The sequence below is a fragment of the Anaerosphaera multitolerans genome (assembly GCF_004006535.1).
GTDB lineage: Bacteria > Bacillota > Clostridia > Tissierellales > Peptoniphilaceae > Anaerosphaera > Anaerosphaera multitolerans.
Map to the genome: position 1 here is coordinate 57,672 of NZ_RLIH01000006.1, position 57,671 is coordinate 115,342.

The following is a 57,671-nucleotide window of genomic DNA, read 5'->3' on the forward strand; positions in this document are numbered from 1 at the left end:
ATTTATCATATTCCTCGCCTCTTGCCGACAACATCAATACGGGAATATCCTTATTTTTTCTTATTTCCTTATAAGAAGAAAAACCATCAAGACGGGGCATCATTATATCCATAACTATTACATCAAAATCCTGTTCTTTACACTTTTCAATGGCCTCTAAACCATCAGAAGCCTCTTCTACAGTGTGCCCTTCAAATTCAGCATAGGTTTTAATTACCTCTCTAATTTTTGCTTCATCATCTACTACTAATATTTTAAACAAAATATCACCTTCCATATCCTGTGTCTAGGATACAATTATTTTGTGAGATAAAAGTGAAATTTTGGCGAAAACTACAGTTCACCCTTTAGCCCACAAATGTCGGCTCTTTTTTGAAGTCCTTTTATAGTTTCTTCAAAAACCACATTTTTATCCATTTCCAACATCTCTATTCCCTGTAAAATTATATCTCTATTACAACCTGCTGCAAATTTCTTATCCTTAAACTTCTTATTTAAGGACTTTAAATTCAAGTCCAGCACAGATTTACTTGGTCTAAGTAAACAAGCCGCATTAATAATACCTGTAAGTTCATCTATGGCAAAAAGAGTCCTCTCCATTAAACTCTCCGGTTTTTCCTCACTGCAAATACCCCATCCGTGAGAAACTATAGCCCTGATATATTCCTCAGGCCATCCCTCTGCCTCAAGAATTTCCCTGGTTTTTTTACAGTGTTCTTCCGGATACTTTTCATAGTCCAAATCATGGCACAGTCCAACTACTCCCCACTTTTCCACATCTTCATCAAAATACTGTGCAAAATGCATCATTACTGCCTCAACTTGAAGTCCATGTTGTATCAATGCATCAGTTTCATTGTATTTTAAAAACAATTCCATAGCTTCTTCTCTATTAATTGACATTATACCACCTCTTCTTTCTCATAATGATACACCAAATTTAAGATATTTTAAATATACAGTGACAAATTATTCTTTTATTATAAAATATATATGAGGTGATTCTTTGAAAATTAAAAAAGCAGTAATACCTGCTGCAGGACTAGGAACCAGATTTTTACCCTTTACTAAATCTTGTCCCAAAGAAATGTTGCCAATTATAGATACCCCCACTATTGAATACATAGTTAGAGAAGTGGTGGAAAGTGGAATAGAAGAAATCTTAATAATTTTAAGTAGAAATAAAACTTCTATTGAAGATTACTTTGATCGTAACTTTGAATTAGAACAAAAGCTGATTAATGATAAAAAATATAATCTCGTAGAACAGTTGAAAGAAATTGAAAGCTTGGCAAAAATACACTTTATTAGACAAAAAGAAGCCCTAGGTCTTGGTCATGCTGTATATTGCGCAAAAAGTTTTGTTAATAATGAGCCCTTTGCTTTGCTTTTGGGAGATGAATTAATTGTCAATGATATAAATGCAACATCTCAGTTAATTAAATTATATGAAAAGCGGAATTCATCAATAATAGGACTCTCTAAAGTAGATCCGTTGGAAGTTGACAAGTATGGAATAGTGGAGCTTAATAAAGAAAATCAAATTTTAAATATGGTTGAAAAGCCGGATATAAATTCCGCACCCAGTAATTTAGCTATAATTGGCAGATATATAATTAGCCCTAAAATATTTGAGATTTTACCAAATATTAAGCCAGGTAAAAATAATGAAATCCAACTTACCGATGCACTTCTTGAACTTTTAAATTATGAATCAATATATGGTTTGGAAATTCAAGGACAAAGATATGATATTGGTTCAAAAATCGGATTTTTAAAAGCCACTTTTGACTTTGCTTTAAATAGAGAGGATTTAAGCGAAGAATTAATTAAATACATTAAAGGGAGGATTTAATATGGAAGGAAAAGTATTTAAAGATAAGGCAGTTCTTAGAGTTGATAAGGGTGAAGAAGTTATTGAATCAATATTTAAATTTATTGAAGAAAATAAAATTACACTCGCAAATGTAAGCGGAATCGGCGCTTCAAATAACATAACTGTGGGACTTTTTAACACTGAGACTAAAGAATACAACACTGCGGATTATTTTGGCGAAGATTTTGAAATTACAGCCTTTATGGGTAATATTACCACAAAAGACGGAGAATACTACGTACATATGCACATTACATTTTCAGACGAAAATCAAAACACCTTTGGAGGTCATTTAAATAAGTGTATAATCAGCGGAGCCTGTGAAATATTTTTTGACATAATTGAAGGTGAAGTAAAACGTTATTTTGATGAAGAAATAGGATTAAATATAATGAAATTTTAAATATATCTAAATTATTAAAATGTAGATAATAATATTTTTTTTGGTATAATGTTAATGAACTTTTATTATAACGACTTAGTATATTTAAAATATTTTAGTATTCTATAAATATTTAGGAAACTATACGATAGAATATATGAAATAATCATTAACTAGTAATAAAATATCTATTTTACATTATAATTTCAGAAAGGAGAGATTTCCTATCAATATAACAGAATGTATTAACTTTTTATTGACAACTTCTCAACATAAAGTCTTTAATATTGTTAAAGAAAGATTATCTGAATTTGATGTTACACCGGTTCAATATGGCGTTCTACAATGTATATGGCAATTTGACATTGACAGTCCAAATGAAGTGGCGAATTTCTTAGATATTGAAAACTCCACTATTTCAGGAATTCTTGAAAGAATGGAGAAAAAAGATCTTATAATTAGAGAAATCGATGTAAATGACAGGAGATTTATAAAAATAAAACTGACAGATAAATCAAAGGCTTTGGAAGAACCTATAAATATAGCAGCAGAGGAAGTCAATGAAAAAATACTCTCTATGTTTACAAAAGAGGAAGAAAGAGATTTGAAAAAATATTTGAGAAGAATTTGCACACTATAACAATTAATTCTATTGTAATAACCAGTGAAATAACTTCATATGTGAAAACACATAAAGGGCACCTCATATTTTATAAGGTGCTCTTTATATTGAGAAATATATAGCTATGAAATTAAAATAAAGAAAAATTCAACTTAATAAAAAATACGTTGCTAAAAACAATATAAATATAATAAGTTTTAAATTATCTGCATCTTTATTTAATAATATACACAACTTAGCTTATAAAACCTTTATTTAAATCTTATTCTAATTCTCCATCTTTTGATCTTTTATTTGTCTTATTTTTAATAACATTTTTTCTATAACCAAATTTGCATCTGATACAATTGCATAATCCGCATATTTAAAAATATTGGAATCTTTATTGTTATTTATAACAATTATTACATCAGATCCCCTCATACCTGTAATATGTTGAATTGCTCCCGAAATTCCAAAGGCCAAATATATTTTTGGATTTATGATTTTTCCCGACTGCCCAACTTGTTCAGATGGTTTTATAAGACCTTTTTCCATCATTGGTCTTGACCCGGCTACTGCTCCTTTAAAAAAAGTAGCAATTTCTCTTAGTTTGTTAAACGAGCTTTCTGTTAATCCTCTGCCACCTGCAAATACAATATCAGTATTTTCAATGTCAAATTCATTTTGTTCTATTATCTCTATATTTTCTATGAATAATACAGGACTTTCCGTTTCCATTTTTATAACTTTTACTTTGTCAATTTCCTTGCCGCTACTTTTTTGTTCAGAAAATATATTTTTCAAAGTTATTAAATATGGCCCGGGTCCTTTGAAAGAATACTCCAAATACTTTTCTTCATTTGATGAAAATTTTCCTACAAGAATTTCTCCATCTTCTACTTTTAAATCCACTGCTTCCCTTAATAAGGATAAATTTAATTTATAACTTATTGTTGATGCTACTTCTTTATACTTTTCATTTGAGGGAAATAAAACTATATCTACATCTTCAAATATCTTCAAAAGTGCCTTTGAATATCTATAATAGTCATAATTTCTAAAGTATTTGTTTTTCAATAAGATAATTTCGCCAACGTCATATCCTTTATGATGTTTTTTAATTTCATCATCAATAAAGAGAATTTTTGTTTTTATACTTAATTCTTTAGCTAGCTCATTTGCTTTTAGAATCAACATTTTGTTAATATTTACGTTACTATCTCCTACAACATATATCATCTCACAATTTCTCCAGGCACTAGTTTTTTTAAAATTTCTACTAAATTAGAAGCTGATTGATTATCATCTTCTCCGGTTAAACAAATTAATTCCCCATTCTTTTCTATCTCCAAATAAAATTCATCATTTAGCTCAACTTTATTTTCTAAGCACTTTTCCCCTTCAATTAATTCACTTAAAGATATTTCAAAAATTTCTTTCTCACTGTAAGCATTAATTATTCCAGCAATAGTTAAATTTTTTATAAAAGTATTTTCATTAATAGATTGAATTATTATTGGAGTATCTACACTATATGAATATTCTTCATTCCCAATTTCTCTTTTTGCATATATTATATTTCCTTTAACATCAAAAAAACTACTATACAAAATTCTTTTAATGTTTAAACTTTCTGAAATATAAGTAGACACATACACTGAATCTTCATTATAAAAAAGACTGCCTATTAAAATAATATCTAACTTACTAAAATAGTTTTCAATGAATGTCTTAAGAATTTCTGCACAAAATCTCGGATCTTCTAAATCAATTTCTTCACCCTCAATAATATATGCGCTATCAACCCCCATTGCCATTGAATCTCTTAAACTTTTTTCACTCCTTGCTTTGTTTTTTGATAGAATTACGGAACTAATATTACACTTTTCTTTTTCTTTAATTATCAAAGCTTCAGATATAATATTTTCATCACCTTTAATTAAAGAATTATTTTCCTCTAACAAATCTTTATTTATTGGACTAAGTATAATTAACACATTCATAATTATTTTGTTTCCTTTCTAAAAAATCGTAGAAGGTATAAATATCTTCTACGATTTCTAATTTACACTATTCCTATATTTACTAAACCGATAAACACAAAGCAAATAATAAACGGAATTATTATTTGAGTAATTGCTATGTCATAATAAGCTTCTTTATGCGTTAATTTACATATATTCAAAAGAGTAATCTGCGCTCCTTGATGAGGTAAAGTATCTAATGTACCTGCTGCAATTGTCGAAATTCTATGTACATACTCCAAATTAATTCCTAGACTTAGATAAATATCTTTTAATGCATTAAAAGCAACACCAAGCCCTCCGGATGCAGAACCACAAGCACCAGCACATATTGCCACTGTAATCATTACAAAGATTAACGGACTTATATTAATATTTACCAAGGAATTTACTAAATCAGAAAATGCCTGTGTTTCTTGAACTATTCCTCCAAATCCAACTACAATAGCTGTATTTAAAATTGCAGTTCCTGAATCTGCAGCTCCTTTATTAAATACATTAACCCATTCTCCCGGATTTCCAATTTTCTTATAAAATAATAATACACTTAGAACTATACCTATAGTAACTGAAGTCTCAACAGCTAACTTCAATATATTAAATGCAACTAATATAGTTATAATAGGTATTAATGCTAAAAATTCATTAGGCAAACTTTTATTTTCATCATATGAAAGTTCACTTTCAGTAAGTTGATATTTAAGCGTATTATCCACAAAAAATATCTCACTTTTTGCAAATTTTTTAGCCCTATACTCTAACCATACAAATATTAAAATATACATAATTATTGAAGATATTAACGACGGAAGGAAAGCTGCCGTTGCCGGAGTTCCCAAATTTTCAGAAGCAATTACATTTTGAATAGAAGGAGAACCAGGTCCACTCATTGACCAAGTCCAACATCCTGAAGAAATTGCCGCAGGTATTAGTCTTCTTGTTATATTTGCCTCTTTAAACAACTGTAACGCAATTGGGTACACAACAAAGAATACTACAAACCCGCTAATTCCACCATAAGTTAAAATACCTGTTATTGTCATAATTATAGGTGCAACAAATTTTCCCTTACTAATCTTAGCAATAAATCTTGCTATAGATTCAGCAGCACCTGTAAATTGGTATATAGCTCCAAAAATAGCTCCTACAAAAAAAACTAAAAAATAACTTGAAACATAATTTGCCGCAGAGGGCATAAAATATTCTTTTAAGCTCGATAGTATAGGCATCCCAGAAAACACAATTACAAAAATAGAGACAACCGGAGCCAAAATTATAGCACTAATTTGTTTAAATGCAAGCAGCGCAAAAAGTAAAATAGCCGCTACTAATATAATATTACCTAGATTCATGATGTTCTCCTATCTATTATTTTATATTCATTTCTTCTTCTCTAAAAATTCTAGAATCCATTAATTTTAACTGTTTATCAATTATTGGTGTAAATTCCATTAAATCAAGTATTTGCGTCTTCATATCAATACCGGGCGCAACTTCCATCAAATGCATTCCATCTTCTTTTAGCTCAAAAACTGCTCTTTCCGTAATATACATTACTGGTTGTTTCACTTTTTTTGCATAGTCGCCACTAAAAGTAATTTGTTCTACTTCATCTATAAATTTAATAGACTTTCCTTCCTGAACAATATTTAATTTTCCATTTATTATCTCGGTTATTAAACCTCCTGCTGTAAAAGTTCCACAGAAAAATACTTTTTTAGCATTTTGTGTTATATTTATAAATCCGCCACATCCAGCTATTCGCGGACCAAATTTTGATACATTAATATTTCCGCTTTTATCTGCCTGAGCAAGACCCAAAAAAGCAAGATCTATTCCAGAACCGTCATAAAAATCAAACTGATATGCCTGATCTAAAATACAGTCAGGATTTACAGCTCCTCCAAATTGAGAACCACCTTGAGGTACTCCCCCAACTGCACCAGCTTCAACAGTGAGAGTCATATAATCTGATATTCCCTCTTCATTTGCCACTACAGAAACATACTCCGGTGCACCTATTCCAAGATTTACAACTGTATTTTCTTCTAATTCAAGTGCCGCTCTTCTTGCAATTATCTTTTTTGCATCCAGAACTTTTTTCGAATCACTATGTATTGGTACTCTAATTTCCCCAGACATTGATGGATTATACTCAAATCCAATGCATTGCTCATGATCTTTTGGATCTTCCACCACAACTATTGCATCTACATAAATTCCAGGAATCTTCACAAGTCTGGGATCTAAGGTTCCTGATTCTACGACTTTTTCAACTTGTACAATAACTTTTCCGCCACAATTTTTAACCGCCTGTGCCATTGATGTGCATTCAGTGGTTGCAATTTCATGTTCTAACGTTACATTGCCACTCTCATCTGCAAAAGTACCTCTTAATAATCCAAAATCTAAATTTATAGATTTATAAATTAATTTTTCCTCACCAAGAACCTCAATAATTTCTACTAAGTCTTCTTTGCTAATATTATTTAACTTTCCACCCTCTATTCTCGGATCTACAAAGGTATTTAAACCCACATGAGTTATTGTACCTAATTTCTTTCCTGCAATATCTCTAAATAACTGAGATAATGTCCCTTGCGGGAAATTATATCCTTCAATTTTTTCTTCCAGAACCATTTCCCCTAATTTTGGAACCATATTCCAATGGCCTCCAATCACTCTTTTAACCAAATTTTCATGTGCAAAATGATCTGCCCCAGAACCATCTCGATTACCTTGAGCGGCAGCATAAAATACAGTTAAATTCTTAGGACTATTTGTTTCTATGAATCTTTTTTCTATAGCACCAGTTAGTGCTTCAGGCATACAGCTTGCTACAAACCCGGTACTGGTAATGGTTGCATTATCAGTAATCATATCTGCTGCTTCCTTAGCACTTATAATGGGAACTTTTCTCATATCTTCCTCCTATAACATTTATTTTTATATTATTTAAAAATCTGTTAAATTTGCTGCACGTTTTTCTAAAAATGCAGTCATTCCTTCTTTTTTATCATCAGTAGCAAAAGAAAGACCGAATAGATTAGCTTCTAATTGAAGTCCACTTGCAAGGTCTGTCTCTGTTCCTATATTTATCGCTTGTTTTGCAAGAGTTACAGCAAAACTGCCTTTTGAAATAATTTTTGAAGCCATTTTTTTACACTCATCAATTAATTCTTTTTGCTCTACTACTTTATTAGCCAGTCCAATTCTATATGCTTCATTTGCATCAATCATGTCAGTAGTAAAAATCAATTCTTTAGCTCTTCCCTTACCCACAAGTCTTGCCAATCTTTGTGTTCCACCAAAACCGGGAATTATTCCCAACCCTACTTCAGGTTGCCCAAATTTAGCATTTTCAGAAGCCACTCTAATATCACATGACATTGAAAGCTCACATCCACCTCCAAGTGCGAAACCGTTTACAGCAGCTATAGTAACTTGCGGCATATTTTCTATTTTGCTAAAAGCTTCATAAGCTAACATCCCCATTGTTCTTCCTTCCTGCGCATTTGCATTTACCATTTCAGATATATCTGCACCTGCAACAAAGGATTTCTCCCCACTACCTGTCAATATTACGACTTTGATATCTTTCCTTTTTTCAATTTCACTAAAAACTTCATTGATTTCAGCTAGTGTCTCGCTGTTTAATGCATTAAGCGATTTTGGTCGATTAATAGTAACAACAGCAATTTCATTTTCCACTTCCATTAATAAGTTTTTCATAAGTTTACCTCCAAATATTTATATTTAAATATAGTTATATATAATATGATTTGATTTCCAATTATACATATAACTAGTATTTAGCGAGCTAATTGTTGCTTAGAATTATATTATTTTTCACCTTTAAATATACTAATCATAATTTTAACTTAAGTGCATATTAAATATTTTACACAGAAATTATAAAGATAAAATCAAGTGTTTTTTACTTTACTCCATTATCGTACTATCTTTTATGTTTGTCAATACCTTAACAATAAATATTAAAGACTAAAAAATATTATATCTATATATTGACATATACAGTTTCAAATGATATATTTGCTTTAATAGTTAGTACGCTAACTATTAGCGTAACTTATTTAATGCAATTTCTATTATATTAATTACATTAGATTTGAATTATCTTACATAGTTCATTTGAAACTAAAAACTTTATTTAATTTAAGGAGGAAATTATGAATTTTGAACTTAATGAACAACAAAAGTCCATACAAATGGCAGTTAGAGAATTTGCAAACAATGAATTGAAACCGGGAGTTATTGAAAGAGATGAGTCCTCTACTTTTTCCGTTGAACTTTATAAAAAAATGGGTGAACTTGGTTTTATCGGTCTTCCTATTTCTAAAGAATATGGTGGACAAGGACTTGGATATTTAGAATATGCGCTGGCAGTGGAAGAAATTTCTAAAGTTGATGCTTCAATGGGGATTTCTTATTCTGTTTCCACTTCACTTTATTGCGGTAGCATTCTAAACTCAAATGCAACTGAGGAACAAAAAAAATCATTTCTGCCTGAAGTTGCAGCAGGTAAAGTACATGGAGCTTTCGGCTTAACTGAACCTAATGCAGGATCTGACGCTGCAGGTATTATTACTACAGCAACTAAAGAAGGTAATGAATACGTTCTTAATGGAATGAAAATTTTTAATACCAATGGTCCTATTGCAGGATATTATGCCATATATGCACTTACTGAACCCGAAAAAAGAGCAAAAGGCCTTTCTTGTTTTATAGTAAAAGCCGGAACCCCTGGTTTAAAAGTTGGAAAAATTGAAAATAAAATGGGTATCAAATCTGCTCAGGTATCTGAAATTATATTGGAAGATGTAAGAGTTCCTGAAGAAAACAAAATAGCTTTAGATGGTAAAGGTTTTGGGGTGGCTATGAAGACCCTTGATGGAGGCAGAATTGGAGTTGCTGCCCAAGGTCTTGGTATTGCTGAAGGAGCTTTTGATATTGCTATTAGCTATTTAAAAGAAAGGGAACAATTTGGGAAACCTCTTTATAGAAATCAATATTTAGCATTTAAAATGGCTGAACTTTCAATGGAAATTGAAGCTGCCAAATTTATGCTCTACAAAGCTTGTGCTGATAAAGATAATAATGGAAAATATTCCCTTTCTGCTGCTAAAGCAAAATATATGTGTACAAATGCTGCTATGCACGTTACGACTGAATGTGTTCAAATGCTTGGTGGAAATGGCTATATGAAAGAATATCATGTTGAACGAATGATGCGAGATGCTAAAATTACTCAAATTTATGAAGGAACTAATGAAATTCAGAAATTAATAGTTAGTGGCGCATTATTCAGCTAAATTATTTATAAATAAAACTAATACTAAACTCTTTTTTTTACTATTTTCTTATCCAAAAAATCCTATTAACTTATAAATAAGTTAATAGGATTTTTTCTTAATTTCTATAAATTATTTAATTTCTCTCTTAAAAGCTCATTTACAATTTTAGGATTTGCCTTACCTTTGGAGGCTTTCATAACCTGTCCAACTAAGAAGCCAAAAGCTCTGTCCTTACCGGCTTTATAATCTTCAATTGATTGAGTATTTTCTTTTAATACATTTTCCACTATATTTTCAATTTCAGAACTATCGGATATTTGAAGCAATCCTTGCTCCTCTATTATCTCATTAGGATTTTTGCCCTTTTCAAACATTTCCCTTAAGACTTTTTTACCAGCATTGTTGTTTATCTTTCCTTCTTTAATAACTTTTAGCAAAGATGCAAAATCTTCAGGCCCAAAGGGTAAGTCAAAGGAATCTTCAATATTGTCCACTCTTCTTAATACTTCAGTCATTATCCAGTTAGAAATCATATTTCTATCTTCAAAATGTTCTGCTACTTCTTCAAAGTAATTTGCCAGTTGTGTTGAAGATGTCAGTACTTCAGCATCATATTCAGCAAGTCCGTACTCCTCTATAAATCTATTCTTCTTTGCTTCAGGCAATTCAGGCAATCTCTCTTTTACTTTTTCTATCCACTCATCTGATAATACAACCGGTACCAAATCACCTTCAGGAGCAAACCTATAGTCTGCAACAGTGTACTTTTCTCTCATTAGAATTGTTTCATTGTTTACGTCATCCCATCTTCTAGTGGTCTTTATTTCATCTCTATCCTCTTCTAAAAGTTTAATATGTCTTTGTACTTCAAAGTCAATTGCTTTTTCTACACCTCTAAAAGAATTGATGTTTTTAACTTCTGTAACTTGGGTTTTTCTATTGCTAGTCTCATCTACTACGTTGACGTTCACGTCACATCTTAGAGAGCCTTCTTCCATTTTTACGTCTGAAACTCCAATATACTTTAACGTGCTCTTTAATTTTTCTAAAAAAAGTCGAGCTTCCCTTCCACTGTTCATTTCCGGTTTTGATACTATTTCAATAAGGGGTACGCCACATCTATTATAGTCCATCAGTGTTTCATATGTTTCCGTGTGTAAAGACTTTCCCGTATCCTCTTCCATTTGAATTTTAAAGATACCGACTTTTTTAAGTCCTTCATCTCCCTCAATCTCCAAGTAGCCCTCTTCGCAAATAGGCATATCATCTTGAGTTATTTGAAATCCCTTCGTTAAATCCGGATAAAAATAATTTTTCCTGTCAAATTTAGATACCTTTTGAATTTCACAATTTAAAGCAAGACCTGCCATAATACTATAGTTAACTACATTTTCATTTAAAACAGGCAGTCCTCCGGGTAATCCCAAACAAGTTGGACACACTCTCGTATTGGGTTCCCCTCCAAACTCATTGGCACAGGAGCAAAAAGCCTTAGTCTTAGTTGATAACTCAACATGGATTTCCAATCCTACAATCGTCTTATAGCTCATCACTTTACACTCCTTTCAAATCCAAGAATGGTCTTAATTAAATCATTATCTTTAAATCTATTTGCCATAAACCCAATTCCTACAGAAAGTCCGTCCTTTAAAGGCATCGGTACAGTTGCTGAAGGGCATCCCGTCATATTTGCTGGAATAGTAAATAAATCTGTCTGATATATTTCCACCGGGCTCATTTCTCTTTCAATTTCAAAAGGAAGCATTGGAACTGTAGGACTAATTACGATATTATACTTTTTAAAGACTTCATCATAGTCATTTTTAATTAAAGTCCTAATTTTTAAAGCCTTATAATAATAATCCTTTGCTAAATCTAAGCTCAATATATGAGTACCTATCATAATTCTACGCTTAACTTCATCTCCAAAGCCCTCAGCTCTGGATTTTCTATAAAGTTCATCGATGTTGTCATAGTCATTAGTTCTATGACCGAAACGCACTCCGTCAAACCTTGCCATATTAGGCGCCAGTTCCCCATTAACTAAGATATGGTAGGTTTCCAATATATAATTTAGGGATTTAATTTCAATAAAGTCAATTTCTGCTCCATTGCTCTTTAAAATTTCCATTGCTTCATTAAAATCCGACTTTATTCGTCCATCTAAATCCATATCCATATAAGTCTTCGGAACTGCAATTTTCAAATCTTTTAAATTTTCAACGCCACTTCTAAAATCAAAGTCCTCTCTTAAAGACTTATTTCCAATAGAAGTTGCATCTCTTTCATCTCTGCCTTCCAAAGCTCTAAGTAATAATGTGGCATCTTCAACGTCTTTTCCCAAGGCTCCCACTTGATCAAAGGTATTTGCCATAGTTGATATCCCATATCTTGAAATAGAACCGTAAGTGGGTTTAATCCCAACAAGGCCACAAAAACTTGCTGGTTGTCTAGTTGAGCCTCCGGTATCAGTCCCCACTGCAAGTGCACACTCTTCTGCTGCAACAGCAGCTGCTGAACCTCCTGAAGAACCTCCGGGTACTAACTTACTATTTAAAGGATTCTTAGTAACTCCAAAGTATGAACTCTTTGTAGAAGCACCCATTGCAAACTCATCCATATTAGTTTTCCCAAGTATTATTCCGTCATGATACCTTATTAAATCTGTTACTGTAGAATCATAAGGCGATATGAAATTTTCCAACATCTTAGATGCGCAAGTCATCTTTACATCTTTTACAGCTATATTATCCTTTATTCCCAGAGGCACTCCTGCTAACAATCCCATTTCTTCTCTGTTTGAAAATTTGTTATCAACAGCCCTTGCACTTTTCATAGCTTCTTCTCTACAAACTGTAATATATGCGTTAATATCACTATCATTTTCTTCAATTTTATCCAGATATTCCTTAGTTACTTCTTCACAGGAAAAATCTCTATTTTTATAGCCCTCTATTAATTCATGCGCCGTTAAATTTGTTAAACTCATAGCCTCACCCCTATTCTACAAACTTCACAATATTAAAGTATCCATACTTGCTGTCAACAGTATTTTCCACTGCTTTTTCCTGAGTTAAGGATTCCCCTACTTCGTCTTCTCTTAAATTGTTAACTGCATCAATAACCCTGAAAGTTTCCTCTAGTTCTTCGGTTTCAATTTCCCTTATTTTATTAATTAAACCCATAGTTTCAATAAAGCTATCCTCAAATTTTTCAAGCTCCTCATCTGAAAAATCTATCTGTGCTATATCTGCAATGTGTTTTATCTCCTTACGATCCATATTCCCCTCCTAATAAATCCTTTAACTCCTCTTCACCTATAATCCTGACATTTAATTCCAACGCCTTATTATATTTTGAACCGGCATCCTCTCCGGCAATTACAAAGTCAGTATTCTTACTAACTGATGAGGATACTTTTGCCCCTTTTCCAATTAAAATTAACTCCAATTCTTTACGAGGCATTTCTAATGCTCCCGTCAGTACTACTCTCTTATCTTTAAAGAAAGAATCTTCTATTTTTAAAACTTCATATTCAGGTTTTACACCTAAAAGTAACAACTTGTCAATGGATTTTTTTATATGATCATCATTAAAAAACTCCACTATTTCCTCTGCAGTAATCGGTCCTATTTCTCCTACATTTATAAGCTCTTCATACTTTGCATCTCTTAACGTTTCAAACTTGCCATAGTGTTCTGCCAAATCCTGAGCAGTCTTAATCCCCACATTTGCTATTCCAAGCGCATAGATAAAATTCGGAAGTTGCACAGTCTTACTGTTTTCTATTGAACTTAACAAATTATTGCTCTTTTTTTCTTTAAAGCCCTCCAAATTAATTAAATCATCGAATTTTAATTCATAAATTTGAGGAATCTCTCTAATATCAAGTTCACTTAAAAGCTTCTCTACAGTCTTTTCACTTAAACCCTCAATATTCATAGCATCTCTTGATGCAAAATGTGTAAGACGGGAAACCAATTGAGGTACACAGGAAAGCGTGTTAGGACAAAATATATGGACACCCTCTTGAAAAAGTTCAGTGCCACAGGATGGACAATGAGTTGGCTTTTCTATTTCAAAGGTCTCTTCATCAGTCGGCAGAGACCCTAATATCTCCGGTATTACATCATTGGACCTTCTCAATAACACTCTTCCATTTAATCTTACTTTTTTTCTAACTATATCATCATAATTGTTAAGAGTGGCTCTTTTAATAGTAACTCCTCCTATTTCAACAGGCTCCAATATTGCCGTTGGAGTTACTTTTGAAGATCTTCCCACGTTCCAAACAACTTCAATTAACTTAGTGGAAACTTCCTCAGCTTCAAATTTATAGGCTATTGCCCATCTTGGAAATTTATTTGTAAATCCCAAAAGCCGACGAGTTTTCATATCATTTATTTTAATAGTTACTCCGTCTATTAAAACCTCAAGGTTATTTCTAATCTCCCCGATTCTGTTTATTTCTTTAAAGACCTCTTCTAAAGTTAAACAAAGTTTGTTTTCTCTATTTACTTTAAATCTGTTCTCCAATAGAAATTCTTTCATTTCCAAATCGTCTTTAAATTCTCTTCCTTCAATATAACCCACATTATAAAAGTATGCTGTTAAGTTTCTCTCCTTTGTCACAGATGGATCCAAGTTCCTAAGAGCCCCTGCAGCTGCATTACGTGCGTTTTTTAAAGGTTCATCATGAGTTTTATTATATTCTTCTAATGCTTTTAAAGGCATTAACCCCTCACCCTGAACTTCCATTAAACCTTTGTAGTTAATCTCCAAGGGAATTGAATATATGGTCTTAATTTGTGGAAGAATTTCTTCACCTATAAAGCCGTTTCCTCTAGTTGACGCCATTTTTAAAAAACCGTCTTCATAGGTTAAATTAACTGTTAATCCGTCAAATTTTAACTCAACCACATATTCAGGCTGCGGAAGATTTTCTCCTCTTTCATTTAAAGCTCCAATTAATCTTAAATTTCTCTCATGCCAACTGGTTAACTCTTCAAAACTCTGAGCCTTATCAAGAGAATACAAGGGCGCTATATGAGTATGTTTTTCAAATTTAGATAGAATCTCTCCGCCCACTCTGGTAGTAGGAGAATTTGGCAATACAAAATTATTTTCATCTTCTAAATCCTTTAACTCATAATAGATTTTATCATATTCACTATCGCTGACTTTCGGTTCATCAAGGGTATAATAGTGGTAATTAAATTCATCAATTTGCTCTATTAGAGCTTTCATTTTCTCTATAAGTTTTTCTCTTTCCATTTATTTCACCAATGTAATAGGAGCAAAGGATAGCATCAATTTCTTTAACCCCTTTTCATTAAAGGAAATTACTATTTCATAATCTCCATTTTTTTCAGTTTTAGAAACTATCATTCCTTGGCCCCACTTTTTATGATTTACCTTATCTCCAATGTTAAAGTTTTTATCTTTATTATTTCCTTCACTTTTATTTAAAGAAGATGACATCTTTGAAACCTTTGGATTATATTCCGTAAAATCTCTTACCTTTACTAAATTATGACCTTCCTCTATTTTATTAACAGGTTTTATAATTTCAACAGTATCTTCCATTTCACCTATAAATCTTGATTCCAATGTAGGACTGGTCTTCCCGTAAAGTGTTCTGGTTTGGGCAGAGCTTATACATAAAATTTCTTCAGCCCTTGTAATACCCACATAACAAAGTCTTCTCTCCTCTTCAATATCTTCATCACTTTCAAGAGCTCTGGATGTCGGGAATAGACCCTCTTCCATTCCAACTAAAAACACCGCTTTAAATTCCAATCCCTTTGCTGCATGGACCGTCATAAGTTTTACTCCGTTTTCAGAAGGATTTGTCTTATCCACCTCTGACAATAAACTTATTCCCGATAGAAAATCCTCCAAACTTCCCTCTGCATTTTCTCTTTCATATTCCACTGCTGTGGAAATAAGTTCTTTTATATTTTCTATTCGAGTTCTTGCTTCCACGGTGTTTTCTGCTTCAAGCTCAGCTACATAACCTGATTCATAGATTACCTTTTCTATTAATTGAGAAATTGAAAGTTCTTCTTTCTTTCCCTTTAACAAATTAATTAAATTTGCAAATTCTCTTATGTTCTTTCTTGCTCTTAAATTTAACTCCTCATAACTTTCTAAATTAGATACTACGTCATAGAGGGAAAGATTGTTTTCTATTGCAAATTCACTTAGTTTTAATACAGTCTGATCTCCAATACCTCTCTTAGGAACGTTAATAATCCTTGTAACTGCAACATTGTCATTTGAATTTTGGATTACAGTTAAGTAGGCTATAATATCCTTTACTTCTTTTCTGTCATAGAACTTTAACCCTCCAACTATTTTATAAGGAACCCTCTCTCTTACCAAGGCCTCTTCAAAACCTCTGGACTGCGCATTTGTTCTGTAGAGGATTGCCATATCGGAAAAAGCATATCCCTTATAGTTAAACTGCAAAATTTTATTTACTACATCTCTTTCCTCTTCTTGAGAATGTCCATACTGTTGATAGCTAACCTGTCTTCCGTCGTCCCTATCAGTCCAAAGTCTTTTATCTTTTCGATTTGGATTGTTTCTAATAACTGCATTGGCAACCTTTAATATATTTGATGTAGATCTATAATTTTGTTCCAGAAGTACCACTGTGGCATTTTCAAAATCCTTTTCAAAATTTAAAATATTCCCTATATCCGCACCCCTCCACTTGTAAATAGATTGGTCATTGTCGCCTACTACAGTTAAATTAGGATTTTCTCTACATAACAATTTAATCAACTTATATTGAATGGCGTTAGTATCCTGATACTCATCAACAAATATATATTGAAACTTATTTTGATAGTAATCTCTAATATCTTTATTTTCCTTGAGTATATCTACGGTTTTAATTATTAAGTCATCAAAATCAAGAGCATTGTTTTCTTTTAATTTTTTTTCATAAAGTGCATATACTTCTCCCACATTTCGATTATAAAAATCCATATGATTCGAATTTATAAATTCATCAGGAAGTATACCTTCATTTTTAAGTTCGGAAATTTTCGCAATAATTCCCCTATTTTTATATACGTCTTTATTTAAATCCAGCTCTTTTATACAGTCTCTCACAACTGTATTCTGATCATCTCTGTCATAAATGGAAAAATTAGAGGAATAACTAATTCTATCTATATTCCTTCTCAATATTCTCAAACAAATAGCATGAAAAGTTCCTATCCACATTGCATCTACATCAACATCTATTAAATTGGAAACTCTTTCTTTCATTTCGCTTGCAGCTTTATTAGTAAAAGTGATAGCTAAAATATTTGATGGATATACATTCTTTTCCTCAATTAAGTATGCAATTTTACTCGTTACTACCTTAGTCTTTCCCGAACCCGCTCCCGCTAAAATTAAAACGGGACCTTCCGTTTGAAGTAAGGCTTCACTTTGCCTATCGTTTAAATCTTTATAATTCATATTTCTCCTATATTTCAATTAAACTATTTATAATTTCAGATGCCATTATCATTCCACATACAGGCGGAACGAAGGAAATAGAACCCGGAACAATTTTCCCCTCAAAGTCAAAAAGTGGCTTATGGGGTATTTCCCTTGAATAGACCACCTTTAATTTCTTTACACCCCTGTCTTTTAATTCTCTTCTCATAACTCGAGCCAGAGGACAAACGCTGGTTTTATTAATATCTGTTACTTCTAGCTTTGTAGGATCCAGTTTATTTCCTGTACCCATTGCCGATATTAAATTATAGCCGTTGAAGTAAGCTCTTTCAGCAAGGCTTATTTTTGCCTTTACACTGTCTATGGCATCACAAATGTAATCATATTTTTCAAAATTAAAAACATCCATAGTTTCATCACTTAAAATCAAATCATATTTATTTATTTTAACCATTGGATTTATAGATTTAAGTCTTTCTTCCATTGCATCTACTTTTCTCATACCAACAGAATTCACAGTGGCGATAATCTGTCTGTTGAGATTTGTCTCATCAACTTCATCGCCATCAACTATATCAATTTCACCTATACCGCCTCTTACTAAAGCTTCGCAAAGACTTCCTCCAACGCCGCCTAATCCAATTACCAGTACTTTGGAACTTTGAAGTTTTTTTAAATTTTCTTCGCCTATCAGCATCTTTAATCTATTAAATATTTCCATATTTCCTCACATAAAAGGTGAAGGAGTACCTTCACCTAATTAACTTTTACATCTACAAGTCCAGAGTTTTCAATATTCCCTGAAATACTTAAAACGTCATCTTCATTATAATTTCCGTTTACTTTAATCGTTACAGTACTTCCAACTGATATTTTTAAATTATCAGAAACTAAAACCTGAACAGTTAAAGTATTTTCCGCTCCGTCTTTCTTTACAGAGAGAACTTTACCTGTTAAATTTACAGAATCGCTAACTTCCGTCTCCGCTTTTTTTAACAACTGCAGCTCAACTACCTCTCCCTCTGAAATTGTAGCTTTAACTTCCATTCCCTTAATACTGCTTAAATCTCCGGAGTAAACCCTTCCTTCATCTAAAATTTTAATTTCTTCAAGATCAAAAGCAAAATTTTTAGAATTTAATCCAAGAGTACCCGCAGAATTGGATTCGCCTATATATTCAACTACACCTTCTTCAATATAATTTGAACTTAAAGCTTCGCTCACAACTTCCTCTTGTGTGCTTTCTCCAGCAGCAGGGTTGTTTTCCAAATATGTTAAAGTCTTATCTGCAATAGTTGCAACTTCAGCCCTTGATATATATTTTTTACCGTTGAAATATCCATCTGAACCGGTGTCAGAAAAAATTCCCGCTTCAATTAAACTTGCAAGATAACCCTTAGTCATTTCCGGAATACTGTCTAAATCGTTGTGCTTTAACAATCCCACATTTCCATCGCTTTTTAAGTTTAAAGCTCTTCCAAAATATACTGAAACAGAATTCCTATCAGGGTATAATTTATTTCCCTCTTTTAAAAAGCCATTTTCTGAAGCTGCTTTTAAAGTTTTTTCAGTAATTGTACCATTCATTAAATTATAACATAGAGCATCTGTAGCCCAAGAATCTACATTGTATTTTGAAACAATAGTTCCGTAAGTCTTCTTAGCATTTTCTATTTCATCAGCCGATGGATTTTTAACATTCTTAATTACCTGCATAACTTCAAGAAAACTCACCGCCCTTTGCGGTTTAAAAGTACCGTCGGGATATCCGCCAAAGATTCCTCTATTAGACAGATTATCTAAACTGGAATAAATCCACTGATAACCTCCGGTAGAAGTTACATCAGAAAAAGTTTTTGCACTAACTGTATTTACTGTTAAAACCGTTCCAATTAAAGAAACGGCCATTATTTTCTTAAATTTCTTCACAACAATACCTCCACCTTCATTATAGCATAATTAAAGTAAGTTAAAAATATTTTTAATGGCTGCTAAGTTCTACAAGTCCATATATTATAGGCATTTTAATTTTTAATATAGGCTGGAAATTATATTATATTTAATTACTATGATTTTTTCCATATTCAGGTAATTTCTCTATATAAATAAATTATAAAGGGGTATAATAAAAGAAGATTGTTTTAATTCAGTTTTTATAGGAATATAAAACTTACTAAATTATAAATAATATAATTATACTAGGTATAAATATACTTAACATATAAAGAAGAGGGGTATTTAATGTTAGAGCTTAGAAATATTGGTTTCGAAGTAGAAGATGAAACCACTGGAAAAAAGAAAGAAATTCTTAAAAATATAAATTTAAAAATCGAACCGGAACAATTTGTAGTTATAACAGGACCGAATGGAAGCGGAAAATCTACATTGGCTAAGATAGTTATGGGAACTGAACAGCCTACAAGCGGTCAAATTTTATTTGAAGGCAAAGATATTACTAATTTAGATATTACTGAAAGAGCTAAGGCAGGTATAGGTTTTGCTTTTCAGCAGCCCGTACGTTTTAAAGGTCTGTTAGTTCGAGACTTACTCCGTTTTGCTGCCGGTAAAAATCTTAGTACAGAAGAATCTTGCAGTTACCTTTCACAGGTGGGACTCTGTGCAATAGACTATGTAAATCGTGAATTAAACGACAGCCTGTCAGGCGGCGAAATGAAACGTATAGAAATAGCTATGCTACTGGCTCGAAATACAAAACTTTCCATTTTTGATGAACCGGAAGCAGGAATAGACCTTTGGAGTTTTCAAAATCTAATTAAAATATTTGACCAGCTTCGTAAAGAAACTAAGGGATCTGTATTAATTATTTCCCATCAGGAGCGAATTTTAGAAATAGCAGATAAAATAATTATCATCACTGACGGAGAAATTACTGATGAGGGAAGTAAAGAGGAAATGTTCCCTAAACTTCTAGGTACAGTTGATGCGTGTGAATACTTGAGAATGGAGGCATAATATTGGATAATGTGGTTAAAAATATTTTAAATACTGTTGCAGATATTAGCGAAGAACCAAATACCGCCCATAACATTAGAGTTAACGGTAAAAGCCAAAGTAGGCGCAGTACTGAAAATATTGAAATTAAAAATAAAGAAAACGGTTCTGGAATAGATATAATTGTTAAGCCAGGTACTAAGAAAGAATTGGTACACATACCCGTAGTAATAGAAAATAGCGGTATTGTAGACTTAGTCTATAATGATTTCTATATTGGCGATGACTGCGACATTTTTATAATAGCAGGATGCGGAATTCACAATGACGATAGACACTTAACACAACATGATGGAATTCACACATTCCACATAGGAAAGAACTCAAAAGTTAAGTATGTTGAAAAACACTACGGTGAAGGTAGTGGTACAGGTGAAAATATAATTAATCCTGTAACAGTTATTCATTTGGACAAAGGCAGCACTATGGAAATGGACAGCGTCCAAATTGAGGGAGTAGATTCTACAGACCGACTTACAAAGGCGGATTTAGCCGATGATGCAACTTTAATTACCAAGGAGATAATTATGACCAGTGGTACTCAATTTGCGAAAACAGATTTTCAAATTGAGCTTAACGGAAAAAATTCCAGCGCCAACATAGTTTCCCGTTCAGTTGCCAAAGAAAATTCAAAGCAGGCTTTCTATTCCGTAATTAACGGTAACAATCAATGTAATGGTCATTCGGAGTGCGATGCAATTATTATGGATAATGCAACAGTTAAAGCTGTACCCGACGTTACTGCAAATCACATTGATGCTTCACTTATTCATGAGGCTGCCATAGGTAAAATAGCCGGAGAACAGATTATAAAACTTAAAACTTTGGGAATGACAGAAGAAGAAGCAGAAGAAGAAATAATATCCGGATTTTTAAGATAAAAAGTGAGTTTCCTTTTGGAAACTCACTTTTAAAATTTCTTTTTAAATAAACTCTGTACCCCTACCTGTATCGTAGTCATAGTAATCTACTATTTCTTTTTCTTTAGCAATTTCGTCAATTGTTACACTTCCCAAATCGCCATTTACTTTATATCCGGCAATTCTAATTATTGTATACCTGTCATAGTTTACATCTGCATCAAATGTAAATACCTCACCTTGTCTTAAATCGCCTTTTTTACCGTCGTTTACAACTCTAATAGTATAGGTTTTAGTAGTACTTCCCATTGCTCCCGACTTAACTTGTATGTCAATAACTTGAGCAACTGTATCAAATATAGAACCTTCGTCAATTTCTTTTATTTTTAAAACTCTACTTCCATCAAGATCAAGTTCAACAGTCATACCTTCTAAAGAATCTAAGTCCATTTGAGCTCTTTTAATTCCATTATAATCATAGACAGAAGTGGCATCAGTTAAGTAATAAGTGTTTCTATTTCCATTTGTATCTTCTAAAACTATTTCTCCAACTCTGTTTCCGGAACTACTACCTCTATATACACTTACAATTCTACCAATATTTAGATTTTCACCTTTTTCTCCAACTCTGGAAATGTTTTTGTAATTTGTAGTAAGGGTAACTTTGTCATTTACTCTGATATCATCAAATAATCTGGAGTTTCCACTACGTATATAATTACCATAGAAAGTATATGTCTTACCGTTTGAAAGTTTTAATCTAATCGTTTCTTTACTATCATTTCCTGAAGTTGAACTAATACTTATAACTTCCCCAGTAACTGTTCCAGTCTTAGGGAAAGAAATAATATCAGTAACTTTTCCGGATGAATCGGTTTTAAACTCCACAAGTGAATCTAAAGTTAAATCTCTGGCTTGAACTTCCTTGCCCAATTCGTATATTTTAGCATTTGAAGCCAATTCAAACAATCCGCTGTCAGTAGTGTTAATGTCTTCAGACTTAATGTCTAAGTTATCCTTATTAGTAGTATACTTAACAGTAATTCCGTTAGAATTAGTAGCTGTAATATAGCCTATTAAATCTTTAGAGCTATTAGTAACTTCAACTGTCTTTGCAATTCCCGTAATAGTGGAATCTGAACTTTCAGTATAGGTAATTTTTACCTCTTGACCTGATTTAATATCACTGAATACAGCTGACTTATCATTCATTTTAAAAGTTGTACTGGTATTTACTCTAAATTGTGATCTTTTAGAATCCTTTTCAATAATAATAGTTTCTAAATTATTAATATCTGTAGTAAGTACTACAGTACCTGTTGCGTCTTTAGTTTCTGTACTTACACTTCCCGCCTTGGTCTTATAATCATAGGACAATTTTGTTATCTTTGCCATTTCGGATCTTCTAATATATCTGTCTCCGTCAAAGTTTCCTTCTGAGCCCGTAGCTGAAAAGATTCCGGCTTCAACTAAAGAAGCTAAATATCCCTTAGTAGATGCAGGTATTTTATCTATATCTTTATGTTTTAAAACATCAACATCTCCGCTGGAAGATAAGTTCAAACCTCTTCCAAAATATACAGCAATTGTATTTCTATTTGGATATACTAAATTTTTGGAATCAATAAAACCCTTGCTTTGAGCCTCTTTTAAAGTATCTTCAGTAATTATGTTCTTGTCAATTCCTATTGCAACTGCCTCTTTAGCCCAAGAACTCACTCCATACTTCTCGCAAGCTTCTCCATATTTTTCAACTGCCTTTTTAACTTCATCCTTTGAAGGATTGATTATTCCCTTGAGTAGTTGGAGAGTTTCTTCGAAATTTACAGCCTTATCCGGCTTAAAAGTGTTATCGGGATAACCCTCAATAACTCCCTTATCACTCATCTCGTCTATATAATCATATGCCCAACCATATCCTTCGCTTTTTTTCACGTCTTTAAATTCTTTTGCATACACTGCACTGGGGATTAATAAAACAGCACAAAGTCCAAGAGATATAGCCTTTGTGATCTTCTTATTATTCATCTTTCAAACCTCCATTCAAAAATAAATAATCTATAGTTATTATAACACACAAAAGGTTAAGTAATATTACAAATACATTGCAATTCTTTTATCAATTCTAATATTTTTAAATCCTAATAACCTTGTATATTCTTAGGTTTATAAGTTATAATATAATAAACGATTAAATATGGGAGGGGGATTTTATGAGATATTTACCCGTAAGTTTTGATACAAGAAATAAAAATGTACTGGTACTTGGCGGAGGACTTTTAAGTCTTTCAAGAATAAAAATTCTTTTAAAAACTGAATTTAAAGTTTACGTAATCTCCGATACTTTTGTAGATGAAATATATGAATTACAAAAAGAATATACAGATAAACTTTTTATAAAAGAAGAAAATTTAAATAGTGATTTCATCTTTTTTGCATATGACTACGTACTTATCGCCACTAATGATTTTATGTTAAATAATTCTTTGGAAAAAAGAGCCCAAAAGTCAAATATTCTATATGAAAGATGTGACATTCTATCTAACTCAACTCTATTGATGAATAGAATTTTAGAAAAGGGCGGACTTGCAATAGGTATTACTACTGACAAATTAAACCCCACAATTTCCGATATTATCTATGAAGATATTGAAAAGCTTTTTAATACCTATGACGCTGAAAAAATTCAATTGCTTAATAAAATCAGAACTGAATTAGTTAGAAAAAACTCTCCTAATATAGATGGGATTATGAGAAAGCTTTACGATACCAAGGAAATAAATTTGGAGACCTACTTAAATAATTTAAAAAGTATGCATTCCTATGTAGAAGAAATGCCTCTAGAAAAAATAAATAGCGAAGAAACGAAAACCGAAACTGCTGAGCAACCTTTAAGTACTACAGATGAAACTAAAGAAGATGAGGGAAATTTAAAAGAAGATAAATAACATACAACCCCGAATATTGTAGGGGTTTTTTGTTGTTAATTATGGTGATAAGATGTTAAAAATTAAAAATTTAAATAAAAGCTATGGAAGTAAACATATTTTAAAAAATGTTAACTTAAATATAGATTCAGGAGATATCTTCGGCTTTATCGGTAAAAACGGCGCCGGAAAAACCACTACTATAAAAGCTGTCGTAGGTTTAATTGACTTTGAAAGCGGAAGTATAGAAATTGACAACATGGATATTAAGTCAAATCCCTTAAATTGTAAGAAGATTACGGCATATATCCCTGATAACCCTGAACTTTATGAATTTATGAGCGGCCTTGAGTACCTGAACTTTATTGGAGATATTTTTGAAATAAATGAAAGTGAAAAAAAAGAAAAAATTGAAGAATATTCAAATGTTTTTGATTTAAATCAGGATTTATATTCTCAAATTTCCACTTATTCCCACGGAATGAAACAAAAATTGGCAATTATCAGTGCCCTAATCCATAATCCCAAACTCTTAATTCTAGACGAACCCTTTGTCGGTTTAGATCCAACAGCTACTCATTTCTTAAAGGAACAATTTAAAGAAATGTGCCAAAGGGGTTGTGCCATATTTTTTTCGACACACGTCTTAGAAGTAGCACAGAACCTCTGTAATAAAATTGCAATTATAAAAGACGGTAATATTATAAAACAGGGCTATACTGAAAATATTGTAGAGGACTCCTCTTTAGAAAATATATTTTTGGAGTTAATGAAAAATGAGAATTAATAAATTAAAATTACTATTAAATGTTGAGCTAAAAAAATATATAAATTCCAACAAAGCCAAAAATTCTCTTTCCCAAATAGGAATGTTTATTTTAGGTTTTGTCTTTCTAATCAACTCAATAATGGGAACTAAATTATTATATGTTTACAACAGAGAACTAATCCCCTATACATTTAGCCTATTGACATTTTTCTTTATTTTATTTTCTGTTGCAGGTGTAGGATATTTAAGCTTATTCAGCGAAAAAGAATACAATATATTATTCCCTCTACCCTTTAGAGATTCGGAAATAATTTTCGGGAAATTTATGGGAATGTATATTTCCAGTTTATTTTATATTGCAACCTTACTTGCCTTTCCCACAATATATTTAACCTTAAAAACAAATCCGCTCTTTACAGTGTTTTCCATATTACTGCTATTGGTATTTCCGGCAGTTCCCTTAATATTATCACTTTTAATCTCAATGCTGTTTTCCAAATACTTTACTTTTAAATATAAGAAACAATTGGGGGCTATTCTGGGATTTATTTTAGTTGCAATAATTTATATACTTATTTATGTTTTTGAAAAAGTACTTTTAAATAATCTTTTAACATTTCTTTTGAAATTTAAGGTTCTCTTTAAATTAATATATTTCCCCTTTAATTTTTTTGAAAGAGCCTTAATTGAAGGAAGTATTTTAAATGCAACTGTATTTATAATTTTATCTCTTGGCATACTTTTTATAGGTTTTTACTTTATAGAAAAAAATTATTTTACCCTTTATAATAAATTAAATTTAAAAAGTAAACAAAGACTTAAGAAAAAGGAAAATTATAAAAACAACAGTTTAAACAAGGCATTATTCAAAAAAGATTTAAAACTTTATTTTTCAAGCAGTATCTATGTTTCTAATACCATTGTAATGCCAATTACTATAATAATAGTTCTAATATTATCGACCTTTTTAAATAATGAAACTCTAGACAGTTTTTCAAATATTTCAAATTTAACTGAAGTTATAAATTCAAACAGTCTTCTACTTTTATGTGGTTTTGCGTCAATAGCTCAAATTACCTATTGCTCCCTTTCCATTGAGGGGAAAAATCTTTGGATTTCTCTCAGTCTGCCTTTAAAAAAAGAGGACATTTTTTACTCAAAGATAAAATTAGGCGTAGGGCTAATGGCAATCCCTTTAATAGCTTTGGCAACAGTTTTAGCACTTCGCTTTAACCAAGGGCTTGGTAACTTAATAGTTAATCTTGCAGCGGCTTTAAACTATTCAATATTTGCCAACTTAGTAGGACTTCTTTATGATTTAAATACTCTAAACTATAACTGGACAAGTGAAGTTGAAGTAGTAAAACAAAGATTTTCCATGATTTTAGTAATTTTAATACTTTCAATTCCTTTAATTTTACTTTTTGCCATAGAATCCAAACTCTCCATAGGTAGTTTAAAACTTGGAATTCTTTTATTTATCACCGTTTCAATTTTAAATTATCTCTTATGGAAAAAAATTATAAATAAAGATCTATACCTCTAAAAAAACACCTTGCAAAAGGTGTTTTCATTTTTCAAACTCTTCCAAGCCAAGTATTGTAATTAACAATTCCTTAGCTTTTTCATAGTCGCTTTCCTCCACTAAAATTTGGGCTCCGTATAAAGTACTTCCGGTTATAATTCTCATATAGCTGCCAATATCATAGTTTTTTACAAAAAAAGGTATTTCATTTTCATCAAGAGCTCCCACTATAATATTGTACTCCATTTCAGTATTAACTGTAATTAAAGGGACAATATTTATATCTTTCATAATAAGCTCCTCTTTACTAACTATTTAATAATAGTTAAATTCTTGGGATAATCATTTAACACTTCGCATCCGTCTTCTGTAACAAGGACTAAATCCTCTATTCTAACTCCTGCTACTCCCGGTATATATATACCCGGTTCTATGGAAAATATGTTACCGGGTTTTAGTAAATCCTCATTAATTGAAGATACATCTCCTATTTCATGAGTTTCCATTCCTATGGAGTGTCCCGTTCTATGAGTAAAGTATTCCCCATATCCCGCTTTTTCTATTACCTCTCTAGCTGCCCTATCCACATCACAAAATCTTGCTCCCGGCTTTACAGCAGCTATTCCCGCCAAGTTTGCCTCCAGTACAGTTTCATAAATCTTTCTAGCTTCTTCACTTACTTCCCTATAAAAAAATGTTCTTGTCATATCGGAGCAATAGTCATCCAATATACACCCTATATCTACAACTATGCTGTCTCCCGTTTTTTTCCTTGAATTATCTATAGCATGGTGAGGATCCGCCGCATTATCTCCATAACCTACAATGGGATCAAAACTGAATTCATAGGATTCCAATGAACTATAAACTTCCTTTAAGTAATCTCTCATTTCCTTTTCACTTAAATCATCTGAAAGTTTTTCTTTCATTTTTTCCATTGCCCTATCATTTAAGCTTGAAGCAGCTTTCATTTTTTCTATTTCTTCACTATCTTTCCTTGATCTGAAATCATCAACAAGATATGAACCGTCTATAAACTCAACCCCTGTCTTCATTTTCATAAGTGGAATTAGAAATTTAGCAACCATTTTCTTATCTATACCGACAATGCCACTGTCTACTACATTCCTTGCTAAAATTCCCACTTGATCATCTGTATCATCCAGCCATACATAATCAATTCCCTCTACTTGACCTATAGGGAATAATTTATTTATAAAAAGCTGAATTTTCCCACTGGATTTAACGGATAAAACATACAATCTTTCTCCTGCATCAATTTTAATTCCCGTTAAATAAAAAATTGAATATGCATCACAAATTAAAAACTGTTCTACATTTTCTTCCCGCATTTTTCCTATAACTTTTTTTATTCTTTCCATTACACTCACCCTTCCGTTAAGTAAATTCTATCAATTAATGCATTAAAATTCAATTAAGCAAATAAAAAACCGCCTAAGCGGTTTCTATTTCAAAGCATTTAATAAATTTTCATCTGGCATATCTCTATATATATTTATTCGTTTTAATTTAAATAAGGATTGAGGTAGACCCTTTATTATGGTATTTTTACCTTCATCAATTGTAAGTGTTGATTTAACCCCAAGTAATCCCAAAAGAACTTCCGTTTCTTCACTATAGTACCCCGTAGGATAACTAAAGGAATGAATAGGTTCCTTGGTAATCTCCTCAATAATTATACTTTCTTTTTCAAAGTCATCTTTAAAGGCCTTAATATACTCATCTTCACTTTCACCTTCAAATCTCTGAACGCTTTTCCTCACCGGACTATTTTCTTCAAACTTCTCCGATTGATGCATATCATAACTGTGGCTTTGTATATCTATTAAACCACTTTCCCACATCTCAACTGCTTCTGAGGAATCAAAATGAGGAATTATCTCTTCACCTGTTTCCTTGTAAGTGTCCTTTCCTAAACTGGAGCCTATTAAATAAATTGTAGACTTCATATTTAGCTCTTTAAATAACGGGTAAGCCACTTCATAATTGGAAGTATAGCCATCATCAAAGGTAATTAGTATTGGATTATCAGGCAGTTCCACTCCTTTTTCTGTATAGTCGTAAAGGTCTTTTAAGGAGACTGTATTATATCCGCTTTCTTTGATAAGCCTAATCTGTCTTTCAAATTGCTCCTTGGAAATTGAATACTCCCCGTCATCTATACTGTGAAGAAGTATAACAGGTACTTCAACTGTATAATCATAATCATCGAACTTTAGTTCATAGGATTTAAAGTCTCTTAGAAAGCTTTCCACATTTCCACTGTCTACATGGTGACCAAAGTCATTGGGCATATAAACTTCACTATCATTATATATCTTCGCCAACATCATATCTCCCACACTGTTTCTAAAGTGAGTACTATCATAAAAATATCTGGCGTCAGTACTGATTTTAGATTTTGAAAAATCCCAAAAGTCAGTTATATTTGCAAGTTCTCTATAAAAAGTTTCAAGTTCCTCTACATCATAATTGTCAAAATCTTCCCAATATATGGGAAATACCACTACTTCTAAATTTATTCCTGAATTGTCGCAAAGTTTTTTTATATCCGTCATACAATTTTTAAAGGAACCAAGCTCAACTAACTTCTTTTCCTCCCTAGGATAATTGTTAAATACACTATAATTTTCCTTTGCCACATAATCCTCAAAGTTGCCTATATTTTCCACATCTCTTGTACTCTTGTCATATACGCCTGTTTCGGGTAAGAATACATCAAAACTCTTTTGAAAAAACGAATCTTCCTTTGCATCATTAATTTTCGCCAAGGCATACCTTGGATTTGCAAAAAGGTAGGTGGTATAAAAATTTAATAGATTCTTTCCCACTGCCTTACCGTGCATTCTTTGATTTATTTCATCATCACCTATATCAAAAAACATAGCCGTATTGTAATTAATCCCCAAGAGTATGTTTTCCACTTCAGTGTTTTCGCTTAAATACTTTATCGTATTGTAGGAGTCCATTAAATCGGATCCGTAATAAAAAGCATTGTAATAGCTGTCGGCTGTATAGTTATTTAAAGTATCCACCTGAATGGAACCGCATCCCGAAGAACCTACTATATAGGAATTAAACTTATCTTTGTGTTTGTTAATGTATTCAATTTTGGCTGTTCTGGGATTTTGTGTAAAATTATAGGAATCCCATTTATAGATCTTATCCCCAAAAAGCCCAAAGGGATCTACTAATACATTTAAAAGCAGGATAGGAATAAATATAATTAATACAATTAAAACAAACATTGTAAAAAATTTTTTAGTACTCATGCTAACCTCCTAATACTGCCTGTATATAAATTCTGTTGATACATAACCTTCAGCATAAATTACACCAAAGACCATTAGTAAAACAAATAGTCCAATTACTAAAAGTTGTATAAATGTTCCAGCCTCATCAAATTTCCTATAGAGATTTATCTTTCTTTCAAAGGCCCAGTCCACTAGAAGTACTATTATTATACAAAGTATTAACAAAAGTATTCCTCCGGATGTATAGCCCATATCATAAAGTGTAGCCAATTTAATATCAGCAAAGCTGAAATTTAAAAAAGTTCGTTTTAACATTGCAAAGGCAGTACCTGCACTGTCCGCCCTGCTGAAATATCTTCCCAGCGTCACTAATACATTAGTTCTTAGTACTTGAAATACCATAAACCAATTGGCGTAATTGTCTATTTTAAGTTGTTTTTTCACCTTTTTAAAATAAGATTCAAAGTACAAACTTAAAGATATAATAGTACCGTTCCATAAACCGTAAAATACATAATTGCTGCCTGCACCGTGCCATATACCCACTATAAAATATAATATATAGGTGGAAATACTTACGGATATTAGTTTCCCCTTTTTATTGCCCAATAGTTTTCTTGCCTTTTTATTTATAAAGGCCAAGGGTTTAGATAAGTTTAAAGAATAAAAAACATAATCCTTCATCCAGGCACTTAAAGTAATGTGCCACCGTCTCCAAAAGTCAGAAACTGAGTTTGCAAAAAAAGGTCTTCTAAAGTTTACATCCAACTCAATTCCCAGAATTTGAGAGATCCCTCTCACTATGTCTATTCCACCTGAAAAGTCCGTATATATTTGAATACTGTAAGCAAAAACAGCTAGAAAAATTACCGCTCCATAATAGCTATCATAACTTGAAAAAACCGTATTTACAAAAGTAGCTATTCTATCTGCTACAAATATTTTTTTAAAAGCTCCCCAACATATAGTTTCAAACCCGTATCTGAAAGCATCGCTGTCATATTCGTGCCTTTTAAACATTTGAGGCGCAAGTTTATTATACCTCCCAATCGGTCCCTGTATAATCTGTGGAAAGTAGGAAATAAAAAGAGCAAACTTAAAAATATTTCTATCAGCTTTATAACTTCCCCTATAAACATCTATAACGTAGGAAATAGATTGGAACATATAAAAAGAAATTCCCAAGGGAATTAAAATTCCATACTTACTTATAAAAAAATTACTATACTTAATTAGGAATAACAATCCAAAATTAATAATCAGACAGGCTAGTAATAAAAATTTCCTTACAGATTTATTTTCAACTCTCTCTATTAGTAAGGCGAATAGAAAAGTATTTACTATGCTGAAAATAATAAAGTTTGACTTTGTAAAATAATAATAAAAGAACAAACTTCCCACAAGTAATAACTGCCATTGATAATTCTTTAAAAAAGTATAGTATAAAAATATTATTAAAATTGTAAAAATTATAAAACTGCTTTCAAATAAAATCATAGTAAATTATTTTAATCTTTCAATTAATTTAGCAATGGAATCCACATTTTCAAAATTTTCCGGTACTATGTCCTCAACTCCTATTTTTACTCCGAAAGCCTCATCAGCTTCCATTATAAAATTTATTATGTCAAAGGAATCCAAAATACCATCTTCAATTATATCCACTTCTTCACTTGGATTAAAATCTTCATTTAAATCTTGAATTATTTCAATAATCTTTTCTTTAATATCCACAATAGCCTCCTAAAATTTTATATAATTATCGCATATATATTTTCCATCTTCAAACTTAAAAAAATCATATAACTTTATAGCGCCAATATTGTCATCCCTAACCCACAAATCAATTTTCCTATACTCTCCTGTAGAAAAATAATTTATAAAGTATTCCATTAGTTTTTTTGAATAGCCCTCTCCTCTGTGATTTTCATTTACAGCTATTCCTTCTAATGTCACTGTTTTTTTATCTTTTGTAAATCTTAAGTAAGCTAAAACTTCACCTTTTTTTTCAATAGTCAGTACTTCTTTATTCTTTATAGCTTCACTCATAGGCAAATCTAAGATTACATTTCCCGTATATCTGTCTATATAATTTTTCTGCAAATCTAATATAGTATCTAAGTCCTTTAGTTTTGCAAAAGTTACCTCGCGTGGAAGTACAGCTTCTTTTTTACTTAAATTTAATACCTTGTATCTGCGGCTTAAATATTTTTCAAAACCCAAATTTAAAAACAAGTCTACAATATTAAAATTATTAAAGTCTCCTTTATATATTTCATCAAAAACAATGGTTTTGTTAAATTCCGCTCCGTCTATACTTACTTTTTTGCAATCCCTATTTATAAAATAATATAAATTGTAAAATTTTCCGCAATCCTCATAAACAAACAGATATTCATCACTTTCAACATAACAAAGTCTATTTTCTTCAATTAGTTTTTTATAATCTCTAATTAACCTATTCCCATTATTAATAAATTCCTTAGTGAGAAATTTATTCAATAGTATATTAAATTCCTCTTTATTTTTTACTAAGCTCTTCAAAATACAACACCTTTAATTTTACTCTATCAATTTTCCCATTTCTATTATAGGGGAACTCCTCCAACACATATATTTCATTTGGAATCATATATTTTGGAAGTTTTTCCTTTAATATTTTTAGAATATCATTTTCTTTTACAGTGCTCTTACAGAAAAGTATAATTTTTTTATTATCATCATCGTAAAAAACCACCGCTTCACTTACAAGATCAACAGAAACAGCCGCTACTTCAATTTCACCAAGTTCAATTCTGCTACCCATGTGTTTTACTTGATTATCTTTTCTGGAAACATATACCAACTCTCCAAATTCATTGTATCTTGCCAAATCTCCGGTTCTATATATTATATCTCTAAATTTATCATTAAAGGGATTTTGAACAAATACTTCTTCTGTTTTTTCTCTATTGTCGTAATATCCATAGGATATTCCCGTACCTCTTGCACAAATCTCTCCTATTTCATCGCCCTTTGCAAGTTCATCATTTTCATTTAATAGATATACATTCATATTTCTGCAGGCTTTCCCAATGGGAATTACTTCATCTTTATTAAAATCTCGTTCTATTTCATAGTAAGTGCAGTCCACAGTAACTTCAGTGGGGCCGTAAAGATTTATAAACTTAGCTTTCTCTTTACAAGCTTCCTTCCAAAGCAAATAATCCTTGGCATAAAGCATTTCTCCGGAGAAAAAAACTTTATTTACTGTTTCAGGCTTTAACTTTTCAAAAACTCCCGATGATGAAAGTATATTTAAACCTGAAGTCGCCCACAATAGTGTTGTAATTTTCTTTTCATTGAAAAACTCAATAGCCTTAATTGGGAACATAAAGTAAGTCGGTCTCATAATATACAATGTTGAACCGTTTCTCAACATTTGATAGATACACTTTACAGAACAATCAAAATAAAAAGGTGCCTGATTGGCTAAGACATCTTCATTATTTATACCAAAGGTCTCACTTAAAAAGTCCGCAAAATCCATTACCATTCTATGGCTTATAACTACTCCCTTGGGCATTCCCGTAGAACCTGAAGTATAAATCATATAACATGGATCCATATCAATTAAATTATCCTGTCTCACTTTTAAAGCTTCTTCATTAACTTTAAAATTAACTATATTGTCAAAATTATTTCGTTTACCATCAAATTTAGCAAAAAAGCCATTTTCTTTAATATCTAAAGATAAAAGGGGCTTAATATCATTTAAAATTACTTCAACTCTCTCTTTAGGCATTTTATTATCAATTGGCACATAAAAATTCCCACTGTACAATACACCTAAAAACATAACTATACTTTGGGTACATCTATCTACTTCCACAGCTATCGGTCTATTAGTTTCAGAAGTTATACTGTTAATATAACTAGCAATTGACTTTGCGTAACTTCTAAGTTCACTGAAAGTAAGCTCCAGTTTTTCATCACTTATAGCTAACTTATCAGGAAATCTTTCTGCGCTTCTCTCTAAATATTCAACTAAATTTATAGCCATATGCACCCTCCTTTAACGTTGTGATTATAGCATAAAGAAGGGTATAAATCAAATTTTTTGCTCTCTACATTAGTAAATTACAAACCTTATTAACTCTTGTAAAATTTAAGTAAGTATACCGGAATATATTACTTAATACATCTATAATTATTTAGGAATTAAATACTTATAATTAAAAATTATTATTATTACTCTTAGCCTTTTGTTCTACTACTTAATTTATAAAATAAAACTGACCTCCAATTTGATTTTCAATCAATTTGACGGTCAGCACATGACTTAAATATTTAATTTAATTCCACCAAGGATTATATTCAAAATGAGGCATATCCTGGTATCTTTCAAAATAATATCCAGATGTTAGCCCTATCTCTTCTCCAATATCCGCACACTTTTTAAAAAATTCCTCATCTCCATAGGGATTGCTTGTATTGGCTTTTACTATATCAAAAGCCCTTCTCTTAGTGTGTTTACTGGTCTTTGTCCAAGTTACTATAGGACCGGGAGTACTTCTACCCTGCTCATAAAGCATATTCTGTCTTGCCTGCGTCCTATAGGTCTCTGTAATTTCTACTGCTAAATTATTCTCCGCACATTTTTCCAAAAATTTCTCAGCCAACTTTTTAGTCTTGGGACTTAGCTGATTTAAATCTGAAATCGTCTCTGTAGAATTTTCATCTACAGGTTCATACCTATCCCAATCAAAAAGTAGCCCATAAAGTCCTGTTTTGGGAAATATAAAAAATATTGATATTAAAAGCAATATAGCTATTATGAATTTTTTCATTTTTCACCTACACTGTTCTGCTATTAGTTGTCAGTTTAGTTTTCCTTAAACTTTTTAATATAAAGTTATATTTAACCCCTTACTAATTAATACGTAGCAAACTTAAATTTATTACAGATTACAACAAAATTTTAGAATTTAAATTTAATTACTTAACTTTCTATACTTCCCAAGATTAAAAACAACAAAACCTTAAAATATAAATTCAATTGTAATAAAAATATTATTTTCTTTTAAAGCTTTCTCTTAGCAGTTAACTTAATTTAAAAATATTTATTATATTATTACTTGCTTTCCTTGGCCTACTATTTACTTATAATTTTTAATTATAGTAATGTATTTATACTTTTTATTATATATAGATATTTAGCTCCATGAAATCAACTTTATTCTATCCCCTTAAATACAAACCATATCACAAGTATTTTTTTAATCAAATATTAACTAACTGTCCTACTTTTTTTCTGATCAGGCAAGATATCTTCTATAATGCCACTGTGGCGAAATGTAGATAATAAAATACCTAAAAGTAGAAAATTTACTAATTGTAGTGTTGAGCCATAGGAAATAAATGGTAAAGACAACGGTGGAAAGAAACCAATGCCCAAATTAAATAGAGCATAAAGCATAAACTGTAAGACAAATGTTGAAATTATAGACAGCGATATATAGTTTCCAAACTTTGTATTATACCTCTTAGATAGTTTGAATATTCCATAAGCAAAACTTACTATTAAGACTAAAAGAAAAACAAAGAAAATCCAGCCCAATTTTAGAATTAAATAGGTTAAAAAACCATTTGTCTCATACATAGGTAAACTTTCAGCTCCTCCAGTAAATTCTCCCCTACCTATAAATTTTGATCCAGATAAAGCTGTTTGATAAACTAAAGCAAAGGGATGTGTGTTGCCAAGCAATAAATTTTTATTATACACTACTTCTTCAATATATTGCGGAAATAACAGTTTATATACAAGAAAAAGAAAAACAGATATAAAAATAATACTGATAATTAAAATAATAAAGCTCTCAATTTTTGGAGTTTTAAACCATTCTTCTTTTAAAGCATAAGCTAAAATTACAAGAATGCTAATTCCAAATAAAAGCAAAGCACTGGAGTATCTCACTAAAAGTGCAAGTATTAAAAGAGGCAACATTAATAAAATTGACCTTATATAACCTTCATATCCCCTACCTCTTTGACTATAAACCACCAAGACAAAAACAAGAGGATAAAAAACTACAAATCGCATAGCTAAAGTATAAGCTCCATTATATTTACCTATAGGAATCATTAAAAGTATAGTAATTACAAAAGTTACTATATAAATCAGTTTAGTATTTTTTAGTAATGTAGATAAATTTATATAATAGGCAAGTACCATAATCACTATTCCCACTATGGTAAACCTCAAATCTCCTATATAATAATATGGAATAGGTAAATTACTTAAATACTGATAACGCAAGAATAAACCTCCAAGGGACAAAAATATAAAAGTTAAAATCAATTTCCATTGAGACTTCGGTCTGTGAATTTCATTTAACTCCAAACCGATTACAGTCCCGTTTCCCATTTCCTCAATAGCTTTTTCAGTTGCTTCATCTTCACTCATTCCAAGTTTAATATTTTCTTCAAATTGATCTTCAATATGATTTTCCAATTCTTTAGAAACTATTTTATGAGATTTTTTCCAACAAATCTGTTCGCACACCTCTTCTATAAATGTATGAACTCTATTACTAGACTGCATAGTTCGCACCTCCAATAACCTTTTCCATTGCATTCATATAGTCAGTCCACTCTTCAACCTGCTGCGAAAGAATTTTTTTCCCTTCGGAAGTAATGGTATAGTACTTTCTTACTTTCCCATTTTCAGCTTCTTTTTCATAGGAAGTAACTAATTCTTTCTTCTCCAATCCATGTAAAATAGGATAGAGAGTTCCCGCCTTTAATTTAAATACGTTCTCAGAGCGTCTTTCCAATTCCTCAATAATTTGGTAACCGTACATCTCCTCTTCCTCCAGCAATTTTAAAACCAACATACTGTTGCCGCCTGACAAAACCATTTTACTCTTAGACATTTTTACACCTCCATATGTAGACCGTCTATACATAGTATATATAGATTATCTATATACGTCAAGCTATTATATAGTAAATTTAAAAAACAGCGAAATTTCGCTGTTCTACAATTTTATTAACTTATAACTTACTTTAAAATTAATTAAAATCTTTAATTGTTAAAAAATATTTTAAAATTTAATCCTATGAAATAAAACATTAAATTACAATATATTTCCATCTATTAGGCTGTAATATTCTCCCGGCAAATCATGACTTGCAAAGAAAAGTGGAGAAAGTGAATATGCATAACTTCCTGCATTGGTAATCTCAACAATATCTCCGATTTCCGCATAAGGCAGCTCTTTATCTTCACAAATTATATCCATTGAAGTACAAAGATTTCCCACTATATCTACTTTTTCAATTTTTTTTGAATTATTTAAAATCCTTACTTCAAACTCATTTTCCTTAGTATACAAAGGTTCCTGTTCAGTTAAAGACAACTCTCCTGCCGCTTTCATCTTATTAAGCATATTGGAAATTGTAGGCCGTAGAAAACCGTTCATTCCATTCTGCACTATGAGATATTTTTTCCCGTGTGACACTTTTATATCTACAATCCTGGTATAATAAGTTCCGGCATTACATACTACGAAACGTCCCGTCTCAATATATAGTTCAGCATTTAAGGTTTCTTTATTCTCTCTTACTATTTCCACTACCATCTCAGAGAGTTTTTCCAAATCCACAGGTTTATCTTTTGCCTTATCATATAGCGCCCCTATTCCACTACCGAAATTAATAAATTCAATATTAACATTTTCTAAATTATTTATTTTTTGAGCCAGTTTAAAACACCTTATATAGTACTGACCTATTAATTTATAATCTAAAATCTGAGAACGCACATGGACATGAATTCCAATCATTTCCACATTGAAACACTCACTTAAAACTTTTTCCAGTTCAGGTAACCGGTCTTCATCAATACCGAATTTTGCAGGATTTCCCACTTCATCAGTCATGGAAAAATTCGGATTAATACGCACAGCAATCTTTAATATCTCTCCACGATTTTCCGCCTCTTTATTCATTCTGTGAATATCCCAAAAACTATCTGCAGTCATAACGCACTTGCCATAACATTCAATAATATCCCTGTCAGTTTTTCCGGGTGCTGAATAAAAAATCTGATTGGGAGACATACCCGAATCAGCTGAAATGCGAACTTCATTTGCAGAAGCTGCATCAGAACCAAAGCCCTGCTCATATACTTCATGTACCACTGCGGGAAAGGGATTTGTTTTAATTGAATATAAAAATTTAAAATCCTTTAATGCTGTCTTCAGTTTATTGCATTGGTCAATAATCTCCCTTTGATTATATATGTAACAAGGTGCATGTTCCTTTAAAAAGTTTTCCCTATTCATTTCGTCCTCCTTAACTTAATTAATTAAGCCATTAAATTTCACCTAAGCAATATTAACAATAATTAAATTATAACTTGTAAAAACCTTAATTATTAATATTATAATATCATAAAAAAGGCTGTTTCAAAATCTATAGCCTTGAAACAGCCTTACTTTTACAATCTATTAAATATTTCTCAATTTATCTAAAATCATCTTTTGTTCCACACTGGCCACAAGTTTTCTAGTATAGTCTACAGTATCAGGGTTTACACTTACTGACGTTACTCCACATTCTACAAGATACTGTGTAAGTTCAGGATACTGACTTGGTCCTTGACCACAGATTGAACAAGTTTTACCCTTCTTATTACAAGCATCAATTAAGATTTTTAAAGCTCTTTTTACAGGTTCATTTCTCTCGTCAAAGTAACCCATATTGTTTAATATTCCTGAATCTCTGTCGGCTCCCATTACAAGTTGAGTTAGGTCATTTGATCCTATGGAGAAGCCATCTACTAATTCCGCAAATTCTTCAGCTTGGAACACAACAGAAGGCACCTCTGCCATAATCCAAATTTTAAAGTTTTTAGATTGTTTCAATCCTTCACTAGCCATAATTTCCTTTACTGTTACTAACTCATCAGTAGTCCTTACAAATGGAAGCATTGCAATTACATTAGTAAGTCCGAATTCTTCTCTCACTTTGTACATTGCTTTACATTCAAGTCTAAATCCTTCCTCATATTCTGGGGAAATATATCTTGAAACACCTCTCCAACCAATCATCGGATTTGCTTCAATAGGTTCAACTTCATCTCCGCCCTTTAATCCTCTAAATTCATTAGTTCTAAAGTCACTCATTCGAACTACCAGATTTCTTGGATAGATTGCTGAGGCAACTTTTGAAATTCCCTCCGCCAACTTATCAATCATAAGTTGTTGCTGTCCTGTTTTTACAAGATACATCGGATGGGCTCCAATCATATTTGTAAATATAAATTCAGTTCTCATAAGGCCTATTCCGTCAAAAGGAAGATCCTTATATCTCTCTATTAACTCAGGTTCTCCAAGGTTCATATATATTTTTGTAGCAGTTACGGGAGCTGTTAAACTTCTCAAAGCATCGGTAATATTTACTTGACCTTGAGCTGCACTTACGGTTTCCGGTTTCTTTTCCTCTTTTTCATTAAGCACATTTCCCTCATAAACTATTCCCCTTGTAGCATCAACTGTTACTTCCTGTCCGTTTTTCAATACCTTAGTTGCATTTTTAGCTCCAACTATACACGGTATTTGAAGTTCACGAGATACAATAGCAGCGTGGCAGGTTCTACCTCCCTCATCGGTGACTACCCCTGCTGCTTTTCTCATAGCAGGTACCATATCGGGATTGGTCATTTCCGTTACTAATATATCTCCATCTTCTACTAAGTTAATTTCTGAAATATCCTTTATTAATTTTACTTTTCCCCTTCCTATTCCCGGTGATGCAGGAAGTCCTTTAGCCAAAGGTTTTAAAACTTCTTTTTCCTCTTTTTTTATAGTGGTAATAGGTCTTGACTGTAGGAAATAAAATTCTTTTGTATCTTTATCAAAGCCCCATTCAGTATCTTGTACACTGCCATAAAGCTCCTCAACCTTTAATCCTCTTTCAATTAAAGTGTTTAACTCTTCCTCATTTAAACATTCGCCATCTACGAATTCTTCTCCTAAATAATCGGCAACACTTACTTCTTCCGTTCCAACTCCGTCACTTTTTTTAATAACCATTGCCTTTTTAGAATCTATATTTTTTTCAATTATGCTCTTTGTTTTTTTATCAATTATATATTCATCAGGTGTAACTGAACCTGAAACTACAGCTTCCCCCAAACCCCAACTTGCATTTATCATCATCTCATCAACATTGTTATTAATTGGATTTGCCGTAAACATAACTCCTGACTTCTCAGAATTTACCATTTTTTGAACTACTACTGAAAGTGATACATCAAAATGATCAAAATTTTGTTTTTCACGATAGTAAATAGCTCTTGAAGTCCATAGTGATGCCCAACACATTCTAACGTGTTTAACAAGTTCTTTCTCCCCTCTAATATGAAGATAGGTATCTTGTTGTCCCGCAAAAGAAGCATCAGGTAAATCCTCTGCTGTAGCAGATGATCTTACAGCAACTTCCGGATTTTCCACATTTATATCCTTTGCAAATTCCCTATAGGCCTCTATTATTTCCTCTTCTAATTTTTTATATATTTCACCCTTATTTATTTTATCTTGAATTTCTCTACTTACTTCTGTTAGTGAATCAACATCGTCAACATTTAAAGGTTCCATTAAAAGTTTTACAACTTCATCTAATTCCGCATGCTCAATAAACTTATCATATCCACCTGCAGTAACACAAAATCCCGGAGGCACAGGTAGTCCCATGTGAGTTAGCTCTCCTAAATTTGCCCCTTTTCCTCCAACTTCAGGAATATCATCCTTATTAACTTCGTTAAACCACTTTATATAAGTATATTTTGACATATTCATCCTCCCTTTTCAAAAACTATTATACCATATATGTTATATATGTCACCTTATTTTTTTTAAAGATTTTTTCAATTGAGCTATCGACAAAGTAGAAACTGTATTTTCAGATATTTCAAGCTCCTTTAACAACTTGTAAAGCTCCTCTTTATTTTCAACTTCAATCTCAATAAAAGGATAAGGATAGGTGTTTTCATCCCAGAAATCTATATCAAAACGAGCATTTTTATATATATATGATACTCTATTTTTATATCCTGTATCATATATATTATATCCCAATAGTCGAAATATGTTTAAAGTTTCCTCTTTATTGGAAATTTCAGTAGTATGTTCAATATTTTCCCTTACTTCCCTATTTGTAATCTGTTCTTTAAAGGTTAAATACAAATATTCTTCTCCGTCTATTAGGTCTTTAGTATGTCTAATTCGCAAATATCCCTGAGTATTGTCGGAAATTGGATTAATAGATGAATCAATAGTTATGTTTTCCTGGTATTCTCTTGCTACTAACTTTGCGCCCAAATCTATTAATTTACCTTCAACTTCCTTTACGTCCAGTCCCAACAGTTTAACTTCTATTTCTCTTTCCATTAAATAATTATCTCCTGTAATTTAAAATCCACATAGTCACTGGATACACACCTATACTCAACTCCACCTATAACTCCCTCAACTACAAATTTATGTCCCTCAGAGTGCAGGTGCCCATATATACAAATATCAACTCCATATTCGCTCATAACTTCCGCAAATTCATTAGGTACTAAATCTTGATTAAAGGGAGGATAATGTATCATAACTATTTTTTTAGACACCTCTTTATTTGATTCAAGAGAATTTTTTAATCTATTTAACTCCCTTAAATATATAGTCTCATCTTTTTCATTAAATCCCTGAGTATCCTTTGAAATCCATCCTCTCGTACCATAAATTCCAACATCTTTATATACATAGGAATTGTTGTGAAGAAATTCTATAGTACTTAATTCCATAGCCTTTAATTTACTAAGAGAACTCCACCAATAGTCATGATTTCCCTTTGAAATTATTTTTTTCCCGGGAAGGCTGTCTATTTTTTTTAAATCCTCTTCCGATTCCTTTAATTTTAATGCCCAGGAAATATCTCCCGGAAGTAAAACCAAATCATCAGAAGCAACTACTTCCTTCCAGTGACTTATAATTTTTTCTTCATGATTCTCCCACTTTGATCCAAAGACATCCATTGGTTTTTCTCCCGTTGAATCAAAATGTAAATCGCCAATTGCCCAAATCATACGTACCTCATATTATATTAGTTTATAGCTATACTTTAGTTAAGTTTGAACTTATTTAATTTTAACCGCCTTTACCAAAGTATTATTTTTAAAATTCCCCTATTATTATATCACTTATATATTAAAGTTTTATAATCAACAATAAAACTACTTAAATTTTATGGATATTATATTTACCTATTAGACCTATAAAAAAGAAAGGATTTCTCCTTTCTTACTGTTTTTCATCCCCTATTAATCCCTCCTCTATAAGAATCTCTCTTATAGTTTCCTTTAGGACTTTTTTAAATTTCACCTCTTCAATCGCACTGTTAAAAGCCGCCTTAACTATTAACCAAATTACAAAAACCTGTACAACTAAAATAAAAATAGAAAGTATTATATCCATAAAACACCCCTTGATTTCATAGCAAATCGAAGTTTTAATTTCAATTTTTACTACTTCTTCTTAATTTCAGGGATTCCCGTTGCTCCTATTACAAAGGCCAACAATCCCAGTAATATAATATCCGTTACAAGCATTACAATAAAAAAGGCAACCAAACCCTTTAACAATTGTACAAAAACCTCGTCGATTTCTTCGTCATATTTTTTCCCACTCATAGAACCACGCTTCCTACTTCAATACCTTTATATTTATTGTTTCAAAATTTAATTCAGATTAAAAATAATATATTTATCTCCACAGACTTTAAACTTTCATAGTTAAAAATATTTAACAAAGAACTGTAAATGAATAAGTAAGTTCTTTGCTTTAAAATATAGAATTATATTCAAGAAATCTTATATCTGACAATAATTGGAATACTTTAAAGATAGCCGTTAATATTTATTTTTTACTGTCAAAAATTTAATTTAAATCTATTAAGTTATATCCTGTTTCAAATTTCTCCACTATTTCTCTTTCTCTATTTGTTGCAGAAAAAATTACCACCTGCCTATTTTCAGCTTCCTCACATAGATATTTCAAAGTGCTTTTCAATCGCAAATCATCATATTGCAGGAAATGGTCGTCTAAAACCACAGGCGCATTTTCAAATAATAAATTTAAAACCGTCAGTCTAAAAGCCAAGTATATTTGATCAATAGTTCCGTTACTTACACTTTCAATATCTACATACTTCTCCACCTCTTTATCATAGATACTTATATTGAATTCCGAATCTATATTCATTCTCTCATACTTTGAGTCCGTAAATATACTCAGTAAACTTGACATCTTACTTTTTAAAAGGGGAAGTATATCATCCTTATTTTCTCCTGCAATTCTCTCTATTAATTCAATTGCTTTTTCTACAGTATCTCTTTCTTCCTCAAACTCTTTTAATTCTCTAACTTTAAAGTTCAATTCTTCTTTATAATTTTCCAAATCGGAAATTGAATCTTCAATTATTGAAATTCGTTCTCTCAATCTTGTTAAGCTCAACTCTATTTCCTTATGTTCTTCACTTAAAGATTTAGCATCTATTTCCGCAACTTCAATTTTATGATCCAATTCTTCAAATTCTCTTCCCTCTAACAACAAATCTATTATCCGTTCCAGATTTTCAATTTCAGAATCTATAGAGAGACTTTTCATATCATAGTTAAACTTATTTCTAAATTCATCTAGATTTTCAATTCCATATTTTTTAAAAATATTTGCTTTTTCACTTTCCAGCTCTTCTAATTTAATTTTAAGATTTTCAATTTCAACTTTAGATTTTTTAATTTCGCTGTCTAAGAGCTCGTTTTTTAATTTATGTTTTCCCAAAAGCTCCAATTGTGCCTTTAAATAATTTTCAACTTCTTTTACACTTGCAAAACCATATTTCTCTTTAAGTTCCGTAAATTCTATATCCATCTCTTTCTTCTTTACGGTTTTTTTATGAGATTTTTCTCTATAGTCCTCCACTTTTAAATTAAGTCTTTTTATTACATCTAAATTAACTCTAAATTTTATAACTCTTAAATAAATATAAATTAAAGGAATTATACTTATTGCATTTAAGTAGTAGATTTTTAAAACAATGGACAAAATTAAAATCACTAAAACTGCAAAACCGGACACAGCTATTAAAGAATATATTTTATGATTTGTATTTTTTACATTTTTAATATCTAAAAGTAAAAATTCAATTTCCTTGGAATAGTTTATAATATCCAATTCTTTTAAAGTATCATTTAAGTTTTGAGTTTTTAAGTAGTCCTTCCTTATTTCTTCCTCTTTTTGTAAATCTATAATCTCGCAATTAAAATCAATTGAGGAAAGTTCTTTAATTTTAAATTCAATACTGTCTATTTCCTTTTCAATGGCAACTACCTTTTCATATATACTATAATCTATTGAATTTTTTTCTTTTTTCTTTGCTTTTAAAGTTTCTATACTTTTTTTCTTTTCAAGAACTTCATTATAGCACCTTTGTTCTTCTATTAATCTACATCTATTAAGCTGCTCTTCAAGAATTTTCTTTTTAGCTTTTAACTTATCCTGTTCCTTTAAAAGCAAGTCATAGTCACTTCTTACTTCTTCAAGGGGGGAAACTTTCCTTTGAAGCTCTTCTATTTCTTTAATTAATTTTCCAATAGTACTTTTACTTAAAGTCTTTCTTCCTAAACTTACAAGCTCATCTTCTAAAAGAGAAACCGCCTTCAAAGGATCTACAGCTTCTATACCCGCTCCAGAAAAGTTTTCAATTTTTTCTTTAATAACTCTATAACTTTCTTCTTTTAATTCCGTTTCCAACTGTCCTACAAAAAAGGTATTTGTAAAGACCAAACTATTGACGTTAAAAAAGTAAACTCCGGGTTGTTTTATCTTAGTATACTTAGTAAGTTCTTCTCTGTTGGATAGATCCTCACCGGTGGTTAAATTAATAAACTTTAATTTATTATTGTGAAAATCCCTTTCAATTCTAAATTCATCTCCAACTTCAACTTCTAAGTAGCCTCTATATTCCTCTCCCGTCCACGGTCTATACTTTTCTAAATTACCATCAAAAATCCTCCTTTTAAGAGAATCCTTTCCGAAACCGTAGAACATTCCCACCAGAAAAGCAAAAATAGTGGACTTTCCGCTTTCATTATCTCCAATTATTAAATTTAAGCCCTTTTCAAGTTTGATTTTTTTATTATTAAATTTTCCAAACTTTAAAATTCCAAGTTCTTTAATCTTCATCTTTCGCCTCTAAAAGTGCTCTCAATCCAACTGAAAGTAATTTTTCATCATCTTTTGCAAGCTCAATATACCTTCCAATAATATTATCTGAATTTGCTCTATATAATTCCTTTAAAGGAATACTTAAAGATAATTCATCTATAATTTCAATATAAAAATAATCCTTTTGACCTTTAAGTACTTCTGCAACATAACCCGGTCTGTTATGATTACCTCTTACAACTATTCTATTTAAATCATCTTCTTTATCCCTTAAAAGAAGATGGAACTTTTCCAATATAGCTCCAATGGACATATCTTCTTCTATGTCCAAAAATATTTCATTGTAGTTTCTAATGGAATTTTCTATAAACTCCACCTTTCTTACTCCCTTGTCCAGTTCCACAACTATAAATCCCTTTCCTCCCGTTTCAGAAAAACTTAAGGCCTCAGGGCAACCGCAATAATAACAATTTTCCTGAATCCTTTGACTTAAATGAATATGTCCAAGGGCAATATAATCAAATTCATAGCTGTTAATAGCCTTTAAATCTAAGGGAAAATGACTTCTGCCTCCTACTGTTCCATGGAGCATTAGAATATTGGTCTTTGATTTATCTATTTCAAAATTTAAATCTGCGCTAAAATCAAACTGACGATTCCATGAAATTCCGTGAACTCTTAAATTAAGTTCATCTATATCAAAATATTCACTACCTTTAAAAATATGAACTTTTTCATTAAAATCAACTTTATATAAAAGGGAGTTTTCGTCAATATAATCATGGTTCCCACCCACTATAAAAGTATAAGTGTTTTTTAAGCTGTTTATTAACTCACTAAATCTCAACATATCTGCAAGTGTAAAAAACTCTCTTTCATATATGTCTCCACAGATTAAAAAAACTTCAATATTATTTTTTTCTATATAATTTATTGTATTTGTAAAACTTTTCCATAATTCCTCTCTTCTAAGAGAGGAGATTTCTCTAGGAAGCTCTCCCTTATAAAATCTACCTAAATGGAGATCTGCAGTATGTAAAATCTTCATCTAATCACCTATTATATTGTATATTAAATTTCAAGTTAGTACAATTAACTATTAAGGCTATTTTTTATTAGCAAGTATTATTCTCCCGCAAAATTCCAAAATTTAACAAAACTGAAAATTAAAAATATTTCCCTTTAAAAGAAATACTCTTAATTACAACCTCACTAAATTAAATTGACCTTTTAAAAGTATCTTAAAATAAAACAGTTGACTTAAATAAAAAAAGCCTGACTCTCGCCAGACTTAATTACATTATTAGCTTTTGCACTTTTTTAAATTCCTCAGTACCTGATATTGAATTTAAATCAAACATTATTGATTCAACGTTTGAAACTACACAACCCATATCGGACAATTGAGATAAGGCATTTTTATAATTAAAATCCGTTCTTGAACCTACTGCATCACTTACAATAAATACTTCATATCCTGCCTTAATTAAATCTCTTGCCGTCAACATAACACATATATGAGCTTCCACTCCGCAAATTACAATTTGCTTTTTATTCTTCTTTGCCAGTTCATTTTTAAATTCTTCATTTAACATACAACTAAAACTGCTTTTATCTATTTCCGCAGTATCTTCCATAGATTTTTTAACGTCTTCATTAGTATGTCCCAAGCCTTTAGAATATTGTACTGTAATTAGTTTATCCATATCCATAATACTTGCCATTTCGGCAACTATTGAAGCCTTTTTCACCACTTCATCTCTGTTGTCAATTGCCTTTAAAAGTTTATCCTGTAAATCAATAAATAAAAACAACACATCATCTCTATTTAAACTAAAATTCTTCATACTTCCCCCTTAAATTTTTTTAATTTCAATCCCCGTCATTAATCTCTTTATATCGGCCATGGAGACAACTCTGAATTTAACAAAATTTTCCACTATTGAAGCGGCTGTTGCAAGTTTAATTGTGGTTTCAAAATCATAACTTCGCTCAAATCCAAAGCCTATTCCCGCAAGCATTAAGTCACTGTTTATCTTCTTAACATTGGGTTTATACTTTTCAAAGTCAACCTTTTGAAAACCGTCTTTATTTCCAACTATTACCCCATTTTCAGATACAACTATTAAATTATCAACTCCATTTTTCAAAACTTGTTTTGAAGCTCTTACAACGTCAAATTGAGTTTTAATCATTGTATTTGTAAATCTGGATAACTCTTCTTTCTCAACTATGGCAATATAGGGTTTTGTTCCCTCAACTTCATCAAAATCCTTAATATTTAAAGCTACGTCAATGCCTCTTCTCTTGCACATCTTTAATATATCTTCGTAGGTATGCTCTCCCCAAGCATCATAATCAATATAGGGCACACATACCAGATTTCTATCTGCACTTTCCTTTGAAAGTTTAACTAAAAAATCATCTCGATTTTCCGCAGTTATCCTCGGACTTTTAGTTTTTACAGTGGTTTTAAAGGACTTGTTTTTTATTAGAATTTCCTCTGTATTTTCATCTCTAATGGGAATATAATCAAAATCCACAGAAATCGCCTTTAATCTAACTTTTATTTCCTCTCCAGTATCTCCTCCTAAAAAGGTAATGAGTTTTGGATTGGCACCTAAATTCCTTAAAAATACCACACTGTCAATTCCATATCCCGAAGCATATACTCTTGATTCCTCAGCTTCGTTTTCCACATTCTTCCTAAAATTATTTGACTTATATTTCCTTGTCAATTTCGGGTTCAGTTCACAATAAATAATCATATGTCCTCCATTAATTTACACTGTAAAGTTTGTTTTCTACATCTTCTTTAATGTCCTTTACCTTCCTTACAGCCTCTTCTTCATTTTCATCTTTCGAATACACGTAAAGTTTTATTTTCGGTTCAGTTCCCGAAGGTCTTACTGCGAACCAAGAACCGTCTTCTAAATGATAAATCAGTACATTTGAAGGTCCAACGCCATTATATCCTCTTATATAATCTATTTTCTCTTCCAATTTAATACCGCCGAAACCACTAAATTCACTTTTCCTAAAGAATTCCATCATTCTTGAAATTCTCTCCTGTCCCTCAATTCCCTCAAGTACGATACTGGTTAAATCCTCTTTAAAGTAGCCAAATTCCTTATATATATCCTCTAATACCTCTATAAGATTTTTCCCCTTCTTCTTGTAATAAGCCGCCATTTCAACTATCATCATTGAGGAAATCACTCCATCCTTATCCCTTACATGGTCACCGTAAACATAACCAATACTTTCTTCATAACCGAAAATAAATTTATATTCCTTTGTCCTGTCCCAAAGATTTGGCAATGCACAGATATTTTTAAATCCGGTTAAAGTTTCAAATACTGTTACTCCCATGCTTTCAGCTATTTCCTTCGCCAAGTTACCAGTTACAATAGACTTAACTATGGCACCGTTAAAGGGGATTATATTCCTTTCATATAAGGAATTTAAAATATAGTAGGTAAGTAAAACTCCCGTTTGATTTCCATTAAATACATAATAATCTCCTTCGGACTTTTTAGCCAACATTGCAACTCTATCACAGTCAGGATCTGTTGCAAATATTAAATCCGCATCTATTTCATTTGCAAGCCTTAAAGAATATTCAAAGGCATTTACATCTTCAGGATTTGGGTAGCCCACAGTTTCAAAATCAGGATCAGGATTTTCCTGTTCAGGAACTACATTAATATTAGTAAATCCTCTTTCTGCCAATACGTACCTTACAGGTTTATTGCCTGTACCGTTTAAAGGTGAATAAACTACACATATATCCTTATCAATATCATCATTTATACTTTTTGATAAAGTCTTTCTATAGTAACTTATATCCAAATCACTTTTAATCACATGTACAAAACCACTTACTACAGTGCTCTTATAATCTAAAATTTTAATATCCTCAAATTTAAGCTTTTCAATTTCTTCCTGAATTTCATTGGCAATATCGTCTAAAATTTGAGAACCCTCTTCCCAATAAACTTTGTAACCATTATATTGTTTAGGGTTATGACTTGCCGTAATTACTATACCCGAAATAGTCCCAAGATACCTAACTGCATAAGACAACATCGGCGTAGGTCTTATATCGTTAAATATATGGGCATTAATTCCGTTAGCAGCTAAAACCCTTACTACTATTTCCGAAAACTCACGAGACATATGTCTTACATCACGAGCTATTACAACGCCTCTATCCATGGCAGTCTGTCCTCGTTTTATAATAGTATTTGCAAGGCCCTGTGTAGCTCTTGCCACGGTGATTTCATTCATTCTGTTGGTACCGACTCCAACTATACCCCTAATTCCCGCAGTACCAAATTCCAAATCCCTGTAAAATCTATCCTTAAGTTCTTCTTCATCATCTATACTTCTAATTTCAGTTTTTAAGTCCTCTGAAACTATAGCACTATCAAGCCACTCTTTTACTCTTTCTCTATAATTCATCTAAATCATCCTTTACCAAGTCATAAAATTCAGCATCTATTAAACTTTTCAAATCTAGGGGGGAAATTTTTATTTGCATTCCTATTTTCCCTCCGCTTATATAAAAATAATTTAAATCTTTTGCACTTAAATCTATAAAAGTCTTAAATTGTTTTTTCATTCCCACAGGCGAACATCCACCATGAACATATCCAGTAAGCCCCAATAATTCTCTTTGTGGAATCATTTCAATTTTCTTCTCTTTACTTGATGCTGCAGCTTTTTTTAAATCCAGTTCCCTTGCAACAGGCACTACAAAAACATAGTGATCATCCTTTGATTGTGTTACTAAGGTTTTAAATACCAGATTTTCGTCTTCCTTTAAAGTAGCTGCAACCTCTACGCCGGATATACCACCCTTTGGTGAATATTCTATAATTTCATAATCTATACCCTTATTTTCTAAAATTCTCATTGCATTAGTCTTTTTCATCACATTCACCGGTTTCCCTTCTCTATTAATTCTACAATAATTATAGAATTTTTTCACCTTTTATTCTAAAAGAAGACATAAAAAAATGGAGGTTAAAACCTCCACTTTCTAGCCGAATATTAAAAAGGCTATCGGCGTCGCTATTAATATTGACAAGGCAACACGCTCAAACCAAATTATAAAGTAATCTCTCATCTTTAAAGGTATTTCCGTTGCAAGTATACATGGAATTGAAGCACTGAAGAACAATATTTCAGATACACATACAACTCCAACTACAAATCTTGTTACTAATGGCGTTCCCACTACAGGTGCTGCAGGTAGGAACATTTCCACTATACTCATGGACATTGCCTTTGCTGCTAAAAGCGGTTCAGGCAACCTTGTTATCAAGGTAAATGGATAGAAGATATAGCCCACTATGTCAAATATAGGTGTGTACTTTGCCACTATTAGTCCTAAAGTTCCTATTGCCATTAATGACGGAGCCATATTAAGAGCCAACTGTAGTCCATCTAGAAAATTAACTTTTACATTTTCCCAAACACCCGGAGCATTTGAACTTACTTCCACTGCAACTTCTACTGCAGCTTTCCACTTACTTCCCTCTACATCCTGTTCAACATCACCCTTTTGACCTTCGTAATACTCATCAGGCTTACCGGACAACGGATATAATCTGGCAGTTATAGCTGTAACTATGAAAGTAACCACTAAAGAAACCCAAAAATAAATACTCCAATGGTCCATAAAGTCCAAAGTAGTAGCTACTATTATCATAAAGGCAGCTGATACTGTGGAAAATCCTGTTGCTATTATTGCAGCTTCTTTTCCCGTATACTTTCCTTCCACATAAACTCTATTTGTAATTAAAAGTGCTAAAGAATATGAACCTACAAAAGAAGCCACAGCATCTACTGCAGATCTTCCTGGAGTTTTAAATATGGGAACCATTACAGGTCTCATAAATATTCCTATAAACTCCATTAAGCCGTAAGAAACTATAAATGCTAAGAATACCGCCCCCACAGGTACTATTGTAGTAACAGGTACTACTACCTTTCCAAATATGAAAGGTATCATATCATCTTCAAGTAAACCTGCCGGTCCAATATTAAATACCGCCATTATTACAAAAGGTATTGCAAAGATATTTATAATGGAAAAGAACATTTTTATCCTCGTCTTTTTCCAAGTTCCCTTTATAAAAGGCAGAGCCACCCCTATAAATACCAAGGCCAATCCATAAATTGAATCATAGTAGGGTATTTTTCTAATTAATGTAACTACGTGGTCTAAAGGTATAGTGCTTTTTCCCATAAGGTCAATAGATACGAAAAACATAAAAATTCCAAATAAACTATAGACCACGAATCTTGTAAGAGCTTTGCTCCTACTCATTTCATTATTCATGAAATTCCTCCTTCTTTCTTTTTTGCTTTTTTATTATAGTCTATAAGCTGTCTTAAAACTGTCCATTATTTTTACAAATATTCTTAAGATTTGAAGTCTCATTTTATTTTGATAAAGCATTAACGTAAATTTTATTTGACAATTCTTAGACTATAGTAAATTTCAATTTACAATTGTACCTCTTTTTCTAATTTATTGCAATTTTGACATAAAAAAATAGTGGAGCCATCTCCACTATTTCTAATTTAATTTAATTTTTAACCGAATATTAAAAAGGCAATCGGTGTAGTTATTAATATTGACAAGGCAACACGCTCAAACCAAATTATAAAGTAATCCCTCATCTTTAAAGGTATCTCCGTTGCCATCATACATGGAATTGAAGCACTGAAGAACAATATTTCAGATACACATACAACTCCAACTACAAATCTTGTTACTAATGGCGTCCCCACTACAGGTGCTGCAGGTAGGAACATTTCCACAATACTCATGGACATTGCCTTTGCTGCTAAAAGCGGTTCAGGCAACCTTGTTATCAAGGTAAATGGATAGAAGATATAGCCCACTATGTCAAATATAGGTGTGTACTTTGCCACTATTAGTCCTAAAGTTCCTATTGCCATTAATGACGGAGCCATATTAAGAGCCAACTGTAGTCCATCTAGAAAATTAACTTTTACATTTTCCCAAACACCCGGAGCATTTGAACTTACTTCCACTGCAACTTCTACTGCAGCTTTCCACTTACTTCCCTCTACATCCTGTTCAACATCACCCTTTTGACCTTCGTAATACTCATCAGGCTTACCGGACAACGGATATAATCTGGCAGTTATAGCTGTAACTATGAAAGTAACCACTAAAGAAACCCAAAAATAAATACTCCAATGGTCCATAAAGTCCAAAGTAGTAGCTACTATTATCATAAAGGCAGCTGATACTGTGGAAAATCCTGTTGCTATTATTGCAGCTTCTTTTCCCGTATACTTTCCTTCCACATAAACTCTATTTGTAATTAAAAGTGCTAAAGAATACGAACCTACGAAAGAAGCCACAGCATCTACTGCAGATCTTCCCGGAGTTTTAAATATGGGAACCATTACAGGTCTCATAAATATTCCTATAAACTCCATTAAGCCGTAGGAAACTATAAATGCTAAGAATACTGCCCCCACAGGTACTATTGTAGTAACAGGTACTACTACCTTTCCAAATATGAAGGGTATCATATCATTTTCAAGTAAACCTGCCGGTCCAATATTAAATACCGCCATTATTACAAAAGGTATTGCAAAGATATTTATAATAGAAAAAAACATTTTAATCTTTGTAGTTTTCCAAGTTCCTCTTATAAAAGGCAGAGCCACCCCTATAAATACCAAGACCAACCCATAAATTGAATCGTAGTAGGGTATTTTTCTAATTAATGTAACTACGTGGTCTAAAGGTATAGTGCTTTTTCCCATAAGGTCAATAGATACGAAAAACATAAAAATTCCAAATAAACTATAGACCACGAACCTTGTAAGAGCTTTGCTCCTACTCATTTCATTATTCATGAAATTCCTCCTCCTTTATTTTTTGTAAATCAATTATAGTTCATCATCTGTCTTAAAACTGTCAAAATATAAACCAAAAATTTATTTCATCTTGATAAACCAAGAAAGTATAGTCTTTTTATAATGTTGATTTTTGACGTAATTTAGACGAGAATATTTATTTAATAAATAAATTGTAAAATATTTATTTTTATTTAGAATTTTTACCAATATTTATATTCTGTTTAACCTTTGATTTAAAGCTCTTTTCTGCAAGTGAAAATTTATATTTTATTTTATAGATATTTTTTGACACAAATTAGATTTAAAGTATACTTATATTAAAGTTTAAAATTTTCAAAATATTTAATATATAATAAATTTAAAGTAAAATATTTTTGACATTTATTAGACTTTTGTAAACTATTTTTTACATACAACAAATAACTAAAAACACAGAGGATTGAAATGAAAATATTAATTACACCTGCAAAGGAAATGAAGCTAGAAAATTCACAAAATTATAATAATGATTTAATTTTTAAAAATGAAACAATTGAAATTATAAATAGTTTAAAATCCTATTCTAAAGACGAGCTAAAGAAGGAATTTAAACTTAATGATAAAATAGCAGAAAAAAGTTATAAGGAGTGGCAGACTATTAATCATAACAAAAAAAGTAATGCTATCTTTACTTTTAATGGCCTTATGTATCGAAATATGAATTTAAAAGAATTGTTCCCTTCTCAATTAAATTATATAGATAATACTGTTAGAATAATCTCCCCTCTTTACGGTTTAATAAAACCCTTTGATGGCATTGCACTTCACAGATTGGACTTTTCTAAAAATATAACCTTAAAGAGCAATATTAAACTAATAGACTTTTGGAAGGAAAAAATTTCCTCTTACCTTTTAGAAGAAGACAGTTTATTTTTAAATTTACTATCAGATGAATTTTTAAAAGTATTAGATAAAGATGTTATTAAAAAATCCCTATTTGTAAAATTTATGATTAATAGAGACAATGATTTAAAAATCCACTCCACTACCTCTAAAAAAGGAAGAGGACAGCTTATAAATTATATGTCCAAAAACAATGTTGAAGATATTGAAGAGGTTAAAAGTTTTAATTATGACGGTTTTAACTTTAATAAAGAGTTATCAACGGCAAATAAACTGATATTTATAAAAAATAATTAAATTTTACAATTTACCCTTGACTTTTTCAAAGTTTATTATTACAATTACATTTAATATTTGAAAAACAAAATCTTTGAAATGGTAGTAGTATTATTGGAATTTCAGCGAGTTGAAGTAGAGTGTGAGTTCAATAAGGAAGATAATTACGAAGTAGGACCATTGAGATGATATTGCGAGCTTTTAGTTAGCCTTATCCGTTTAAGTTTACGTTAAAACTAAAGTGGGTGTTATTACATCAATCAGAGTGGTACCGCGGATATATTCGTCTCTTTCTTTATGAAAGAGACTTTTTTTATACCAAATTACCCTTGATTGAACATCAATTAGAGTGGTACCACGGATATTTCCGTCTCTTTCTTTTGAAAGAGATTTTTTTATACCAACCTATTTAACACCAATTAGAGTGGTAACGCGGATATATTCGTCTCTTTCTTTTGAAGGAGACTTTTTTATTATAATTTTTGGGGGAAGAAGAATGAAAAAAAATAATGAAATTAAAAAAGTTGTACTTGCTTATTCAGGAGGTTTGGATACTTCCATTACCATCCCTTGGCTAAAGGAAAATTATGGTTGTGAAGTAATTGCAGTAGTTGGAAATGTTGGACAGGACGACGAATTAGAAGGTTTGGAAGAAAAAGCCATTCAAACTGGAGCCAGCAAAATATTTATTGAAGACTTAACAGATGAGTTTGTTGAAGACTTTGTATTTGAAACTCTTAAAGCAGGCGCAAAATATGAAGGTAAGTACTTACTTGGAACTTCTTTTGCAAGACCTGTAATAGCAAAAAGATTAGTTGAGATAGCTCATAGAGAAGGTGCTGATGCAATTGCCCATGGATGTACAGGAAAGGGAAACGACCAGGTTCGTTTTGAGCTGGCTGTTAAGGCCTTTGATCCTGATATGGAAATTATAGCTCCTTGGAGAACTTGGGAGCTTAAATCAAGGGAAGATGAAATTGAATATGCAAAGGAACGTAACATTCCTCTACCTATGAAAGAAGATAATATCTATTCTGAAGATAGGAATATTTGGCACGTTTCCCACGAGGGATTGGATTTGGAATACCCTGATACGGAACCTAATTACGATAATTTCTTAAAGATGTCTGTATCACCTGAAAATGCACCTAATACTCCTACCTATGTTACTATCTCCTTTGAAAAAGGAATACCCGTGGCAGTTAACGGAGAGAAAATGTCCGGTAAAAATATAATTAAAGTATTAAATAAAGTCGGCGGTGAAAACGGAGTGGGTATAGATGATATAATTGAAAATCGTCTTGTAGGAATGAAAGTTAGAGGAGTATATGAAAATCCGGGCGGAGCTATTTTATATAAAGCCCACGAAATCTTAGAGTCCATAACTTTAGACGGCGATACTCAACACTATAAAGACGTAGTTTCTGTGGAATTTGCCAATGTAGTTTACAATGGTAAGTGGTTTTCACCACTTAGAGAAGCTCTTTCAGCATTTGTAAACAAGACTCAGGAAACTGTTACCGGAGAAGTAAAATTAAAATTGTACAAGGGCAATATTATTAATGCAGGAGTTACATCTCCGTATTCACTTTACAATGAAGAATTTGCTACTTTCGGAGAAGACGGAGTATATGACCAACACGATAGTCAGGGTTTTGTAAACCTATATTCCCTTTCTACTAAGGTACAATCTATGATGAAGAAAAAACTTAAAAATAATTCAATGACAGGTAATACGCTATGAAAATGTGGAGCAGTAGATTTAAAAAGGAATTAGACAGTCTTGCCAATGATTTTAATTCCTCCATTGGCATTGACTATAAAATGTATAAAGAGGACATTATGGGCTCAATGGCACATGCCAATATGCTATGTGCAACAGGTATAATTACCGATGATGACAACTCTAAAATTCAAAACGGTTTAAAAAATATTCTCTTTGAAATAGATTCCGGAGAACTTGAAATAAATCCTATGGCTGAAGATATACACATGTTTATAGAAGAAGAGTTGACAGAGAGAATAGGAGATGCGGGTAAAAAACTCCATACTGCCCGCTCTCGAAATGACCAGGTTTCAGTAGATATTAGAATGTATTTAAAAGCTAAAATTGAAAGCATTGTAATAGACCTGAAGACTTTAATTGAAACTCTTATAGAAGTGGCCAAAGCCAATTTAAATACTGTTATGCCCGGTTATACTCATTTACAAGTGGCACAACCTGTAACCTTTGCTCACCATATTATGGCCTATGTTCAAATGCTTACAAGGGACATATCCCGATTAATTGACTGCTATAATAGAATGAATGAAAATCCTTTGGGCAGCGGAGCTTTAGCTACTACTACCTACCCCATTGATAGATTTAAAACCACTGAACTTTTAAACTTTAAAATACCTACGAGGAACAGTATGGATTCCGTTTCCGACAGAGATTTTATAGTGGAGTTAAATTTTGATATTTCAATGGTTATGTTACATCTATCCAGATTTTCCGAAGAAATTATTCTTTGGGCAAGTCAGGAATTTAAATTTATAGAGTTAGATGATTCCTACTCCACAGGTTCATCTATTATGCCTCAAAAGAAAAATCCCGATATGGCAGAGCTTGTAAGGGGAAAAAGTTCAAGAGTCTTTGGAAATTTAATGGCTACTTTAAACCTTATAAAGGCTCTTCCTCTTTCCTATAACAAAGATCTTCAAGAGGACAAGGAAAATATTTTTGACAGTATTGAAACTGTGGAAATGTCCATTTTAATCTTTAATGGAATGATGAAGACGCTTAAAGTTAATAAAGAAAATATGCGTGATAAGGCAAAGAGGGGTTTTATAAACGCCACTGATTTGGCTGACTACCTAGTTAAAAAAGGTCTTCCCTTTAGAGATGCCTACAAAATCACAGGAAATTTGGTCAGTTACTGCGTAGATAAAAACATCTCCCTAGAGGAGTTATCTATGGAAGAATTAACTAACTTTTCCGATCTTTTTGAAGCTGACGTCTATAAGTATATAGATTTGGACTATATTCTCTCTCAGAGAAATGTCTATGGAGGACCGAGTCCCGATGCTGTGAAAAAACAGATCCTAGATACAAAAGCATATGTAGACACACTACAAATAAAATAAAAGTTGGTGATATCACCAACTTTTTACTTTATATTTATTTATTCTTTTTGATTTGCCTCTGCTACAATTTTTTCAGCAATATTTGCAGGAACTTCTTCATATCTTACAAATTCCATTGAGAAAGTACCTCTACCCTGTGTCATAGCTCTTAAATCTATGGAATATTCAAACATTTCAGCTTGAGGAGCT

At 31.6% G+C, this 57,671-nt stretch carries 52 protein-coding genes and 1 other annotated feature (2 of these 53 cut by a window edge); of the genes, 12 read left to right on the top strand and 40 right to left on the bottom strand.

Annotated features, from left to right (window positions below):
• Both EF514_RS05510 and EF514_RS05515 read right to left on the bottom strand, forming a co-directional pair.
• Window positions 1-262: the 5' portion of a response regulator transcription factor gene (locus EF514_RS05510; protein ID WP_127724436.1), read on the bottom strand. It extends 410 nt beyond the left edge of the window; 262 of the gene's 672 nt are visible here — the first part of the coding sequence; the start codon lies at window positions 260-262; its stop codon lies off the left edge, out of view.
• 71 nt (window positions 263-333) lie between these two features.
• The gene (locus EF514_RS05515; protein ID WP_127724437.1) at window positions 334-903 is read right to left on the bottom strand and encodes an HDIG domain-containing metalloprotein; all 570 of its coding nucleotides are present in this window, start codon (window positions 901-903) and stop codon (window positions 334-336) included.
• A 103-nt stretch (window positions 904-1,006) separates the two neighbouring features.
• Here EF514_RS05515 and galU point away from each other — a divergent pair, with 103 nt between their 5' ends.
• The 3 genes from galU (at window position 1,007) to EF514_RS05530 (ending at window position 2,898) form a co-directional block, all read left to right on the top strand.
• Window positions 1,007-1,855: a UTP--glucose-1-phosphate uridylyltransferase GalU gene (galU, locus tag EF514_RS05520; protein WP_127724438.1), complete on the top strand. Its 849-nt coding sequence runs from the start codon at window positions 1,007-1,009 to the stop codon at window positions 1,853-1,855.
• A gap of 1 nt (window position 1,856) precedes the next feature.
• Complete coding sequence (locus EF514_RS05525) at window positions 1,857-2,279, top strand: PPC domain-containing DNA-binding protein (protein ID WP_127724439.1); 423 nt, start codon at window positions 1,857-1,859, stop codon at window positions 2,277-2,279.
• Between the two features lie 235 nt (window positions 2,280-2,514).
• Window positions 2,515-2,898, top strand: a complete 384-nt coding sequence (locus tag EF514_RS05530; protein WP_205666376.1) for a MarR family winged helix-turn-helix transcriptional regulator — start codon at window positions 2,515-2,517, stop codon at window positions 2,896-2,898.
• Between the two features lie 249 nt (window positions 2,899-3,147).
• Here the strand turns inward: EF514_RS05530 and EF514_RS05535 are convergent, their stop codons facing one another.
• The 5 genes from EF514_RS05535 to EF514_RS05555 all read right to left on the bottom strand — a co-directional run bounded on the left by EF514_RS05535 (window position 3,148) and on the right by EF514_RS05555 (window position 8,618).
• The gene (locus EF514_RS05535) at window positions 3,148-4,101 is read right to left on the bottom strand and encodes an electron transfer flavoprotein subunit alpha/FixB family protein (protein WP_127724441.1); all 954 of its coding nucleotides are present in this window, start codon (window positions 4,099-4,101) and stop codon (window positions 3,148-3,150) included.
• Window positions 4,098-4,826 (bottom strand): adenine nucleotide alpha hydrolase family protein, encoded by a 729-nt coding sequence (locus tag EF514_RS05540; protein ID WP_164845550.1) that lies wholly within the window; start codon window positions 4,824-4,826, stop codon window positions 4,098-4,100. Before EF514_RS05540 ends, EF514_RS05535 begins: the two co-directional genes overlap by 4 nt.
• Before the next feature lie 101 nt (window positions 4,827-4,927).
• Window positions 4,928-6,238 (bottom strand): GntP family permease, encoded by a 1,311-nt coding sequence (locus EF514_RS05545; RefSeq protein WP_127724443.1) that lies wholly within the window; start codon window positions 6,236-6,238, stop codon window positions 4,928-4,930.
• A 16-nt stretch (window positions 6,239-6,254) separates the two neighbouring features.
• Entirely contained in the window at window positions 6,255-7,808 is a 1,554-nt protein-coding gene (locus EF514_RS05550) for an acyl CoA:acetate/3-ketoacid CoA transferase (RefSeq protein ID WP_127724444.1), read from the bottom strand.
• A 33-nt stretch (window positions 7,809-7,841) separates the two neighbouring features.
• A complete protein-coding gene (locus EF514_RS05555; protein ID WP_127724445.1) occupies window positions 7,842-8,618 on the bottom strand; it encodes an enoyl-CoA hydratase-related protein in 777 nt (258 codons plus the stop codon).
• Window positions 8,619-9,076: 458 nt separating this feature from the next.
• Between EF514_RS05555 and EF514_RS05560 the strand changes: the two genes are divergently transcribed.
• Window positions 9,077-10,219 (top strand): acyl-CoA dehydrogenase family protein, encoded by a 1,143-nt coding sequence (locus EF514_RS05560; protein ID WP_127724446.1) that lies wholly within the window; start codon window positions 9,077-9,079, stop codon window positions 10,217-10,219.
• A 104-nt stretch (window positions 10,220-10,323) separates the two neighbouring features.
• Here the strand turns inward: EF514_RS05560 and gatB are convergent, their stop codons facing one another.
• Genes gatB through EF514_RS05595 form a run of 7 tightly spaced genes read right to left on the bottom strand, consistent with a single transcriptional unit; the run spans window position 10,324 to window position 19,588 of the window.
• Entirely contained in the window at window positions 10,324-11,751 is a 1,428-nt protein-coding gene (gene gatB, locus EF514_RS05565) for an Asp-tRNA(Asn)/Glu-tRNA(Gln) amidotransferase subunit GatB (RefSeq protein ID WP_127724447.1), read from the bottom strand.
• Window positions 11,751-13,190 (bottom strand): Asp-tRNA(Asn)/Glu-tRNA(Gln) amidotransferase subunit GatA, encoded by a 1,440-nt coding sequence (gatA, locus tag EF514_RS05570; RefSeq protein WP_127724448.1) that lies wholly within the window; start codon window positions 13,188-13,190, stop codon window positions 11,751-11,753. The genes gatB and gatA overlap by 1 nt, the downstream gene beginning before the upstream one ends.
• 10 nt (window positions 13,191-13,200) lie before the next feature.
• Window positions 13,201-13,482 carry an Asp-tRNA(Asn)/Glu-tRNA(Gln) amidotransferase subunit GatC gene (gene gatC, locus EF514_RS05575; protein ID WP_127724449.1) on the bottom strand — a complete coding sequence of 94 codons (282 nt, stop codon included), beginning with the start codon at window positions 13,480-13,482 and terminating at the stop codon, window positions 13,201-13,203.
• Window positions 13,472-15,475 carry an NAD-dependent DNA ligase LigA gene (gene ligA / locus EF514_RS05580; protein ID WP_127724450.1) on the bottom strand — a complete coding sequence of 668 codons (2,004 nt, stop codon included), beginning with the start codon at window positions 15,473-15,475 and terminating at the stop codon, window positions 13,472-13,474. The genes gatC and ligA overlap by 11 nt, the downstream gene beginning before the upstream one ends.
• On the bottom strand, window positions 15,476-17,677 hold the full coding sequence (locus EF514_RS05585) for an ATP-dependent helicase (protein WP_127724451.1): 2,202 nt from the start codon (window positions 17,675-17,677) through the stop codon (window positions 15,476-15,478). It lies immediately after the preceding gene.
• Between the two features lie 7 nt (window positions 17,678-17,684).
• The gene (locus EF514_RS05590) at window positions 17,685-18,380 is read right to left on the bottom strand and encodes a tRNA threonylcarbamoyladenosine dehydratase (RefSeq protein ID WP_127724452.1); all 696 of its coding nucleotides are present in this window, start codon (window positions 18,378-18,380) and stop codon (window positions 17,685-17,687) included.
• Between the two features lie 35 nt (window positions 18,381-18,415).
• On the bottom strand, window positions 18,416-19,588 hold the full coding sequence (locus tag EF514_RS05595) for an S-layer homology domain-containing protein (protein ID WP_127724453.1): 1,173 nt from the start codon (window positions 19,586-19,588) through the stop codon (window positions 18,416-18,418).
• A gap of 312 nt (window positions 19,589-19,900) precedes the next feature.
• Between EF514_RS05595 and EF514_RS05600 the strand changes: the two genes are divergently transcribed.
• Together EF514_RS05600 and EF514_RS05605 are read left to right on the top strand one after the other, a co-directional pair.
• Window positions 19,901-20,632, top strand: a complete 732-nt coding sequence (locus tag EF514_RS05600; RefSeq protein WP_127724454.1) for an ABC transporter ATP-binding protein — start codon at window positions 19,901-19,903, stop codon at window positions 20,630-20,632.
• 11 nt (window positions 20,633-20,643) lie between these two features.
• Window positions 20,644-21,552 carry a SufB/SufD family protein gene (locus tag EF514_RS05605; protein WP_240649017.1) on the top strand — a complete coding sequence of 303 codons (909 nt, stop codon included), beginning with the start codon at window positions 20,644-20,646 and terminating at the stop codon, window positions 21,550-21,552.
• Window positions 21,553-21,594: 42 nt separating this feature from the next.
• On the opposite strand, the gene EF514_RS05610 is transcribed toward EF514_RS05605, so the two are convergent.
• Window positions 21,595-23,559, bottom strand: a complete 1,965-nt coding sequence (locus EF514_RS05610) for an S-layer homology domain-containing protein (RefSeq protein ID WP_127724456.1) — start codon at window positions 23,557-23,559, stop codon at window positions 21,595-21,597.
• 185 nt (window positions 23,560-23,744) lie between these two features.
• Between EF514_RS05610 and EF514_RS05615 the strand changes: the two genes are divergently transcribed.
• The 3 genes from EF514_RS05615 to EF514_RS05625 are packed head-to-tail and all read left to right on the top strand — an operon-like array spanning window position 23,745 to window position 26,773.
• Window positions 23,745-24,479, top strand: a complete 735-nt coding sequence (locus EF514_RS05615) for an NAD(P)-dependent oxidoreductase (protein ID WP_127724457.1) — start codon at window positions 23,745-23,747, stop codon at window positions 24,477-24,479.
• Between the two features lie 52 nt (window positions 24,480-24,531).
• The gene (locus tag EF514_RS05620; protein WP_127724458.1) at window positions 24,532-25,245 is read left to right on the top strand and encodes an ABC transporter ATP-binding protein; all 714 of its coding nucleotides are present in this window, start codon (window positions 24,532-24,534) and stop codon (window positions 25,243-25,245) included.
• Entirely contained in the window at window positions 25,235-26,773 is a 1,539-nt protein-coding gene (locus EF514_RS05625; protein WP_127724459.1) for a hypothetical protein, read from the top strand. Before EF514_RS05620 ends, EF514_RS05625 begins: the two co-directional genes overlap by 11 nt.
• A gap of 24 nt (window positions 26,774-26,797) precedes the next feature.
• Here EF514_RS05625 and EF514_RS05630 read toward each other — a convergent pair whose 3' ends face one another.
• From EF514_RS05630 to EF514_RS05735, 24 genes are all read right to left on the bottom strand, one after another.
• On the bottom strand, window positions 26,798-27,043 hold the full coding sequence (locus tag EF514_RS05630) for a putative signal transducing protein (protein WP_127724460.1): 246 nt from the start codon (window positions 27,041-27,043) through the stop codon (window positions 26,798-26,800).
• A 20-nt stretch (window positions 27,044-27,063) separates the two neighbouring features.
• Window positions 27,064-28,134 (bottom strand): M24 family metallopeptidase, encoded by a 1,071-nt coding sequence (locus EF514_RS05635; RefSeq protein WP_127724461.1) that lies wholly within the window; start codon window positions 28,132-28,134, stop codon window positions 27,064-27,066.
• Between the two features lie 84 nt (window positions 28,135-28,218).
• Window positions 28,219-30,045 (bottom strand): polysaccharide deacetylase family protein, encoded by a 1,827-nt coding sequence (locus tag EF514_RS05640; RefSeq protein WP_127724462.1) that lies wholly within the window; start codon window positions 30,043-30,045, stop codon window positions 28,219-28,221.
• A gap of 9 nt (window positions 30,046-30,054) precedes the next feature.
• Window positions 30,055-31,524, bottom strand: a complete 1,470-nt coding sequence (locus tag EF514_RS05645; RefSeq protein ID WP_127724463.1) for an MBOAT family O-acyltransferase — start codon at window positions 31,522-31,524, stop codon at window positions 30,055-30,057.
• Window positions 31,525-31,530: 6 nt separating this feature from the next.
• Window positions 31,531-31,761 carry a phosphopantetheine-binding protein gene (locus EF514_RS05650; RefSeq protein ID WP_240649013.1) on the bottom strand — a complete coding sequence of 77 codons (231 nt, stop codon included), beginning with the start codon at window positions 31,759-31,761 and terminating at the stop codon, window positions 31,531-31,533.
• Window positions 31,762-31,770: 9 nt separating this feature from the next.
• The gene (locus EF514_RS05655) at window positions 31,771-32,571 is read right to left on the bottom strand and encodes a GNAT family N-acetyltransferase (RefSeq protein ID WP_127724464.1); all 801 of its coding nucleotides are present in this window, start codon (window positions 32,569-32,571) and stop codon (window positions 31,771-31,773) included.
• On the bottom strand, window positions 32,549-34,069 hold the full coding sequence (locus tag EF514_RS05660) for an amino acid adenylation domain-containing protein (protein ID WP_127724465.1): 1,521 nt from the start codon (window positions 34,067-34,069) through the stop codon (window positions 32,549-32,551). Before EF514_RS05660 ends, EF514_RS05655 begins: the two co-directional genes overlap by 23 nt.
• A gap of 292 nt (window positions 34,070-34,361) precedes the next feature.
• Complete coding sequence (locus EF514_RS05665; protein WP_127724466.1) at window positions 34,362-34,856, bottom strand: M15 family metallopeptidase; 495 nt, start codon at window positions 34,854-34,856, stop codon at window positions 34,362-34,364.
• 440 nt (window positions 34,857-35,296) lie between these two features.
• Window positions 35,297-36,610, bottom strand: a complete 1,314-nt coding sequence (locus tag EF514_RS05670; RefSeq protein ID WP_164845551.1) for a permease prefix domain 1-containing protein — start codon at window positions 36,608-36,610, stop codon at window positions 35,297-35,299.
• Window positions 36,600-36,941, bottom strand: a complete 342-nt coding sequence (locus EF514_RS05675) for a PadR family transcriptional regulator (RefSeq protein WP_127724468.1) — start codon at window positions 36,939-36,941, stop codon at window positions 36,600-36,602. The genes EF514_RS05670 and EF514_RS05675 overlap by 11 nt, the downstream gene beginning before the upstream one ends.
• 204 nt (window positions 36,942-37,145) lie before the next feature.
• Window positions 37,146-38,354, bottom strand: coding sequence for a diaminopimelate decarboxylase family protein (locus EF514_RS05680; RefSeq protein ID WP_127724469.1), 1,209 nt, complete (start codon window positions 38,352-38,354; stop codon window positions 37,146-37,148).
• A 165-nt stretch (window positions 38,355-38,519) separates the two neighbouring features.
• Entirely contained in the window at window positions 38,520-40,865 is a 2,346-nt protein-coding gene (gene ppsA, locus EF514_RS05685; RefSeq protein WP_127724470.1) for a phosphoenolpyruvate synthase, read from the bottom strand.
• Window positions 40,866-40,913: 48 nt separating this feature from the next.
• Window positions 40,914-41,462 (bottom strand): class IV adenylate cyclase, encoded by a 549-nt coding sequence (locus EF514_RS05690; protein ID WP_127724471.1) that lies wholly within the window; start codon window positions 41,460-41,462, stop codon window positions 40,914-40,916.
• Window positions 41,462-42,145, bottom strand: a complete 684-nt coding sequence (locus EF514_RS05695; protein WP_127724472.1) for a metallophosphoesterase — start codon at window positions 42,143-42,145, stop codon at window positions 41,462-41,464. Before EF514_RS05695 ends, EF514_RS05690 begins: the two co-directional genes overlap by 1 nt.
• A 214-nt stretch (window positions 42,146-42,359) precedes the next feature.
• Window positions 42,360-42,533, bottom strand: coding sequence for a hypothetical protein (locus tag EF514_RS10805; RefSeq protein WP_164845552.1), 174 nt, complete (start codon window positions 42,531-42,533; stop codon window positions 42,360-42,362).
• A gap of 50 nt (window positions 42,534-42,583) precedes the next feature.
• Window positions 42,584-42,748 (bottom strand): hypothetical protein, encoded by a 165-nt coding sequence (locus tag EF514_RS10810; protein ID WP_164845553.1) that lies wholly within the window; start codon window positions 42,746-42,748, stop codon window positions 42,584-42,586.
• 247 nt (window positions 42,749-42,995) lie between these two features.
• Window positions 42,996-45,302 (bottom strand): ATP-binding protein, encoded by a 2,307-nt coding sequence (locus tag EF514_RS05700; protein WP_127724473.1) that lies wholly within the window; start codon window positions 45,300-45,302, stop codon window positions 42,996-42,998.
• A complete protein-coding gene (locus EF514_RS05705) occupies window positions 45,292-46,332 on the bottom strand; it encodes a metallophosphoesterase family protein (RefSeq protein ID WP_127724474.1) in 1,041 nt (346 codons plus the stop codon). Before EF514_RS05705 ends, EF514_RS05700 begins: the two co-directional genes overlap by 11 nt.
• A gap of 247 nt (window positions 46,333-46,579) precedes the next feature.
• Window positions 46,580-47,131 carry an isochorismatase family protein gene (locus tag EF514_RS05710; protein WP_127724475.1) on the bottom strand — a complete coding sequence of 184 codons (552 nt, stop codon included), beginning with the start codon at window positions 47,129-47,131 and terminating at the stop codon, window positions 46,580-46,582.
• A 9-nt stretch (window positions 47,132-47,140) separates the two neighbouring features.
• Window positions 47,141-48,052 (bottom strand): PfkB family carbohydrate kinase, encoded by a 912-nt coding sequence (locus tag EF514_RS05715; protein WP_127724476.1) that lies wholly within the window; start codon window positions 48,050-48,052, stop codon window positions 47,141-47,143.
• A gap of 10 nt (window positions 48,053-48,062) precedes the next feature.
• Window positions 48,063-49,748, bottom strand: a complete 1,686-nt coding sequence (locus EF514_RS05720; protein ID WP_127724477.1) for a phospho-sugar mutase — start codon at window positions 49,746-49,748, stop codon at window positions 48,063-48,065.
• Window positions 49,738-50,220, bottom strand: a complete 483-nt coding sequence (gene ybaK, locus EF514_RS05725; RefSeq protein ID WP_127724478.1) for a Cys-tRNA(Pro) deacylase — start codon at window positions 50,218-50,220, stop codon at window positions 49,738-49,740. Before ybaK ends, EF514_RS05720 begins: the two co-directional genes overlap by 11 nt.
• A 108-nt stretch (window positions 50,221-50,328) precedes the next feature.
• Window positions 50,329-51,633 (bottom strand): YjiH family protein, encoded by a 1,305-nt coding sequence (locus EF514_RS05730; RefSeq protein WP_205666377.1) that lies wholly within the window; start codon window positions 51,631-51,633, stop codon window positions 50,329-50,331.
• A 257-nt stretch (window positions 51,634-51,890) separates the two neighbouring features.
• Window positions 51,891-53,195, bottom strand: coding sequence for a YjiH family protein (locus tag EF514_RS05735; RefSeq protein ID WP_205666378.1), 1,305 nt, complete (start codon window positions 53,193-53,195; stop codon window positions 51,891-51,893).
• Window positions 53,196-53,642: 447 nt separating this feature from the next.
• Between EF514_RS05735 and yaaA the strand changes: the two genes are divergently transcribed.
• The 3 genes from yaaA to argH all read left to right on the top strand — a co-directional run bounded on the left by yaaA (window position 53,643) and on the right by argH (window position 57,482).
• A complete protein-coding gene (yaaA, locus tag EF514_RS05740; protein WP_127724479.1) occupies window positions 53,643-54,377 on the top strand; it encodes a peroxide stress protein YaaA in 735 nt (244 codons plus the stop codon).
• Between the two features lie 64 nt (window positions 54,378-54,441).
• Window positions 54,442-54,650, top strand: a binding site (T-box leader).
• Window positions 54,651-54,852: 202 nt separating this feature from the next.
• Entirely contained in the window at window positions 54,853-56,100 is a 1,248-nt protein-coding gene (locus EF514_RS05745; RefSeq protein ID WP_127724480.1) for an argininosuccinate synthase, read from the top strand.
• Window positions 56,097-57,482 (top strand): argininosuccinate lyase, encoded by a 1,386-nt coding sequence (gene argH / locus EF514_RS05750; protein WP_127724481.1) that lies wholly within the window; start codon window positions 56,097-56,099, stop codon window positions 57,480-57,482. Before EF514_RS05745 ends, argH begins: the two co-directional genes overlap by 4 nt.
• A 38-nt stretch (window positions 57,483-57,520) precedes the next feature.
• On the opposite strand, the gene fusA is transcribed toward argH, so the two are convergent.
• Window positions 57,521-57,671, bottom strand: the final stretch of a protein-coding gene (gene fusA, locus EF514_RS05755) for an elongation factor G (protein WP_127724482.1). Its footprint extends 1,910 nt past the window's final position; the window shows 151 of its 2,061 coding nt (coding positions 1,911-2,061); its start codon lies beyond the right edge, outside the window; its stop codon occupies window positions 57,521-57,523.

Bases quoted from the DNA above. Each gene is read 5' to 3' on its own strand.
- EF514_RS05720 (WP_127724477.1), bottom strand. From the start codon at position 49,748: ATGAATTATAGAGAAAGAGTAAAAGAGTGGCTTGATAGTGCTATAGTT.
- EF514_RS05555 (WP_127724445.1), bottom strand. From the start codon at position 8,618: ATGAAAAACTTATTAATGGAAGTGGAAAATGAAATTGCTGTTGTTACT.
- EF514_RS05545 (WP_127724443.1), bottom strand. From the start codon at position 6,238: ATGAATCTAGGTAATATTATATTAGTAGCGGCTATTTTACTTTTTGCG.
- gatA (WP_127724448.1), bottom strand. From the start codon at position 13,190: ATGAGTTTAACAAATTTAACGGCGCATGAATTAATAGAGGGCTATAAA.
- EF514_RS05665 (WP_127724466.1), bottom strand. From the start codon at position 34,856: ATGAAAAAATTCATAATAGCTATATTGCTTTTAATATCAATATTTTTT.
- EF514_RS05550 (WP_127724444.1), bottom strand. From the start codon at position 7,808: ATGAGAAAAGTTCCCATTATAAGTGCTAAGGAAGCAGCAGATATGATT.
- EF514_RS05705 (WP_127724474.1), bottom strand. From the start codon at position 46,332: ATGAAGATTTTACATACTGCAGATCTCCATTTAGGTAGATTTTATAAG.
- EF514_RS05560 (WP_127724446.1), top strand. From the start codon at position 9,077: ATGAATTTTGAACTTAATGAACAACAAAAGTCCATACAAATGGCAGTT.
- EF514_RS05525 (WP_127724439.1), top strand. From the start codon at position 1,857: ATGGAAGGAAAAGTATTTAAAGATAAGGCAGTTCTTAGAGTTGATAAG.
- EF514_RS05535 (WP_127724441.1), bottom strand. From the start codon at position 4,101: ATGATATATGTTGTAGGAGATAGTAACGTAAATATTAACAAAATGTTG.
- EF514_RS05615 (WP_127724457.1), top strand. From the start codon at position 23,745: ATGAGATATTTACCCGTAAGTTTTGATACAAGAAATAAAAATGTACTG.
- EF514_RS05730 (WP_205666377.1), bottom strand. From the start codon at position 51,633: ATGAATAATGAAATGAGTAGGAGCAAAGCTCTTACAAGATTCGTGGTC.
- ybaK (WP_127724478.1), bottom strand. From the start codon at position 50,220: ATGAAAAAGACTAATGCAATGAGAATTTTAGAAAATAAGGGTATAGAT.
- EF514_RS05620 (WP_127724458.1), top strand. From the start codon at position 24,532: ATGTTAAAAATTAAAAATTTAAATAAAAGCTATGGAAGTAAACATATT.
- EF514_RS05590 (WP_127724452.1), bottom strand. From the start codon at position 18,380: ATGGAAATATTTAATAGATTAAAGATGCTGATAGGCGAAGAAAATTTA.
- EF514_RS05610 (WP_127724456.1), bottom strand. From the start codon at position 23,559: ATGAATAATAAGAAGATCACAAAGGCTATATCTCTTGGACTTTGTGCT.
- EF514_RS05695 (WP_127724472.1), bottom strand. From the start codon at position 42,145: ATGATTTGGGCAATTGGCGATTTACATTTTGATTCAACGGGAGAAAAA.
- EF514_RS05585 (WP_127724451.1), bottom strand. From the start codon at position 17,677: ATGAATTATAAAGATTTAAACGATAGGCAAAGTGAAGCCTTACTTCAA.
- EF514_RS10810 (WP_164845553.1), bottom strand. From the start codon at position 42,748: ATGAGTGGGAAAAAATATGACGAAGAAATCGACGAGGTTTTTGTACAA.
- EF514_RS05635 (WP_127724461.1), bottom strand. From the start codon at position 28,134: ATGGAAAGAATAAAAAAAGTTATAGGAAAAATGCGGGAAGAAAATGTA.
- EF514_RS05745 (WP_127724480.1), top strand. From the start codon at position 54,853: ATGAAAAAAAATAATGAAATTAAAAAAGTTGTACTTGCTTATTCAGGA.
- EF514_RS05690 (WP_127724471.1), bottom strand. From the start codon at position 41,462: ATGGAAAGAGAAATAGAAGTTAAACTGTTGGGACTGGACGTAAAGGAA.
- EF514_RS10805 (WP_164845552.1), bottom strand. From the start codon at position 42,533: ATGGATATAATACTTTCTATTTTTATTTTAGTTGTACAGGTTTTTGTA.
- EF514_RS05645 (WP_127724463.1), bottom strand. From the start codon at position 31,524: ATGATTTTATTTGAAAGCAGTTTTATAATTTTTACAATTTTAATAATA.
- EF514_RS05715 (WP_127724476.1), bottom strand. From the start codon at position 48,052: ATGATTATTTATTGTGAACTGAACCCGAAATTGACAAGGAAATATAAG.
- EF514_RS05640 (WP_127724462.1), bottom strand. From the start codon at position 30,045: ATGAGTACTAAAAAATTTTTTACAATGTTTGTTTTAATTGTATTAATT.
- EF514_RS05700 (WP_127724473.1), bottom strand. From the start codon at position 45,302: ATGAAGATTAAAGAACTTGGAATTTTAAAGTTTGGAAAATTTAATAAT.
- argH (WP_127724481.1), top strand. From the start codon at position 56,097: ATGAAAATGTGGAGCAGTAGATTTAAAAAGGAATTAGACAGTCTTGCC.
- ligA (WP_127724450.1), bottom strand. From the start codon at position 15,475: ATGGAAAGAGAAAAACTTATAGAGAAAATGAAAGCTCTAATAGAGCAA.
- yaaA (WP_127724479.1), top strand. From the start codon at position 53,643: ATGAAAATATTAATTACACCTGCAAAGGAAATGAAGCTAGAAAATTCA.
- EF514_RS05675 (WP_127724468.1), bottom strand. From the start codon at position 36,941: ATGTCTAAGAGTAAAATGGTTTTGTCAGGCGGCAACAGTATGTTGGTT.
- EF514_RS05600 (WP_127724454.1), top strand. From the start codon at position 19,901: ATGTTAGAGCTTAGAAATATTGGTTTCGAAGTAGAAGATGAAACCACT.
- EF514_RS05625 (WP_127724459.1), top strand. From the start codon at position 25,235: ATGAGAATTAATAAATTAAAATTACTATTAAATGTTGAGCTAAAAAAA.
- EF514_RS05660 (WP_127724465.1), bottom strand. From the start codon at position 34,069: ATGGCTATAAATTTAGTTGAATATTTAGAGAGAAGCGCAGAAAGATTT.
- EF514_RS05710 (WP_127724475.1), bottom strand. From the start codon at position 47,131: ATGAAGAATTTTAGTTTAAATAGAGATGATGTGTTGTTTTTATTTATT.
- EF514_RS05515 (WP_127724437.1), bottom strand. From the start codon at position 903: ATGTCAATTAATAGAGAAGAAGCTATGGAATTGTTTTTAAAATACAAT.
- ppsA (WP_127724470.1), bottom strand. From the start codon at position 40,865: ATGTCAAAATATACTTATATAAAGTGGTTTAACGAAGTTAATAAGGAT.
- gatC (WP_127724449.1), bottom strand. From the start codon at position 13,482: ATGGATCGTAAGGAGATAAAACACATTGCAGATATAGCACAGATAGAT.
- EF514_RS05680 (WP_127724469.1), bottom strand. From the start codon at position 38,354: ATGAATAGGGAAAACTTTTTAAAGGAACATGCACCTTGTTACATATAT.
- EF514_RS05670 (WP_164845551.1), bottom strand. From the start codon at position 36,610: ATGCAGTCTAGTAATAGAGTTCATACATTTATAGAAGAGGTGTGCGAA.
- gatB (WP_127724447.1), bottom strand. From the start codon at position 11,751: ATGAGCTATAAGACGATTGTAGGATTGGAAATCCATGTTGAGTTATCA.
- EF514_RS05630 (WP_127724460.1), bottom strand. From the start codon at position 27,043: ATGAAAGATATAAATATTGTCCCTTTAATTACAGTTAATACTGAAATG.
- EF514_RS05735 (WP_205666378.1), bottom strand. From the start codon at position 53,195: ATGAATAATGAAATGAGTAGGAGCAAAGCTCTTACAAGGTTCGTGGTC.